This is a genomic window from Huintestinicola butyrica (assembly GCF_025567215.1).
Taxonomy (GTDB): Bacteria; Bacillota; Clostridia; order Oscillospirales; family Ruminococcaceae; genus Huintestinicola; species Huintestinicola butyrica.
Genome location: NZ_JAOQKB010000016.1, coordinates 1 through 55,317, shown reverse-complemented (window position 1 = coordinate 55,317; position 55,317 = coordinate 1). Strand labels below are relative to the sequence as shown.

Sequence of the window (55,317 nt, the reverse complement as noted above, 5' to 3'; positions counted from 1 at the left end):
TCGTCCGAGAAAACGTCTCAATTTCCTTACTCCCTTTGAGGTGCTCAAAAAATTTTTTCTCTGATTTTGTTGCACTTGACTTGACAATCTATCAGGAAAAAAACTTCAGAGCACTATTTCCTCCGTGAAAATGATAATACTGATTTAACGGACATTAAAGGTTTCTTTGCAATTAAACTTACTAATGGTGAGTTACATATATTGCATGGAGAGACTGTTGACAAAAATGGTGCGTTGACAGCAAAGGTTTTGTTTAATCCAGATGAGATACAAGAACTTAGAAATCTTTTTGAAAGATATGCGACTCAAAGTTATAGAATGGAGAAAGTTATTTCGGATGTATCTAAACAAAATTTATTTGTAGATTACCTTAAGCGTAAAAATATTGATCTAACGTAGTTTAATCCCCTTATAGAACAAATTGTTTCTATAAGGGGAATTGTTGTTATTATGACTTTTTTGGCATTCAAGGCGGTATTTTGGCATTCAGGGCAAAAGCGTTGACTTGCCAGTCACATACATATATAATACAATTACACTACTATTTTCGGAGGTTTACATGAATTCCTGTGATGTGTATATTGTAGCTCCCATTGCTAAACTTACTTGTGATGAAGATAAGCCATTAGGAAGTAATATTTTTAAGCTACATGAGGTAATCAATAGAATTACGAATAGATATAATACTAAAGTTGATATATATAGTTTGGCTAAGGTGAAAATTAACTCAGTGCCTGAAAGCTGTAAAAGAATTGACGAAGCCACTTGTACAATTATTATTATTCCTTGTGAGAACATACATGACTTTATGATACTCATTGGACATGCTATTGCAAGAAATAAAAAAATCTACATTCTTTTTCTGGACAATAAGACTTATGGCTCACAAACAGGAGTAATAGCAGACGGATATGAGAATGTATATGTAGATTGTGTTAATCCATTGCTGAATGATTTTGACAGACTTGATCGATTTATATTATCAGTTGTCGGAGAAAGAAGTGAATGCAATGCTTGATAATATCCTGAGTAGACTGGGCATATATGATTTAATGGGCGTACTTTACACAGGAACAATTATATCTGTAACATTATGGTTTATTAATAGTGTATTTGATATTGTAAACCTTCAATTTCAAGCTCTTGATGTAAATGGTACATTCCTTTTTATTGTGATAAGTTACTTTCTTGGATTAGTATTTCAAGAAGTAGGCTCATTTATAAGTAAATCAATTTTCTTCAGAAAAAATAAACTTCTGCATATTGCTATGCGTTCTAAGGAAAATGACCCATATCTTATGTCAGAGGCTGAGATGAAGCTTCTTAAAAAGAAACTAAAAGAGGAGCGAGGTTACGAAAACAATAATGCAGATATTTCGTACATATACAATTACTGTAAAAGTTATTGCTTTGAGCATTGTGATGTTTCTTTGATTGATAAAGACCAATCAATTGCTGCGATGAGCCGAAGTCTTTCAGTATTCTTTTCTGTTTTGAGTGTGCTAATAATTATAGCGGTATTCTTAAGTGACAGCATAAGATATATATGGTTAGTTCCGACTTCAATGTTTTTGTCGGTTCTGATGTTTATTCGTTTTAGAAGATTTACAATAATCAGATATGTTCGTATCTTAAGAGCGTATTTATATCAAAAAGGGCGGGAGTGATTTTATGCCGTATAATGAATTTAGAGAGCAAGCAGAGATGTATTATGATAATGCTGTTACAAAGTACAACAATGGTAATTTCATAGGTGCATATCAGGATTTTAACATGGCTAAATGTATTGCAGAGAAAAATAACATGAATGGACTTGTTGAAATTATTGATGTATATTTACAAAAACTAAGAGAAAGGAGCATTTGATGGATAAACTTCTTGACGCTACAATGAATTTTCTTTATCGTAATGAGGAAAATATGGATGAGGAACAGGCTGAAATTGTACGTTATGGTCTGGAACTGTTTTATCTAAAAGCATTCTTTTTTCTTGCAACTATAGCCATCGGCATACTGATGGGAAGCTTTTGGGAGAGCCTTATTTTCACTGCTTTGTTATCAGGTATCAGAACTATGGCAGGCGGTTTTCATGCAAATACAAGAATGCAATGCTTTATAATGTCCATGCTTACATTTGTATGTGTACTTATGATTCTTAAAATTGTAGCTGTATATAATGTTATTCTGATACCTCTCATCGTATTAGCGGTTATATCCTCAATTGTTATATGGAAATTTGCGCCTATTGATACTGAAAATAAGCCACTTGAAGATGATGAGATTGCTGTTTTTCGTAAAAAGGCACGAGTAATGCTCATTGTTGAAATTTGTATCTCAGTTGCGGCGTATCTTATTGGCTTTGTCAGCGTAGCGTGTTCTGCATTGCTAGCGCTTATAGTAACAGGCATATTAATGTCGACAGAGTTGCTTAATAAAAGACGAAGGTAGGAAATCCTATGGTAAATAAAAATTTCGGTGAGTATGTTCGTAAACTGCGAACCGAAAGAAATTATTCCCTAAAGCAGCTTGCAGAAGAAATTGAAATCACTCCATATTACCTCAGTTATATCGAAAGCGGCAGAAAGACAAATCCTAATCAAAGGATTATTGCTAGAATGTTTGTTGTTCTGAAAATGAGCAAATCAGAGATTGAACATTTTTTAGACCTTCATGCTAAAGCAAATGGAATTGTCAGCTATGATATAGCTGAATATATAATGCAAAATGATAATATTCGTGAGGAAATTCGTTCAGCAAGAGATAAACAAGGAGCTTCTCCTAATTGGGATGATTTCATAAAGAATTTTATAAAATGATATGTAACGGGTAATCCCGTTATATATTTTGCAGTAGGGTTGACTAGCGAGTCAACAAAGGAGGTAAAAATTTGGTAGCTGTAAACACTTGTTTGAATGTTTGTAAAACAAAGAAAATACGATGTCCTGTTTGCAGGGGGCGTATTTGCGATTTAGTTATTGATGAAGACATAAGTTGCAGACATAAATACAAAGTGATTTCAGACGAGGAAAGTAAAAGCAACATAACAATAAAATGCCAAAAATGCGGTTTAATTGTTGGCATAGCGATATGTCAGCAAGATATAAAAAAAATACAATAAAATCAAGATACTTAGTACAGGTATCATCCTCTCTGAGTAAATAGGGATTAAAGGATAGAAACTTGACAGGTAGCTTTTAAAGCTATAGTCAGGTTTCTATCCTTTTTTTGTTTATACAGATATGACCTTTCTGCTTTAAAAGCGGAAAGGTCATTTTTATGCTGATTCTTGAATGGCAGCCATACATAGCACGTTATCCTTAACCGAAAATTTAATTCAATTTAGAACTTTATCAAATTTTCGGAGGTAATCACAATGATTGAAAAGAAACGTGTAATTGATTTTGTAAAAATAGGTGAAAACACCAATATTGTTAAGCTGTCAAGTGCTTATGACACTAACTGCTCTATGCAGGAATTTGAAACCGTAGATGACAGAACCCTACAATGCATGCTTGATTCGGAACGTGAAATGGATTCGTTTCAGCGTAATGAACGCAACCACGTAGTAAGTCTGCCTGAAGATGAGGTTAAAGCTGCAAAAATGGGAGCTGTTACTGTTTCAGTTGAAGAAAAATATTTTTCTGAATATGACTCTGAGCAGATTAATGAGATATTGGATGTGCTAAGTAAGCTTACATATCGTCAGCGGAAGAGAATTTACATGAAATTCTGTTTGAAAATGACCTACACAGCTATTGGTTTGTCGGAAGGAGTTGCACCTGCATCGGTTCAGGAAAGCTGTGAGCGTGCATTAAGAAAATTGAGTGAGTATAGTGATATTTTACAAAATACTACGATAAAAACATGGACTGATTTATTGGTTTGAACTATTTTGAGAAAACTTTTTCAAAAAGCCCTAAAAAAACGCTGTTTTTTTTCCTTATGGGTGAAAGGCAAAAACAATCCTTTCAACTCTGAACGGAAAGGAGGCAGAGGATATGCACGGAGATGATGTAGCAAGTGCGGGCGTGAGCGTGTCAACGCAAATCGTTTCAAAGGCAACTGAAATCCTTTTGGATATGCTCAAGGTTGCAATCGAAAAGGAACGAGAAGCGGCACGGCTAAAGCAGTCCGAAAAAAAGCAGGTATTGTCAGGCGGCGAGGTGACATACCAGAAGCTGAAGGAGGGCGGCGAGGTTGCAATGCTCCCGTCCTTTGACAAGGACGATTACGGAGAATTTCTCAAACGGGCAAAAGAAATGGACATTCCTGTTGCGGCGATACAGGAACACGGCAAAGAAAATACCCTTTCTCTTTTCTTCAATGTAAAGGATAAGGAAGCGGTAAATGCCATAGTTCAGGATATTGTCCGAGAGAAACTGAAACAGCCTGAGCAGACTGAGCGTATGATTACCATTGAAAAGGAACAGGTTGAGGGTTTCCAAATGTATTGTTCAGACCACGACATACCTGTGAATTTCATGGAAACTCAGAACGGAGTCAAATGTATTTTCGGTGCTGCGTATGAAAAGCAGATGGAAGCGGCTGTTGAAAATTTCAAAAAGCTCCACAGTGAGCTTGCCAAAACCGAAATTGATGTTCAGAAAGATTCCAAAGGAAAGCTGAAAATCACATTCAGCGATACCGAGCAGGGCAAAAAGGTCACAATGAATTTCTGTACGAAATCCAAAGTGGAACGTGTCTTGCAGGAACGGCTTGGGTTTAGTCAGGTCAAAGCGGTTGAAGCGGCGAACGCACTTACCGCAAAGCTGTCAGACCAGCAGCTTGGATACTATTTAAGCGGTTCAAGACAGCTTGAGCAGATGGCTTATTACGAAAAGGACATCAAGTTTGAAAACGAGAATGTTCTGACGGATAAGTTCTCATTTGCAAAAATGCAGTTTCAGGAGGAAGATACTCCGAAGCTCACCATTACCGATGAGCGAGGGCATTTTGTTGTTCTGTCTGCAAACACACGGGACAGAGTCGAGATTGAAAAAAGTATCCGTCAACATTTAAAGGTTGAGGATACGGAAACGGTCAAGGCAATTATGACAAAAGCCGAAAGACTTGGCTTTGTCGATGAGCCGAAGCAGGTTCAGTTCAAGGAGTTCCTTATCGAGCGTGAAACACAATCCGCATTTACGGTGCGTGGCGGTTCTACGGTAGTCAGACTTGATTTGTCTGACAGAGAAACAGCGAAAAAACAGCTTATGGACAGCTTTGGAATGACAGCGGCAAAGGCTGAAAGAATTATCGACAAAGCGAGAAAGCAGACAGTTGTAAACAATCTGTTGAAAAAAGCTAAAGCAAAGGCGGCATTGACAGCCGACGCTATCAAGCATAAGAAGCTGGATAGGGGGTCACGCAAATGAGCTGAGTAGCAAAAAAGCCTGATTTCGTTACAATCAGCATTTATGCGGTACTTGCCGTATTCGTAATTTACTTTGCAGCTTCATTGGGTGCTTGTTTTGACTTGTCTACCAATGAAGAAGGCAAGGTTGATTTCGATAACCTTGCGAACAGCTTGGAAACAACCCTTATGGATACCGAACTTGTCTTTGAACAGGTCAAGGCTGGCGGCAATGCCTTAATGTTTCCTTTGTTTACTGCTTTCGGTATCGGACTTTATGCTCTTATGAAAGTAACAGGCAAGAAGAAGTTTCACCGAAAGGGTGAGGAACACGGTTCTTCAAGGTGGGCAAATAAAAAAGAAATTGCTTCGCTTCTGGACAAGCCGCCTAAATCGCAAAAAGGCGAGAAAAAACCTCGTGACCAGCCTAAGCAGAAAAAGGGCGAATTCGTTATGGACAATAACATCATTCTTACAAATGATGTGAAAATGTCCCTTAACACAAGACAGACGAGGAAAAACCTCAATGTTATGGTAATCGGCGGTTCAGGTTCGGGTAAGTCCCGTTTCTACGTAAAGCCGAACCTTATGCAGGCAAACACAAGCTATGTCTGCACAGACCCTAAAGGCGAGCTTCTTCGCTCAACGGGAAAAATGCTGGAGAGCTACGGCTATAAAATAAAGGTGTTTAACCTTATTGATATGGCTCATTCTCACAATTACAACCCGTTCAACTACATTTATGATGTTGACGGAAATTACAGTGCAACCGCTGTAATCAAGATGGTAAACGTCTTGATGAAGAATACCTCAAAGGAGGGCGGCGGTGGAGGCGATCAGTTCTGGGACGACTCCACAAAGGCACTTTTGGCGGCACTTTGTTTCTATCTTGTTGAGTGCGAGGATAAATCAATGCAGAATTTTTCAGAGGTTATGAAGCTTCTGAAAAAGGCGGAGGTTAAAGAGGGCAGCGACGATTATCAATCCGACCTTGACCTTATCTTCGACGCACTTGAATTTCCCGAAAAGTATCAGACAGAGGAAGCCGAACATAATGAGCAGTTCAAGAACCTGAACCTCATTGACCTTGCAAAGTCAGCAAAGCCTGCAAACAGATATATGTGCCTGAAATACTACAAGGATTTCAAAAAGGCGGCAGGCGATACAGCAAAATCTATCCTTATTTCTACTGCGGTAAGATTGCAGGCGTTCAATATTCCCGAAGTTATGGATTTGACCTGCTGCGACAACATTCACCTTGAAATGATAGGTGATGAAAAGACCGTTATGTATATCATCATTCCGTCTTCAGACGATACTTTCAACTTTTTGGCGGCGATGATGTACACACAGCTTTTTGATGTTCTGTATGACAGGGCAAATTTCAAGCACGGCGGCAGACTTCCTTTTCACGTCCGCTGTCTGCTGGATGAGTTCGCAAATGTCGGCACTATCCCTCGATTTGAGGAGCTATTAGCAACAATGCGTTCTATGGAAATTTCAGCAAACGTCATTATACAGAACCTTTCACAGCTTAAAAAGATGTATAAGGATAGCTGGGAAAACGTACTCGGTAACTGCGACAGCCTGTTATTCTTGGGCGGTCAGGAGCCGACAACTCTTGAACACGTTTCCAAAACGCTGGGCAAGGAAACTATTGATACCCGTTCCCATAACCGTACAAGAGGCAAGAATGGCTCTACCTCTGAAAATGATGGTATCTTGGGACGTGAGCTTATGACGGTGGACGAGCTGAAAGTTATGAAAGATAACGAGTGTATTCTGTTCGTCCGTGGTATATATCCGTTTTTCTGCGATAAATTCGTGATTGAGAAACACCCGAATTACAAGCTGTTGGAGGACTCGAACAAGGACAATGCCTACCTAATCAGCAATATAAAGACGGTACAGTACGGCTCTTCCGAGGAGCAGGAAAACGAAGATTTACATTCCGAACCTGTTGAGGATTCGGAGAAACAAATTGGTAATGCCGTTACTGAAGCAGAAATGTCAGACCGAAAAACTTCAAGTGAAGATGTTCCCGACCAAGAATTTGAGCAGTCTGTCACCATTGAAGATATAATCGGAAATCAGGTACATACCTTTATCGGAGCAAAAGAATTTCCAAAAGACCCGAAGCAGGGTTTTGCACCTGCAAATCTTGACAATACCGAAATTGTTGTAACGGCAGAGCCTACATTAAAACCGCCGTTTACTGAGGTGGCTGATGACAGCTATCTTGATGTATTCGATGAAATTTAATTACACGGAGGTAATTGCAATGAGAAGAATTATTACTTTTATCAAGGACAAGTTTACAGATTTCAAGGCAGATATGCGAAGAAAGCAGATTAAGATGAAAACCACAATCAAGGAGGATTTTACTCCCAACAGCCAGCTTACCGCTGAACAGCGTGACGCAAAGCGTATGCGTTCTATCAGTAAGATTACGGCAGGTGTTATGGCTGCTAGTATGATGATGTCTTGCATGGGTGTGACAGCTTTTGCCGCTGATGGAACAGAGGGCGTTGAAACATTTAATACGGTAGTTGAGTTCATTGTTGACTGGGTAGCAAGAATCGGTCTTGTTATCGGCTTCATCGGTGCGGTACAGTTTGCAATGGGCTTCAAGGATGATTCTGCTGACGGTAAGACAAGAGGTCTTATGTGCCTTGCTTCAGGATTCATCGTATTTGCTGTTGCAAAGGCTTACGATATGTTTACGGTATAAGCCTTTCGGGAAAATCCCCTGCTTATGCAGGGGGAGTTCCTTTAATATCAGCGAAAGGAGCTGACTGATTGAATGATTGAATGGGAAACCGTTGAAGGTTGGGTCAGAACTTGGCTCGATATGATTAACTATACATTTGATAATGCAATACAAACGCTTACAGTTTCTCCTTTTGACAGCAGTATTACGATAATTGACACAGCAATGACAGCAGTAGAGGGTGTTGCTCTTGTGCTGGTATCAATGTTCTTTGCGATACAGCTATGCAACGACGCAATGTTATTAAAAATACAAAGCTACGAACAGGTTTTCAAGCTGTTTTTTAAGTTTATTCTTGCAAAGGTAATCGTTCAGAACGCGAGAGGACTTATGGGGATTCTGTTTAATGGCTTTAATTCCGTAGCTGCAAGTCTTGGCGATTCAAACTATGGCTTTCTTTCGTCCTTTGGTACAGACGCATTAATATCACAGCCTTTGGATGCAGGATTTTTAAACCTAAATTATCTGCTGAAATATATTGAAACAATGCCGACATTCCTTATTTTAATGGGAGCTTGTTGGGTAATCAATCTTATCCTTATCGGCAGACTTTTTGAAATTATCGTATATACTGTTATTTCACCAATTCCGCTTGCGACTTTCGCAGGTGAAGGCTGGCACGATAGTGCAAAGGCTTTCATCAAGAGCTATGCGGCTGTTTGCTTGCAAGGACTAGTGGTAATTGTTATGTTTTATGCATTTTCACAGGTGGCAGCATTGTTGGGAGGAACAGATACAATGGGGATTACAATAACAGCGCTGGCTTTGGCATTGGGTGTTGCGAAAAGCGGACAATGGGCAAGGCAAGCTGTAGGTGCTTAAATTTATATAGTGGAGGTTAAAAAATGAATTTACATAGTGAATTGAAAAAGGTAGGAGTATCTCATAATTGTTCGCAGTGCTGCCGCAGTTGTTGTGGTCGCAAGGAAGCGTGTAGGGAATTTTATCCGAGCAATATGAGCGCTTTTATGGCTTATATTGTTGAGAGCCTGCGTGATATTGTTCCGCAGAGCAAGGACAGCAAGCTGAAAAGACATGTCACAAGTGACTGCAAATGTTTCGATGATGGTGTTACAACACTTGACGCATATTATGTTCAGCTTATAAATTCTGTACTTTCTGAAATACGCAAAGGCAAAGCCGATTATGTTTTCAATTTTGAGCAGATAAAGGATATAATGCGTTTTGAACCAAGAATAACCGTCAGATACATAGCTTACGCAGAATGCTACGAAATACGAAAGGCAAAATGACTTTATGAAAATTCACTATGAGGATATTTACTCCATTACGATGATTATTGCAGGAACATTATCCCTTATATATGTTATCTGCAAGATTGTTGAATGGACAAGTTGAAAGGAGTTTTTTGAATGAATAAGAGATGTATTGTTGCTATCGTTGCGGCTGGAGCTGCTGTGCTTACAGGTGGTATCTGCACGGCAGTATGTGTAATACGCAAAAAGAAGAAATCATGACTTTGATATAGGAGGTAAGTCCGATGATGACAAATGCCATTATAATCGCTTTTCTCGCTGGAGGAGCTGGCGGATGTGTGTATTTCGTCCGTTCACTCGTAAAGCTTGATGAAAAGCTCAATTCACTGTATTGGGGGGATGGCAGTTATGATTGAAATCCGCATTCCGAAAGAGATTAAGAATTACCGAGAAAAGCTGTTTTTCGGTTTAACACTTCGCCAGAGTATTTGTGCAGGTGCTGCACTCCTGATATGTGTTCCTCTGTATATCTTCGGTAATAAGTTTCTGCCGCAGGAAGCGGTATCTTGGGTAGTAATCCTTATTGCTGCTCCGCTTATGATGGCAGGCTTTTTCAGATATAACGATATGGTGTTTGAACAGTTCGCTGTAGAACTTTTCTATCATCATTTCACACCTCAGAAACGAGTGTATTCTTATGAGCCGCCGTTTATGGATTTCAGAAACGCATACATTGCTGAGGAACTTGCGGCGGAAATCGAGGAAAAAGAGAGCAGATCTGCTTTCAAAAGATTTTTAAGAAAGGCAGGTATCAGGCGTGGATAACTTTGTTTACGAAGAAGAAATTTTGCTTGACGAGGACGGAGTTCCCGTTGAGATATATGCCGATGAACCCGAAGAAACTACAAGGGTATGGCAGACAGCGGATACAGAAACGCAGGGAACAACAGCAGAGCAGATGATGTATTTTACCGCTGAAAAAGTAGAGAAATTAATATCAATGGAGGTAAATCGTGATGAGTTCACACAGACAGAAGAATTATCCGTACAGAAAGAGACAGAAGTGGCAGTTACAGCAGTGCCGGAGGTTTCCGAAGAACCAGAAGCCGAGGGAACAGAAACAGCAGTATCGTCAGTTCCGTCGGAAACAGGGGTAAGCGAAACGGCTACAGAGGTCACAACTCCTGAATCTGTTACTTCTGCGGTAACATCAGAGATTGCTGTTGTTCCCGAAGCTCCCGCTGAAACTCCTAATCAGAGTAATAGCATAATGGCTTTTCTGCTCCTTGCTGGTGTGTTTGGTGCGGCAGTTGCGGCAGCAGTCTTTTATATGAAAAACAGCAAAAAGAAGCTTGCTGATCCTAATGATATTTCACAGCTTTCAGCAAAGGAACGTGATTCGCTCCGTCTTAACAGGCAGAAAAAGAAAAAGCCCAAGAAAAAGCGTGTAAGCAAGAAGCGAATTGTGCCGAAAACGACACAGAAAACACTTCCGTACAAGAGGGTTTGCGATGAATATATCATCAAAATTGATGATAATAAATTCAGCAAAACTTACCGTTTTGAGGATGTGAATTACGCTATCGCAAAGCAGGAGGAGCAGGAAGCAATTTTCCTTGCGTATTGTTCTGTGCTGAATAGTTTTGATACATCTGCGGATATTCAGATTACGGTACATAACAATCGTGTAAATAAGGCAGATTTCAATAAAATGGTGCTGCTGAAGCATAAGGGTGACAGCTTCGATCACTACATTGACGTTTACAATGAAATGCTGGTTGAAAAGATGGAGCAGGGACAGAACGGTATTATCCGTAACAAGTATCTGACCGTAACGGTTCAGGCGGCAGACTTGGAATCGGCAAGAGCTAAGTTCGCTTCTATTGATTTGGAAGTTATAAACGCTTTTAAGAAAATCGGATCGATTATAACTCCTCTTACCTCACATGAGAGAATGAGTATCCTTAAAGATATTTTCAGAGGTGTAGATGAGGAAATTCCTGTTCTGAGCAACAAGGATTTCAGCAGACAGGCTGAGAGAGCGTATTGCTGTCCCGATTATTTTGAGTTCAAGAAGGACTACTTTATGTGGAACAACAAGTATGCCCGTACAATGTTTATCAAGGATATGCCTGCAAGTCTGAAAGATAACATTCTTACAGATATTGCAAATACAAACCTTGATGTTATGGTGTCGGTGAACGTTGCTCCCGTTGACCCCTACAAGGCTCTGAAAATCGTTAATCACCAGCTTACCTCTATGAGAGCAAATAAGCTGCAGGCAGAGAAAAAGGCAATTCAGTCGGGATATACTTCCGACGTTATCAATGAAGATTTGAAGCACAGCCTTATCGAAGCTGAGGAGCTGCTTGATGACCTTCGTTCAAAAAATCAGAAGATGTTCCTTGATAACATCATTATTATGGTAACAGCGGATGATTTTGACGAGCTTGAGAACAATACTGAAACCATTGAAGCAGTTGTAAGAAAGCATATCTGCTCCGTATCAACACTAAAATTTCAGCAGGAAAAGGGACTGCAATCAGTTCTTCCTCTTGGCAACTGTACGCTTAAAATCCGTAGAACTCTTACAACAGAGAGTACAGCGGTATTCCTCCCATTTGCTTCAAAGGAAATTACGCATAAGAACGGAATGTATTACGGTCTGAATACGCTTTCCAACAATATGATTATCTTCAACAGACTTATGCTGAAGAATCCCAACGGCTTCATTCTCGGTTCGCCCGGCTCTGGCAAGAGCTTTTCGGCAAAGCGAGAAATGCTGAACGTATTTCTTGCAACGGATGATGATATTATCATCATTGACCCTGAGCGAGAATACACAAACCTTGTGGAAGCTCTGAACGGCGAAACGATCAATGTTTCACCTGCGTCCACAAACTTTATCAATCCCCTTGATATGTCAAAGGATTATTCCGATGATGAAAGTCCTCTCATTATGAAGTCCGACTTTATCCTCTCATTCTGCGAGTGTCTTGTAGGTAAACAGGGACTTACGGCAAAGGAAAAGACTATCATCGACCGCTGCCTTAATATCACTTATGCGGAATACTTGCAGGATTTCAACCTCGAAAAAAATCCTACTCTTATGGATTTCTATGAAATTCTCAAATCTCAGCCTGAAAAGGAAGCGCAGGGACTTGCACTTTCCTTTGAGCTGTATATCAAGGGTAATCTGAATGTGTTTGCACACAAGACCAATGTGAACACAACCAACCGTGTTGTTTCCTACGATATTAAAGACCTCGGCAAGCAGCTTAAAACGCTGGGTATGCTGATTGTTCTTGACTATGTATGGAACAGGATTACTGAAAACCGTGCAAAGGGCAAGCGTACTTGGATTTATATGGACGAGATCTACTTGCTCTTTGCCAATGAATACTCTGCGAACTTCCTCTTTGAGCTTTACAAGAGAGCAAGAAAGTGGGGCGGCATTCCAACAGGTATTACACAGAATGTTGAAGATTTGCTGAAATCTGAAACTGCCCGTTCTATGCTGTCGAATACGGACTTTGTTATGATGCTCAATCAGGCTACAAGTGACCGTATTCAGCTTGCAAAGCTTCTGAATATTTCGGATAATCTGCTTGGCTATGTTACCAGCAGTGAAAGCGGACACGGACTTATCTGCTGCGGCGGTTCTATTATTCCTTTCAAGGATAAGTTCCCACACAATGAGCTGTATGACCTTATGACAACGAAACTGGAAGAAGTGCAGAAAAAGTAAAGGGGCGATGAAATGTCGGAAATCAAGACAAACATTCAGAGTTCCGAACCTGTAATACATTCACAGAATAAAGTGGTTCATAATTATGCGGAGCAGTTAAAATCGGCAGTTGTATCTGCCGACCACAAGAAAGCTATACTCCGTGAAATGCAGTTGGAGCTGACAGCACAGCATTACCGCAGACCTGAACATCGTTCTGTTGCTTGTGAGGTTACTCATAATTCCTCTGTGAAGCTGGAAATGAGTTCACAGCCAAGTCTGATACAGACAGGCGGGCAGGTTTCTGCCCCGTCTGTTCAGACAGCGGTTGACAACAGCTTTATAAAAACTCGGCGTAGTACAGATTTCATAAAAACCTCTACACTCACCTATTCCGATGATGTGAAAGAAATCTTTAAGGCTTCTGAAAATCTTGATGAAAAGATTGCTAAAGCCAATAAGCTGTGGCAGAAGAAGGTGAAATCCCGTGCTCTCGGATTAAAACAGCGAGGTTTGAAAAACAAGAAATATACCTTTGCAAAGCTTGACAGCGAAGGCTCTGAAGCTATTGAAATGGTACAGATAGTTCAAAGCGCAGGCAGTGCCGTTTCAAAGGCTGGAGGTATGATACGGACAGCCGTAAAAAGCACCTCAAACGGTATTGGCAGTATAAAGACGATGGTTAAAAACGGCGGTGTGAAGCTGGGTTCAAGAAAGGATATTTCACGAATAGCAACATCTGTCAAAGGGAGCGTAGCTAATATCGCAAAGGATACCGGACAGCAGCTTTTGAAAACCAAGATTGATAAGTCAAAGATTACCGATACGGGAAGCGAGGCTATCAAGCAAGGTCTTACCGATTTGCGTTATGTCGATAATGCAAGAAAGGCTGTTGTTAATACCGCTCGAACAACCGCAAAGGCAGGCTATGCGGTTAAAAACCTCCCTAAGAATGCCCGTGCAAAAGCACAGGAAGCCAAGAACAATGTGAAACGAGTTAAAGAAGCTGCAAAAAAGACAGCGGCTACAGTAAAAAAGGTTCTGACATCAAAAGTGTTCTGGATACTTATGCTGGTAGCGTTGCTTGTTTTACTCGTGGTCTTGCTGATAAATGGGATTATTACAGTAATATGTTCTGCTGTCAGTAGCTTGTTTGCTTGGATGTGTCCCGATGGTGATACCTCGGATGAAACGATTAAGAATAACATAGGGACATATATTTCACAGATACAGCAATGCGAAACTGATATTCAGGCAGAAATTGATGCTGTTGTAAATAGTTTAGCTCCCGAATACCGTTATGATGGTACGCAGATACAGGGCTTAAATCAATTCGCAAATAGCAAGTTGCAGTTATATGACTACAATGCTGTTCTAGCAGTTCTTGCAACGCAGAAATATCAAAAAGTATTGGAGGGCGGTACGGATGATTTTTATTTTACCGTTGAAGAAATAAGGGAAGCTGTAGAAATGTTCTATAGCTTTACATATTACTATGGGTACGATTATTGTCCTAATTGGGATTGCTCTCTTGATGAAAACTGCTTGCTTAGTCTTTCAGCCAATAGTTTTGAAATATCTGGAATAAGTTATAATTCTTATTACAATTATTATGAAGTTACAATGCATGGACCGACTTATGAACATGCTTCAAGTATGTATACTTATCTTGAAATATATATGTTGGAGGGTGGAACCATTTCGGGTTCAGGGTATGCAGATGTATCGGGTGGGATGTGGTCTATAACCTACACAATAAGTACGGACGCTTATGTACAGATTGATTGGGATGAGTTCTATCTGACAGTATCAACGGTGTATTGTAATAATTCTAACCACTGTTATATGTACGGCGGCGTATACAACTATGATATCGAAACGGTAATGCAGAAAGCAGGATTTGATGATGAGGAACGAGAAATTTTTGAAATTTACCTTGCACAGATTGAAGCTATAAATGGAGTGTGATGCAATATGTTTGACTATTTCAAAAAGATGAAACAGACGCAGCATGAAGCAGAGGAAAATGAGCCACAGGAGAGCAAGCCTAAGAAAGATATTGTTTTTATAATTATCCTCATTATGTTCGGAGCAATAATTGCAGTAGGCTTAATTACGGGTATCAATGACCTTGCCGGTGATACGGCGCAGGATACAAACCTTGTTTTTCGGTTCAGCGTTACTGACGGAATTATTCTTGGTGGTATTACAGTGGCGTACATAGTTACCCATATAAGAAAGGGGCGAAAATGATTGGCGGATAAGGAAAAGAAATTCACACAGGAACTGGAACGCTGCCGTGCGAATGTAAAAAAGACAAAAGAACTTATTGAGTATCATAAAAATATGCTCAAGATCTATGAGAACAAAGAAGCAGAACTTATGTCAAAATTGGATGAAGTAAAAATGAATTCTCTATGCGTGATGATTAACAAAAACGGTTACGATATAGATTTGCTTCGTGAAGCAGTGCGGCTTGGCGATTTCAGTGCTATTCTACAGCAGAAAAAAGAAATTATTTCAGAGTCAGAGGGTATAAAAAGGGAGAAATCCATCCTCAATGATGAAACATAAACTTCTATTTTAAATGTTGAGAGGAAAATCAAGCATGAAGATGATTAGATTTGAAAATGTATGCGACAGTATCAGAGAAGCAATGTTTCGTTTCTATATGGAACAGACTTGTTTTGACAGAGATGTATGTGTAGAGAAAATTGAAAAGCTTGTAGACAGGACATTTGACGCTATGAGTGAAATTCCTAATACTAATCTTACGGTCGGTAATATTCCACGTTTTGCTGTTATGGCTGATGAGTATACAGAGGAGATTCTTCCAATGTATATAAAAAACAGCGATATGCTTTATACCGAAGCTGTACAGCTTGCTTCATTTGTAACGGATGGGTATTCTTCGGATAAGTCTGTGGGAGCATACACGGCTCGTGGGTATGACATTGTATATGATTTTACAAGTGGTAAGGTAAAGCTATTGTATTTTGTTATGACAGATTGCAATGATATGCTTACGCTATATCGTACTGAAACTGACTATATTGAGAAGTTCTCTTGTTACAAGTTTACAGAGATTTTGTATTCGCAGATGACAGAAATGCTGAAAAATAGCATTTTTGTTCCAACACTTAATGTTTTTATGGAGGTATGCTGATATGTTCAGACTTATCATTTCAGAAAAGCCCTCGGTTTCCGCTTCCATTGCCTATTGCATAGGTGCAACGGAAAAGATTTCCGAAGGAGATACATTCTACTGGCAGGGCAATGGCTACATTGTAACCAACGCTCTCGGACACCTATTCGGTATCGGAATGCCGGAAGATTATGGTTGGGGAAAGTGGGAGCTTGAAACACTTCCTCTCATTCCGCAGGAGTTCAAGCTGTTTCCGCTTAAGGGTTACAGCGGTCAGATTAAGCTGCTTAAAAAGCTCATCTGCCGTGACGATGTGACGGAGATTATTAACGCTTGCGACGCAGGACGTGAGGGCGAATGTATCTTCCGTTACATATACAACTACTTTGGCTGTAAGAAGCCGACAAAACGCTTTTGGATTTCCTCACTTACCGACGAAAGTATCAAGCAGGGTATGAAGAACCTGCTTGACGGTAAGGAAAAGGACAATCTTTTTGCGGCAGGCTTCACAAGAGCAAAGGCTGACTGGATACTCGGTATGAGCCTTTCACGTCTTTACAGTATTGTAAATGATGACAGCCACAAGGTTGGCAGAGTTAAGACACCTGTCCTTAACATTGTCGTAAACCGTGATGAAGCGATTGCGGCATTTACAAAAAGACCGTTTTACAAGGTAGTCCTTGAAAACGGCGCTGAATGTGAAAATGTTTTTGATACCGCAGAACAGGCAGAAGCGGTGAGAGCAAAATGCAGCGGTAAGATTGCTGTTGTATCTTCCTCAAAGACAGAGCAGAAAAAGGAAAACCGTCCTTTGCTTCACAGCCTGACCTCCTTGCAGCAGGAGGCAAACGATGTGTATGGTATGACCGCTGCCGATACGTTAAAGTCGGCACAGAGCCTTTATGAAAAGAAGCTCCTTACATATCCTCGTACAGACAGCAGTTATCTTTCGGATGATATGATACCGCTTGTTGAGAGTATCGTAAAGTGCCTTGCGGGATATGACGGTGAGCGTGTTCAGCGTTTACAGGAGCAGGGACTTATAATTGATAAGCGTATCATCGACAACAGCAAGATTTCGGATCACCACGCTATTATTCCAACAAACCTCATCGGCAGGCTTGACGATGAGAAGCTGGACGATAACGAACAGCGTATTGTAAAGCTGGTAATCAACCGTTTCCTTTGTGCCGTTGACAAGCCGTATATCTACTCCGAAACAAAGTACGAATTTCTTGTTGAGGATGAGATTTTCAAGCTGACGGTTAAAACTCCGATTGAATGGGGTTGGAAGCAGTACAAGCTGTCCGAGCCTGCGGAGCTTGATGAGGATACAGACAAAGTGTTGTCGGTACTCTATTCCGAAAACGCAACCTTTACCGCAGATAACATTGAGGTAAAGCAGGGCGAAACAAAGCCGCCGAAGCATTTTACAGAAAGTACACTTCTTGCGGTTATGGAAAACATTGACCGTCTGATTGACGATAAGGAGCTGAAAGGCTTTGTCAAGGAACGTGGACTCGGCACACCAGCAACAAGAGCTTCCATTATCGAAGAACTTATTGCCGCAGGATATATCGAGCGTAAGAAGAAACAGCTTGTTTCAACAGATTACGGCAGAGCGTTTGCTTCTTCTGTTCCCGATAATGTAAAATCGGCAGAGCTGACCGCACATTGGGAACAGGTGCTTTCCGATATTGAAAACGGAAACGGCAATGCGGATATGCTGCTTGATGAAATCAAGAACAGCGTTTCGGAAATTATTGCTTTTGAAAAGAGCAGAGGCAATCGTGTCAAGGTTACACGAAAGGTAAGCGTGGGCACCTGTCCTCGCTGTGGAAGTCCTGTTATAGAAAATAGCAAGGCTTTTAGTTGCTCCGCAGGGCGTGACAAGTGTGGATTCTTCATTTATAAGCAGGACAAGCGTATCGGCAGAAGCTACAGGGCTGACGAGATTGCGGAACTGCTTTCAAAGGGCAAAGTTACGCTGAAGAATTGCACATCATCAAAGGGAAATAAGTACAGTGCGGTATTTTCTCTTGAAGATACGGGCAAGTATGTGAACCTCAAGATGGAGGAGTTTGTGGACGGTAAGAAAAAGCGTGGTGCATAAATTAAAATGCGGAAGCCCACTGCCAGTTTAGCTTTTGGGTTTCCGCAGTAAAATCATTTTGAGTTAGAGTAGTTATAATGAAGTATCATAAAAGTTACGATATTTCTTTATAATTGATTGGGCAAATAAGTATCCTGTCATATCACCCTCATCACCCAACTTCATATCTTCTTCAAGATTGCGAGCAACAATACGATAAACTCCATAATAGAATGAATTATAAAACATATTTTGAAAGTCAGACATACATTCACTAAAGTCCGTGGTTACACCTCTAACATCAATATAGACATCTTGACCTCTATATGTTGCTTTGCAAAATACATGTCGCATATAATCATCATAATCTCTTATTTCATACACTTCATATCCAAATTCTTTATGTAAAGCCAAAGCAAACAAGTGGCATGAACCATGTAGAAATATCCAAGCATCTGTATAGAGATAGTCCATTGCATTTTCATCTTTACATTGGATTTTTGAATATCCATCATTTGTAATCCTATTTAGGCTTTTTGAAACATTATCTTCCAAATAGTGTCCTTTATGAAAATGGAACCAACCGTTTGGCTGCATTGTGTCATTGTTCATAATAACGCTCCATTCGTAAATCTTAATTTATTATACTTTATTTTAAATATAATAGGGATATGGTGTTTTAAAATCATTTTCTAAAGAAACGAAATTTTTATGTTAAAATTTGAACTTATCTGTGTCAACTGGTTGGACAAGTTTCTTTGATATAAGCTGTTGCATGAACATTCTCTACGTTTTTCCATATAGAGTTATAAGCAAAGTTTTCCTGATGCAGTTCTATATGTTAACAGAATATAAATGCAACACAGGCAACATCTTCTGAAATGGTAGGGGATTTGTGGGTGGCGAAAAATGGATATTACTGGCTTGAATATCTTTTCTTTATTTTTTCCCTTAAGCCTGTTTCGTCAAGTTGTTTTTGAACAGTAATGCTTTTTTGCACAATGTTTTGAATAATATAGTTTGTTTCTTCTTTAACAATATCTGTTATGCTTTTATCGTATGGAGTGGTGTCAAGGCTAATCTGAATATAACGTTTAGGTTGATAAACAGTTAAAAAAATCCAGCCGAGATATGAGGTTATAACACAATAATGCTGTTTTGTGGTAGTCGAAAATGAATAACCTGTAACACAATGTGAGAGCAATTCTATTTGGGGAGCAGTGTAACCTAATTCACAAAGTGAAAAGATGTAATTTTTAATTTCTGAAATATCTTCAGGCAATTGAAGCTTTTGAATATTTTCAATAAATGCAATCGCTTCGCCAAAAGATTGTGGTTCACCATTGGCGTAATTTGTAATAAGTTGTTGATCTATTAGTTCCTGTTGTTGAGGGGAGTGAGTTGAATTTAAATATCGTCTTATTTTATATTCTAATCTTTCAAATGCCGTTCTTTCAGATCGTTCTTTAAAAGAATCATACACGTATAGATCATCATATAGAATTCTCCACGATACGGTAAGTAAATAAAAGTTGATATTTTGCGTAATTGTGGAAGGAATTAATTTGTCGGCTGTATACTTATCTAAAAAGGTATTGCAAAAATCTCTTTCATATTTACTAAAAAATTCTTCGCAGTCATGACAAAGCATTGGCTTTTTTTCGCCATCTTGATATATTTTTTGTATATCGTCCATTTCTCGAAAACGAGAGTTTTTAAATGTTTTGATTCTTTTATATACAGCTTTAGGAATAAGGTGACTTTGCATTAACTGGATGTTTTCTTTTCCGCATAATGCACATGTACCCATTTGATTATTAGTTGTCAATTATTACATCCCCTTTAGTTTAAAAAATATTTGCTTTGGAAGAACCCCCAGCGAAATTTAGACCTATAAATCCTATGTTGATGGTAATTCCGGTGAATTTAATGGAGTTTACAAGTGCTTTAATGCCGTTAATAATCATATGGCATCCCCCCTTTAAAAGTTCACGTGGGTTTATGTGGTTCTTCCAAGGACCGTTGGGGTAGTCTTTCCAAAGCAAACATTTTACTATATTATAGCACGACTTCTCTAAAAATTCAATATTTTCCAACGGAAGGAGCGATATTTATTGTCAAGACTACAAACCGTTCGTGAAAACTGGACGGAAATAACAACAAAACTGCTTCGGGACAAACAAGAGCTTGCACATTTTCTGCGGTTTTCCGCAAAGATGTATAAGCAGAGTTTTTCCGACGCAGTTCTCATATATCAGCAGAATCCCAGTGCCACAAAGGTGGCAACTCTTGAAACTTGGAACAAGCTGGGCAGGCTTGTAAACAAGGGCGAACACAGTATTGCTGTGTTCGGTGAGGACAGCAAGTGCAAGCACCTTTTCGATGTTTCACAAACAAACGGCAAGCGTGTTCCTGAGCTTTGGAAGCTGACGGAGGATTTATCCGCCGACCTTACCGCCGTTATAAATGAAAAGTACGGAAAGGATTGCAAGAACATTCAGGAAACTATTGCGGCTGTTGCTGTGGACAATATCAAAAGCCGTCTGCCCGATATGCAGTATGCGGTAGGGCAGATGAAGCTGTCAGAAAAGGATATAACAGCATATCAGCAGTCGATTGTTTCAGCGGTACGATTTGTAATCGCAAACCGCTGTGAGCTTGACAGCGATATGAAAATATCGGGCGGTATTAACCTTAATGCCGCAGATATGTTTAAAGACAGCCGTGACCTTATCCGTTTCTGCAATATTGTAAATCAGTCGGCAAAGGACGCTCTATTGGAAATGGAGCGAGAAATTGTAAATATTCTTAAACAAAGGAGAGAACGAAGCAATGACATACAGATTAAGCCCGACAGGACAGTATCTTCCCGAAATCCAGTACACGCAGAACCCCAGAGAACAGGCACTTCTGAAAAAGCCGATAGGCAGATGGGGCAGAATGTGGCAGGAGTGGGTGAAAACGGAGTATCCCACAGAGGTTCAGATATTCATAATGGAGGGTCGTTGGAGCATAATTCCGAGGGAAATCGACAGAGAAGCGGAGAAACGCTTTCAGGAGATGGACGAACAGTACCGACAGCAGAATCCCCGTCCGACAGCGTTCAGCGAGATACAGGTTTGGGAGAAAACAAGAGTGCTGACGATAGAACACAGGATAATGGAGGAAATCGTGTTCAGGCTCAGAATGTAGTAGTCCAAAGTCTCATTGACAGATTTCTTCATGCTGACTTCAACCGCCGCCTTGACAGCTACGAAACGGCTGGTATGGTCTTTATGGACTACGCAGACACGGCGTTTGACCCTGTGCAGTTCTTTGACAGATTCCATTCCGACAGATTTTCCGATACGCATGCGGAGGAAATCAGAAACATTATCAAAGCGGCAATGCAGAGTCGTGAGTATGTTCCCGAACCTGTGTCAGAGGAAGAACCCGTTATCGTAAATAACGAGGTTGTGGAAACAACAGAGCTGCCGCCGCTTCTTGACCAAAATATCATAAACGGCATTATGAAGCACGACAGATTTTTCAAGGTCAAGCGTGATGAAATTGCAGAGTTCTTCAAGGAAAACGAGGATTACGATAAACGCTGTGAGTTTATTAAATCAGTTTTCCGTATGGAAGAATATACAGAGCTTGATGTAAATGATGTTCGTGCAGGCTACAAGGCAGAAGCTGACGGTCTTACCGTTTGGGAGGGCAGTTATCTTTCCCGTACAAAGGAGTCAAAGTTAAGTTGGGATTTGGTGCAGAGCTTTACCGCCGACCTTATCGACAAGGGCAAATATCTTGATGAAAAGCCGAAGCTTGCAGTTGAAGATGTAAAGCCGAGCAATGACCTGCATATCCGCAGTTTTTCCGAACAGGACGGACAGATATTTGCAGAGGTTGTGCAAGGTGAAAAAAGCTCCGTTGCTCCCGTAAAGCGTACCGATGAGAATATTCCATATATCGAAATCGGCGGTAAACCTCATAAGCTGACGGATATTCAGAACTACGATTTGGAGCAGTTTGAGATATTCCGTTCTCCTGTTACTCACGATGTCAATGGCTATTACGCCGATGATTTGGCGGAGGGTGATACCGTTAAACTTGACGGAGAGCTGTGGACGGTAAAATCAGCGACTACATATTCCATTTCTCTTGTAAATGACAGCGGTGAGAAGAATATATATAATTCTCCCGAAAGCAAGTGGCAGGAAACTATTACAAAGGCAGGCTTTGAGTTTGTTCCCGAAAAGGCACTTGAAATTTCCGAGCCTGTTTTTGCTGAACCTGAACCCTTTTACACACAGGGCGAACAGCTCACATTTTTCGGAGAGCCTGTTCCCATAGAGCAGACAGAAAAGAAAACAAGAACAAAGCCTGTGAATATTGCAGTATCCCATACTGCTCCCACAACGGATATGATAAATCACGTCCTGCGTGGAGGAAGTGCCGAGCCGAGAAGCCTTGAAAGAATTGTAGCACAGTTCCAGAAAGGCAAGAGCGTAGCTGAAAATGCCGAATTTCTCCGTAAGGAATTTGGCGAGGATGGCAGAGGATACAAGTATGCATTTCCCGATTTCAGCAGTGCCGCACTTGTGTCAAGCTGGACGGACAACACGGGAATTACGGTGGCTATAAGCAATACTGCATTTCCCGAAGGCAAAAACGCACATCTTGAATGGAGCGAAGCCGCCGAGCGTATCAGTGAAATGCTTGAAAACGGCGAATATTGTTCACAGGACATTATTGACCGTGCGATTGACAACGATATGAAGGATATTGCAGGCAAGCTGTGGTATCTTCATCAGGATTGCGAGGTAGAATATTTCATTCCCGATGAAATGTTCAAGGGCGGTTTTCCCGACAGCACAGAAAGAATTAAGGCAAGTCTTACCGATTCCGCAACCTTGCAGAAATATATTGACGGACTTGATGATTTAATCCGTCAGTACGAACAGGATAGAAATGTTCTGCGTTTCCATTTCCATAAGCCGAAAGAGCTGCTTTCTCGTCTGAAAGATTTACAGCTTCCGAAGCGTGATTTTATCACAAAATCAGATTTCAGCTATGAGCCTAAATTCTTTGTGACAGAGGACGAAAAGGACAAGCTTTTGACAGGCGGAAGCGGTGTGCAGTACGGTAAGTTCCGTATTGAAAAATTTTTCAAGGGAGAGCGTACCGAAAAAGAGAAGATTGCTTTTCTGAAAAACGAATACGGCACAGGCGGACAGGGACGGTCAGGCTTCAACGAATGGCACGACGCAAAGGGTATAAGCTACAAGAAAGGTTCGATGTCAACTCCCGATTGTGAAACGTTTCTGAAATGGAACGAGGTTTCACAGCGTATCGACAGACTTATTGCAGAGGGACGATATGTCACACAAAAGGACATTGACGAGCGTATCAAGGACGCAAAGCGGACTTTAAAGTACAAGACTCCCGATGATGATTACAACAGGGCGATGATTGAACAGGCTAAAAAGGTTCTTGAGGAATACGGGGTTTCTCCCGACGAAGAACCGAGGCAATCACCACTTCAAAAAATCATTGCAAAAGCGGAAGCAGAGGGTATTCCCGTAGAGATTACAGACGAGCCTGCAAAGGAACGTGCTGTATTTATGGATAATCGTGATGAAACATATATCGAGGTTCAGCAGACCGAGGGCGGTGTAGAATACACAATTTATGCTCCTGACCTTACTCCTATTGACGGCGGTGAATGGGAAATGGAAGAAGCAATGGAGCTGGACGAAGCTGCCGCCGCACTATTGCAGACTTCAACCTATGCTCTTACCGAAATTTCCGATTACGATAGATTTATCGAAATTGCAGACAGAAATACGGAGATTGATGTTCCTGCCGAGCTTGCAAAGCTGAAAAATGAGGCTTTTTCTGCACCTTTGCAAAAAGCTGAAAATCCGAAGCAGGAAGAGCAGACAGAAACTCCGACAGTAAATGCTCCCGAAAAGATAACAGTTACAAAGAACGAGCCGAAAAGTGGCGTCCCTTACACCTACCATTTTAACGCCAATGATGTTGTGACAGGCGGTGCAAAATCAAAGTTCAAGGCGAATGTTGAAGCAATACAGGTATTGCAGAAAATAGAAGCCGAGAATCGCTATGCAACTCCCGAAGAACAGTCGGTTATGGCAAAGTATGCAGGATGGGGCGGTATTCCGCAGGCATTTACAACAGACAGAGCCGCCGAAAGTTTAGGCGGTAATTTAGGCGAAGCTGCACCAAGCGGCTGGAAAAACGAACAGAAACAGCTCCGTGAACTTCTCACACCCGAAGAATACAAGGCGGCAAGAGCTTCAACGCTCACAAGCTTTTACACACCTCCGGTCGTTACCGACGGTGTATATCAGGCACTTTCGCAGTTCGGCTTTGAGGGCGGCAATGTCCTTGAACCGAGTATGGGTGTAGGCAATTTCTTCTCAAAAATGCCTGAAAATATGCGTGATAATTCCCGCCTTTACGGTGTGGAGCTGGACAGCATTTCGGGCAGAATCGCACAGCAGCTCTATCCAAAGGAGCGTATCCAGATTAAAGGCTTTGAGCAGACTTCCTTCAATAACAACAGCTTTGATGTTGTTGTAGGTAATATCCCTTTCGGAGATTACCGTGTCAGCGATAAAGCCTATGATAAGCATAATTTCAAGATACACGATTACTTTGCCGCAAAGTCTGTTGATAAGGTGAAGCCGGGTGGTGTAGTTGCACTTGTAACAAGCAAGTTCACTATGGACAAGCTGAACGAAAAGGCAAGACGATACCTTGCTGAACGCTGTGACCTGTTGGGAGCTGTCAGACTTCCGAATACTGCTTTTAAGCAGAACGCAGGAACAGAAGTTACTACGGATATTCTGTTTCTTAAAAAGCGTGAAACAATGACTGTCGAGGTTCCCGATTGGGTTCATATGAGCGAAACGGCTGACGGTATTCCTTGTAATAAGTATTTCGTGGATAACCCCGATATGGTGCTTGGCACTATGGCTTGGGACGATCGAATGAAGGGCAAGTACGGCGATGACAGCAGAGTGACAACCTGTGTTGCCGATGAGAGTATTCCTCTTTCGGAACAGCTCAAAGCGGCTATTGCTAAAATCGAAGGCAGCATTGAAACTGTCAGAGCCGAAGAAAAACAGCGTGATGAAGCTGACATTATTCCTGCCGACCCGTCGGTACGAAATTTCACACATACCGTTGTTGACGGAAAACTGTATTTCCGTGAAAACGAAATTATGACGCGGGTAGCCGAAACGGGCAAGACCCTTGACAGAATGATGGGTATGCACAAAATACGTCAGGCTGCTATGGCAGTAATCGACGCACAGGCGGCAGGTTGTTCCGATGAGGAACTGAAAGCACTCCAGACTGAGCTTAATGCCGTGTATGACAAATTCAGAAAGGCTTATGGAAATATAACGGACAGCGTGAATGAACGCTGTTTCAGACAGGACGATGATTTCAATACCCTTGCGGCACTTGAAATCGTGGACACAGAGAAAAAGACGGTAGAGAAAGCGGAGATTTTCTCAAAGCGTACTATTCAGCCCGAAGTCACTGTAACAAAGGTTGATACTTCGCAGGAGGCATTGCAGGTATCCCTTGACCGCACGGGCAGAGTGGATATTGCATATATGTCACAGCTTGTAGGCTGTGAGCCTGAAAAGCTGATTGCTGATTTAGGCAATGACATTTTCAGAAATCCCGCCGCAATAAAGGATGATGAACCGCTGTCGGGATATGAGGAGGCTTCCGAATATCTTTCGGGCAATGTCAGAGAAAAGCTGAAAATTGCAAGAGAATATGCAAAGCATATCGACAGCGGTTTTGAAAAGAACGTTGCTGCTCTTGAAAAGGTTATCCCGAAGAACCTTGAAGCAAGCGAAATTTCCGTCCGTATCGGTGCGAACTGGATTGATGTTGAGGATTACAACAGATTTCTGAAAGAATATGCAAAGGCTGATACAAGTATGTTCGGACACCCCGTAACCCGTACAAAAATGGGCGAATACAAGATTGAGGGTAAGTATCAAGACCACTCCATTGCCGCAAATCAGACCTACGGCACAAGCCGTATGAGCAGTTATCATATCTTTGAAAATCTGCTCAATCAGCGTGATGTGGTTATCCGTGACAGAAAAGAGGTTGACGGAAAGGTATATTACGAGGTCAATGCAAAGGAAACCCAGCTTGCAAAAGAAAAGGCAAGACAGATGAAGGAAGCCTTTAAAAGCTGGGTATGGGAAGATATTGACCGCCGTGAGAAATATGTTGAGAGATACAACGAGCTTTTCAATGCAATTCGTGGCAGGGAGTATGACGGTTCACACCAGACCTTTCCCGGTATGAACCCTGCTATAAAGCTGCGACCACATCAGGAGAACGCTGTACTGCGTGGAAAGTTGGGCGGCAATACGCTTCTTGCTCACTGTGTAGGTGCAGGCAAGTCGTTCGAGATGATTGCAACAACAATGGAAAAGAAAAGGCTGGGACTTATCAACAAAGGCTGTGTTGTAGTTCCGAAGCACCTTACCTTGCAGATGGCAAGCGAATGGATGAGATTGTATCCAAATGCAAAGCTGCTTGTTGCCCGTCCCGAAGATTTCACAAAGGACAACCGACAGAAATTTATCGCCCGCTGCGTAACAGGTGATTATGACGCAGTAATTATGTCTTTCACGCAGTTTGAAAGAATACCGATGTCAGACCAGTACCGCAAGCAGTTTATGGAACGTGAGCTGAACGAAATTATGGACGCTCTTGAGGAAGTCGATGACACCGACAGAGTTTCCGTAAAGGCTCTTGAACGTCAGAAAAGGCAGATTGAAGAACGTTTGGAAAAGCTGTTGTCCTCCAAAAAGGATAACTCCCTTTGCTTTGAAAAGCTGGGATTTGATTACCTTGTCTGTGATGAGGCTCATAACTACAAGAACTGCTTTGTTACAACAAAAATGTCGAACGTGGCAGGTGTACAGACAACAGCGGCGCAAAAATCAGAGGATATGCTTATGAAAACGCAGTATCTCAATGACAAGTACGGCTGCAATAATATCCTTTTTAGTACCGGAACTCCTGTGAGCAATTCCATGGTAGAGTTTTACGTTATGCAGAGATACCTCCGCCCCGACCTGCTTAAAAAGGCAGGCTTGCAGACCTTTGACGATTGGGCGAGTACATTCGGTGAGGTAGTATCACAGCTTGAAATCAAGCCTGCGGGCAACGGCTTTCAGATGAAGAACCGTTTCAGCAAGTTTGTTAATATCCCTGAACTTATGCAGATGTATAAGGAATTTGCGGATATTCAGACCCCCGATATGATTAAACTCCCTGTGCCGAAGCTGAAAACAGGAGAGCCGATTGTTGTTACAGCAAAACCCGATGACAGACAAAAGGCATATATGAAAGAGCTTGCGGCACGTTCCGAAGCTATTCACAACGGAAACATTGACCCGTCGGTTGACAATATGCTGAAAATAACGCACGAAGCAAGGCTTTTGGGACTTGATTCACGCTGTATTTTCAAAGAAGCAGAGCCTACTCCCGACAGTAAGGTTATGAAGCTGCTTGATAACCTTGAACAGAATTACCGTGACACTATGGAACAGAAAGGCGTGCAGATTGTATTCTGTGACATTGCAATCAACGAGGATTCGGAGCATTTCTCGGTATATGAAGCAATCAAGGCTGACCTTGTGAAGCGTGGCATTCCTAGAGAGGAAATCTGCTTTGCGGGTGACGCACAGACAGATAAGGCAAGAGCCGAAATGTTTGAACAGCTCCGAAAGGGTGAAAAGCGTTTTATCATCGCTTCGACCTCAAAGCTGGGAACAGGTGCGAACATTCAGGACAAAATTTGTGCTATTCACCATTTGGATATTCCGTGGAAGCCTGCCGACCTTACACAGCAGGACGGACGAGGAATACGACAGGGCAACAACTTTGACGAGGTAGGTATTTATCACTATCTGACAGAGGAAACCTTTGACGCATATATGATGGGCATTATCACTAACAAGGCAAAGTTCATCAATCAGATTATGACATCAAAAGACCCTGTGCGTGTTTCCGAGGACGTTGACGAAATGGTGCTTACATATTCACAAATGCAGGCAATCGCTTCGGGAAACCCTATGATTAAGGAGAAAATTCAGCTTGACAATGATGTCGCAAATCTGAAAAATCTTGAAACAGAGCATAAGAAAATGGTGTTTTCAATGCAGGAGCTTGCGGAACGTAAGCTGCCGCAGACCATTGACAATTATGCGGATTTGCTCCAGAAGGCAAGCGGAGATTTAAAGGCGTTTCAGGAACAGCACCCTGACAATGCCGAATTTAAAATGGAAATCGGTGGTAAGATTTTTGATGAAAGAGCCGATGTAGGCGAGCAGATTGAAAAAGCAATCATAAAATGCTCAACTACAGGAGAGAGCGTAAAGCTGGGTAAGTATTTCGGCTTTGATGTTTCCATTGAGAAAAATCCTGCTAACGGTAATTTCTTCAACAGCGGTACTCCTTGTGTTGCGGTATTGCAGGGTAATTTGAAATACACTTCCGAGGTTTCACTCGGAAACAATGTGGGTAATGTCCGTCGTATCGAAAACCTTGCAGGCATTCAGATAAATCAGAAAATTCAGCAGCTTTCCGCTAATCTTGATAAGGCGAAAAGCGACCTTGAAGAAGCAAAGGCGAATGTCGCAAAGCCTTTCGGACGTGCGGATGAGCTTGCAGAAAAGCTAAAGCGGCTTGAATATGTAAATGCACAGCTCAGTACAGACAAAAATGATGATGAGCCAATTCCCGTATCGGATATTCCGACAGAGAATGAGCCTGTGCAAGCCGCAAGTGTGGTGGTTGCTATGCCTGTTTCCGCATATACGGCGGACAAGATAAATCCTAAACCGCAGACTCCGCCTGTTCCTCAGAATAACGCTCCGAAGCCTGTGTATAACAAAATGAAACGATAATAAAACAAGCAGGACGATCAATGTCCTGCTTGGATAGGATTATTCAAAATAAGTGTATGACTCGGAGGCGATTTTCTTTCCGTTATCATATAGTATCACCGTGTTACGGTAAGGTTCATCATCATTCCCAAAGGAACGATATTTATCACGAGTTCTTATTGTAATCACGATTTTTTGAGAACCATCGGTTTTCTCTGCATGAAAACATTCATATTCGTCAGTAGGATCATCGCTCTTTTCGCATTCCATGATCGTAAAATCCTTTTGATGTGCAATATTTGATATAGGTGTGTGGGATTCTTCAAATCCCTGAATTTCATTTAGAATATCGTTATAAAGTGACATATGATTTCTACTCCTTTCGAGTGTCTATTTTATCTTATTATACATCATGCAGAGTCAAAAATCAAGAGGAGGTTTTAAATGTTTTTGAGAAACAGAGATGAGAGCATAGATCAGCTTTCGGAGATGATACGTCCAGAGCTGCTTCGCAAGGCTATTACACAGGGGTACAGTGATGTATCCCTGTCAGTAATGGCTGATTTTAAGCCTGCGTATGCTGAGATGATTATAAAAAGCAGTTACAAGCCTGAAACGATAAACAAGCTGACAAATGCTTATATGGAAGATAAGCTCAGTATGGACGATATGTTCCGTGTAATAGATTATACCGAACATACAACGAGAAACGAGCCGTATGTTGACGCATTTCTTGAAAGCGTCGGCAATAGTGTTTATCACGAAACGGCAGCAAAGGCTTTTGCGACTGTAAATTTTGAAAAGTGTTCATATAATACGGCAATAGACTATATCAAATCGGAAGCGTTTTATCCTACTGATTTTTCAAGTTTGTCTGTTACTGATAATGTGGCTGGAGAGCTTCATAGTATGGGCGTTCCCTTGCGAGCCTGCGAGGGTTTCAATTACTGTTATGATGTTACAAACCTCAATGAAGCACTCGGTAATGGTGCAGCAATATTTGTTGCTGATAAAGAGCTGGCAGTTAAGGTAAGCGAAATGATGAAGCTGCCCGATTGGGAGCAGTTCCGTGATGAGGTCAGATATATTATGGGACAGAATATAGGGGAGCTTACGGGCGAAAAGCTGTCAGAGCTTCGTTTCGATTACATTACCGAAAATTACAGCGTAGCTTTATATGATAAGGTAAAGGCTGAGTACGACAGCTTTATTACTGACATAAAGAAAGAATCTGCCGATGTAATTGTGGAGTCTGCATACGAAATTGTGACAAAGGACGAAATCACGAATTATTGTCAGGAGTACACACCGAGGCTTACCGAACAGCAGTATGAAGCCTTGCTGTCAAGCAAAAATACGCTTCATGAGGTTTATGAGCAATGGTGCAATAACGGTGAACTTCACGGTCTGGAGGATATAGGCATTGCACTTGAAGAAACTGCCGACAGAATAAAGGTTTCTCTTGACCGTGAAAGAGAAATGAAGCAAGCGGCGGTTGACAAGGTAATGGAAGCTGCTCCCGAACAGAAAAAGGAACAGGCGGTAATGCCTAAAAGAAAATCAAGATAGGAGGTATGTTCTATGGTATACACAAGAAAAGGATACACTCCCGAAGAAAGAGCCGCCTATAACGCACAGAAACAGGCGGAGATGGACGAAATGATAAAGCGTATCGACGAGGGCGTTAAAGCGGTATTTCAGTCCGACAAGTACAAGGAATATCTCAAATTCGCTTCAAAGTTCACCGACTATTCCGCACGAAATACGCTTCTTATAAATTTACAGCGTCCCGACGCTACTCTTGTAGCGGCATACGGCAAGTGGAAACAGCTTGGCAGACAGGTTGAACGAGGTCAGATGGGTATTGAAATTCTTGCACCTGTGGCATACAAGACAAACCAGGTGCTTGAAACGGAACGTCCCGCCGTTGACGAGTTCGGCAATCAGTTATATAACCCTGACGGAACAGAGAAAATGGAAACGGTTGAAAAGCCGATGACAGGACTTGCGTTTAAGAAAGTCTATGTTTTCGATGTTTCGCAGACAATCGGCAAGGAGCTTCCCGACCCTGTTACTGAACTGACGGGAGATATAGACAGTGCAAGAAAAGAAGCTGTCTTTGCGGCTCTCAAAAAGGTTACGGGTATTGATATTGAGTTTAAGGACATCAAGGGCGGTGCAAAGGGATATTACAGCGCCACTAACAATGAAATTGTAATCAAAAGCGGTATGAGCGACGCACAGACCTTGAAAACTGCCTTTCACGAAGCTGCACACAATCTTTTGCACGACCCTGCAAAGGATATTGTAACAAACAAATCTCCCCGAAACGAAAAAGAGGTTCAGGCTGAATCCGTTGCCTTTATGGTAGCGGAAAGGTTCGGCATTGATACCTCGGAATATTCTTTCCCGTACATAGCTTCTTGGAGTGACGGAAAACAGCTTGAACAGCTTAAAAGTGCATTGCAGGAAATACAGGAAGCGGCGAAGAAGATTTCTTCCGAAATCGAATCGGAGCTGCTGAAATTGCAGAAGCGTAATCTCACAATGGACGAAAAGCTGGCTGATACAGAGCTTAACAATATTCAGAAAGCGGAGTTTCTTATTGAAGATTGTGCCGACAGAGGTGTGAATTTTTCAAAAGAGGATACCGACAAAATTCTTGATTTTGCAGGTAATCACGAAAATATATCCGATACGGTACAGCTTGTAACGGATATGGAAGAAATTCAAAGACAGCGTGACAGCTACGGCTATGATTTTACATATATGACGCCGATTGACACAAAGGAAGCTGCCCTTGAATCCTATGACAGAGGTGAAGCGGTATATCTTCTTTATCCCGATAATACGGAGGGAATGGCAGAGTCACGCTCCGAAATTGAAAATTTTGAGGGATATTTCGGTATCGAAAAAGAGCCGAGTCCCGATGTTGTTCGTGAGCAGAACAGCGAGCTGATACCTGTTTCAAAGGAAATCGCCCTTGAAATGTGGGATAAGGATTTGGACGTATATGTTGACGGTGTTCGTGCTGAAAGCCGAGAAGATATTGAAAACGCTCCCGAAACGGCAAAACTGTATCTTTCAGAATTTCAGTACACAGCACAGCTTGAATTTGAAAAGTCCCAGCGTGGCAATGTTGACAGAACAGCCGAACCCGCAAGCAAAAATCCGAATGTTATCGGTAATACACCATACAAGGAGCTTGGTGAAAAGGGTCAGCTTGAATATTTCAAAGACCTTAAAACCCGTCACGCTCTGAACGTTGCAAAACAGCTTGACGAGGACGGTGTAAAATTCAGCGGACTTAAAAAGGGAAATGTTACTACAATAACCATAAACAAGGCTGATAAGGAAAAGTACGAAGCAGCTGTTGCAAAGGTCAAAGCAAGCTATTCCAAGAGTAAGGAGCAGGCTGCTGAACCGAAAGAGCAGAAGGTTAATGATAAAAAGCCAAAGGCTGAGCCTGTCAGCAAAAATCCCAACGTCATCGGTAATACCCCGTATGATGAGTTAGGAGAAAAGGGTCAGCTTGAATATATTACAAAACTCAAAACCCGTCACGCTCTGAACATTGCAAAACAGCTTGATGAGGACGGTGTAAAATTCAGCGGTCTTAAAAAAGGCACTGTTACCACAATTACCATTAACAAGGCTGATAAGGAAAAGTACGAAGCGGCTGTTGCAAGGGTCAAGGAAAGCTATTCAAAGAGCAAGGAACAGACCGCCGAGCCGCTTGCGGATAAAACTCCTGTTCCAAAGCCTGCACCCAAAAAGCCTGTGAACATAGCGGCTGATATTGACAAGGCAATTTCAGATAGCAATTATGAGTTGTACCGATATAACTTGAAACAGGCTGCTGCAACGGTTATTGAGGAACACGGTGCGGAAAAGGTAAGCAGAACCCTTGCGGAATATATTTCTCGTCACGATTACGACGGACGGATTTCTGAAAAGAACAAGGAATGGGCAAAGAGCTTTGATATTCCCGAAAACAGGTATCCTCCTGTATTCCATACGCACCCTGCTGTGCTGGATGGCTTCATCACAGAAGCACAGGTACAGATAAAGGCACTTGAAAATTCCGTCAGTCAGCCTGAATTACCCGACGTTTGCAAGGATAAGTTCCTGTTGCCTGTTGAACGTGTAGAGCTTCGTGACGATCATCGTGGTATTCCTGAAACGAAATACTACGATTCGTCAGTAAATGAATACTTTGTTGACGGTATAGGCTGGCTTGACAATGCCGCCTATGACCGTGAGCAGAAATTTTCAGAATTAAGTCCAAAGGACTTTTATGCAAAGGTTACTCAGATAAATTGTTCCTATGTTGATACAGAGGGAAGAACGGGGCAGATTGACGTTTCAAAAAAGGACTATGACATTTTGACCGAAAAGACCTATTCAAAGGAAAACAGCGAAGCATACAAGGCGGCGAAGGACAAGCTGGAGCAGAGAAAACGGGAAGCAGGGATAAAACCGAAGCCTGTTGAGTATTATGCTGTCCGTCAGACCGCTGACCGTAAATTTGCGGTAGCGACAATAAGTGCAGACGGACTTGTAACAGTTGCAAAGGCAGGTATTGCTACTATTGAGGAAGCTAAAAAGGCTCTGCTTGATATTTATAAAAGCAAGCAGAGTACTGTTAAGTGTGAATTTGTTCACCCGCAGACCCTTGACGAGAAATCAGCGGAGATTTACAGAAGTCAGACAAAGGAGCTTCCTGCTGTGACATATCGCATTACCCCTAACCCCGATAAGAAATCGCCCGATACTCACATCTTACAGGAGTATGTGAAAAACGGCGATGATACCTATGCGATAGGAAAGGTTATGGCAAAGGGAGATTATGAGAAATGCAACAGCAGGCTTGCAAATCTCATCAATCCTCCGAAGATTGAAGCACCCGTCAAGACTTTTGAAATCTATCAGATAAGACGAGTTGACGAAACCCGTGACGTAAGGTTTGAACCTTATGAAAGGCTCTTAAAGGCAGGCTTGAAGCCCGATTTCAAGACTTATGACAAGATGTATGAAGCTGACGTTTCAATGTTAAGCGGCAAAAGTACGGGCGAAAAGCTGGAGTCAGCGTTCTATGTTTTCAATCAGGAGCGTCCCGAAGATTTTAAGGGACACTCGTTAAGCGTTTCCGACGTGGTAGTGCTTGACGATACAGCATATTACGTTGACAGCGTAGGATTTAAGCCGCTGAAAGACTTTATACCGCTTGAAATTCAGCAGAGCCGTTTTCTTGATACGCTACCTCAGACCTTGAAGGGTATACCTGATAATGCGGTGGAGCTTGAAGCTGTTTCAGACAAGGCTCTGAAGCTGAATATACCGCCCGAAATTATCCGAGAAGCCTGTGATATGGTAAACGGCGGCGAAAGCCTTGATAATATGGCAAATGCTTATGAAGAAAAATTCACAGAGAAAAACGCTCCTGCGGAAGAAGCTCCCGAAATAGAGAAGCCGAAGCCGCAGAAGAAGCCGAAATTATGATTGGAGGATTGATAATATGATTATGATGAACAGCGTACTTACAGCCGAGGAACGTTATGTGTTGCAGTCCCTCGGCTGCAAGGATAAGACTCAGGCACTCTCCGTGCTTGGCGAAATGAAGATGATACTCCCTATTCGTTCGGAACTGTTCACGCAGGTTGTGTGCCTTTCTGATAAGCTGGAGAAAGAGAAGATTGATTATGCTTACGAGATGTCGGCGGTTGGGTTTAGGAAATGATGATATTAATTGACAAAAAAGACTGCGGTATCGTTATGATACCGCAGTTATCTATTGATAAAAGCATTATTCAGCACTCATTTGCTCATAAAAATTTATGAGTATATCTGCTTTGTCTTTCGGTAATCGTCTGTAGAAATCTAAAATTCTTTTTTTACCATCCGATAGATATGTTATATCGTTATTTTCAGTGTTGAAGAATTCAGAGAGAGTAATATTAAGACCGTCTGTTATAGCTTGAAGAGTTTTGATTGTAGGTTGTTTCTTGCCGTTTTCAAGATTGCGAATATGATTTTCCGAAACACCACTTATTTTCGACAACTTGTATACGCTTGTCTGTTTTAAATTTCTCCAGTAATATAAGCGTTCACCTATGTTCATTTTGACACCTCGATTCAAATTGACTGGTCGGTCAAACTCTAATTATAGTATACCCTAAAATTTTCCTTTTGATAACTTGTCTAAAGGGTTGATTTTTAAATCCTAAAGGTGTATAATGTGAAGGGTAGAAAAGAGGGATTTTGAGTTTACATTTAACGAATTTTGTGGTATAATCTGCTTTGTAGACCTTGTTAGAGACAGAACAGGAGGAGTAGAGGTATGCTGCATATTGCTGTGTGTGATGATGACATTAAGATGTTGGGCGAAGTTAAGCAGATATTGACTGATTATTGTAAGGCGAAAAAGTTAGCGTTTAAAATATCAGCATACTGTGATGGGACTGATTTATTAGCTTCAGAAGAAAGTTTTAGCGTCATATTCTTGGATATTGAAATGCAGCAATCTAATGGGATTGAGGTTGCGCAGAAGATAAGACGGATGGATATGAATGTTCCGATAGTCTATATAACAAGTTATATAGACTACTGGCGCAGAGCGTATAAGGTGCATGCGTTTGATTTTATTACTAAGCCGTTCAAGCCCGAGGATCTATATAAGGTAATGAAAGATTATTTAGCAGCACTGGATGATGCAAGTGAGGAGACTATTACGCTTCCCACTGACGATGGAGTAGTTTGTTTTAAAATGAATGATATATATTATTTTATGTTTGAAGCGAAGAAAAAGGTCTATGTACATACGGCTGATGGGCGAGTATTAGTTAGAGAGAATCTTACCGACATCTATAATATACTGAATAAAGAAAGGTTTTATCAGACACGGCGTGATTGCGTGTTGAATCTTAAGTATGTGCAGAAAATTCAGAATGAGTTTGTCATTATAATGAAGAACGGAGATATGTTGCCGTTGGCGCAGAAGAAAAAAGATGAGTTCGTAAGAAAATTATCAAATGTTTTTGTGGAAACACTGAAAGGAAAAAATATATGAATGAAAATGTTATGGCAATAATAAGTCAAAGTGTAAGCACTACGGTGATGAATTTATTGCTATTTTTGTTTTATCGAAGGATATATGAGCCAAAATTTCAAAACAAGACAGTATATATATTTACTTTTATAGCTACTACTGCTTTATTTATAACAATAAATCAGATTTCTAATTTTTTAAGTGCACCGCTGATAAATACTATTTATTCGTTTGTGTACTTTAACTTAGCGAGTGTGGTTCTGTTTAAGTGCAAATTAAAAAAAACATTTATGTATAATTCGCTATATTTTTTGTTCTTGGTGTTCATTGATGTGCTTAGTGTTGCGTTTTGGTCTGTAATTAAAGGTGAAAATTTTCAATCGATTTTATCCAATGCGCAATATCTAATAATAAGTTGTATTACCAATATTTTAATAATGGTGTTGATGTGGCTAATATTTATATCGGTTCTTTCTAAAAGTGAATTAACGATCATAAAACGCAATCAGATAGTATTATTGGGTGCGTTTACAGCTTTTGCAGCTTTTGTTGAATATAATTTTGCTGTTCGGATAAATAATAGTAAAGATGGAATAATTGCAATTTGTATTCTTTTAGGCTTTTTATTTTTAAGTATATTCCTCGTTTATTTTACAGGAGAAATTATAAAAGCCTACAATGCAAAATATGAATCTGAGTTGATGCAAGTTCAAAGTAAAATACAGTTTGAACATTATGCGGAAATAAATCAGAAATATGAAGAATCTAGAAGGGTTATTCATGATATTAAGAAACACTTGAGTGTACTTGAATCTTTAAACGCTATTGAAAGCAACAAAAAAGCAGGAGAATACAGAGAAATCATTGAAAATGAGGTAGACTCTTTGTTTAGTGGATTTCAGTGTTCTAATCAAATTCTCAGTATAATTATGAGTCAAAAAATTATGGTGGCTGAAAGTGAAGACATAAAAGTAAATACTGAGGTAGAAGATATTATGTTTGATTTTATTAGTGATATAGATATTACTGCTATATTTGCAAATTTATGGGATAATGCAATTGAAGCTTGTCGTAAAGTTGAGCTATCAGAGCGATTTATAAATATAATAATAGGAAGAGTAAATGACTTTGTAGTTATAAACTTTGAAAACGTCTTTGATGGGGTTATAAACGAACATGATGGAAAGTTGCTGTCAACCAAAGAACAACACGAAGGTGTAGGCATGTCAATAATAAAATCTTCTGTAGAGAAATATAAAGGAACACTTGTTATAGATCATGATGAAAATATATTTAAGGCTAAAGCATTAATCCCTTTGGCGTAGAGAAAAAGAGTTGAAATTGTCGTTTCAACTCTTTTTTTGGCATTCAAGGCGGTATTTTGGCATTCAGGGCAAATCTGTTGAAATTATACATATAATGATTTATACTGGAAGCACCAATAAAATTGAAAGGTGGTCTATGATCATGACAAAATCAAATCTCAAAAAGAAAATGGCAAGTATGGCAGCAAAGGTAGGTGTTAAGCAAACACAAAATGATTTCAATCAGGCTTGTGTAATGTTTATTTATCAGCCTAAGCAGCCAAGAGCGTTAAAAAAGAGAAAAACATCTTCTTGATTATATTACCATTGAACAGTACTGAATGGTATAATGATACGAGATTTTTGGAATTATGAAATTTTAATTTTTTCATATTTGAAAGGATTTTGATGATGAGAAGTTGTAATGTGATATTAGATCTTACAGAAGATTGCATGTTATGTTGTAGTTATTGTTACATTAATGGTGGTGAAAATCATCTGACAATGAATACTCAAACAGCATTAAACGCTGTAATTAAATTTTCAAAATCCTATGCTGACGGCAAAGTTCACCTCCTGTTTCACGGAGGTGAACCATTGCTTATGTTTGATAGAATTCAGGAGATTGTAGATTTTATCGAGTCGAACGAAATATGTAACATTGAACTTTATATACAAACTAATGGCATCGGAGTGGATCAATATATTTCAAAATATCTAAAAAAGAAGAATATACGAACCTGCGTAAGCATAGATGGTTTCTCTCCTAAAGCTAATGCAACAAGAAAATCAAAATCTGAAGATTCTGTTATAACCACCAAACGGATATTAAAAGGATTAGATCATTTATTAGAAGATGGACACGAAATCTCAACAATATGTGTTTTGAATAAAACGAACATTGAGTTCGTTAGTGAATATTTTGATGAATGTGCTACTAGAGGTATAAAGCTCATTTCAATGAATCCAATTATAAACCTCGGACGTTCTACTCTTCACGAAGAATTACTGTTAAGTAATCATGAAATTGCACAAGCGTACATATCAGCTATTTATAAGATCAATTCTTTAATTGAAAACGGAATCGATATTATGGAAAGAAATTGTTTTTATTATTTTCGTCGATATATAACAGAGAAACCAGAATATATGTGCATGAATACACCGTGTGGTGCTGGGAATTGTGTATTCGTTGTGAAATGCAATGGCGACATTTTCCCGTGTTCAGATTTCAGTTTTATACCTGACCTAAGATTAGGTAACGTCAATGAGGAAAGTCTTTTCAGCATAAGGAGAGGACAGTCAAAAGAATTACTTTATCAGCTTTACAGTGACAGGCTTGACAAAAACAGTAAATGTGTACAATGTCACTGGTATAAAAAATGTTCCTCTGGATGTGTTGCTCGCAAATTTTTGAATACGCAGCAAATTGGTGGTATTTTAGATCCTCTTTGCTCTATGTATCAGGAGCTGAATTCTTTTTTTCAGAATGAAGGCGATAAGTTGACACATTTCTTAAATCGAATTAAACCCAATTAATATTATTAGGAGGTAACGATGTGAATCGACTTCAGAAATACTTTTCTATATTGAAACTAACAATAAAAACTATTCCTGCTTGGTCGATATATACTATTTTTAATAGTGTTTTAGGAGTAATATGCAATATATTGGGTTCTGTTATATTGGTTGATGTTGTTTTGACAGGAATAAGCTCAAATAAAAGCTTTATTAACATTATTTTCCCTGTGTTTATAATACAAGTGATTATAATGCTTGGAGGATTTTGCACGTCAATTTATTACGGAAAAATTGACCCGATTGCTCGCCAGAAATTACATAAAAAAATAACATCAAAATTAATAGATAATGTAATGAAAACTGAGATGAAAAATCTAGATAATAGCGCTTTTTTAGATGGTTTTGAATTTTCAGTTAATCAGATTGAACGGGTTACGACTGGTAGTATATTTTTAGTTTCAAACCTTATTTCTAATATAGTTGGACTAGTTACTTCGATGATTTTTATTGGTTTTTTTAACTTGGAAATGGTTTTGCTAGTGGTTATTGTTGCTATTATATCACTTTTGCTGAACAAAGCATTGGTGAAAATTCAATTTAAATTCGACAATGAAGTCATATTACCAAGCAGAAAAAAGAGTTATGTCGAACGCACATATCACATGAAAAAGTTTGCTTTGGAAATACGGTTATATCCAATCAGTAAATTCCTTCAAAGTATTTATAATGATGCGGTTAACGATATTATGGATATCATACATAAATATGGTTTGAAAATTGGGGTTCTTTCATTTTTTAGATCTTATAATCAAGAGATTATTCTGTATTGGGGTTCTATGATTATTATTTTATCGAAACTTATCAGCGGAGCTATATTTGTTGAACCAATCAGTATAGTTCCTATAACTGTTGCGACTTGCGGTTTGGCTAATTATATTCTTGCTTTGACAGGTATTTTTAATACATTAAAAGAGAATGAGCTGTATTCAGAAAAGCTTTTTGAATTCATGCACAAACCAAACAACTATCAGACAAAGAAGCTTATTGCTAGCGACTGGATGCATGATATATCGTTTCATAATGTATCTTTTCGCTATGATGAGAACGAGAAGTTCTCATTAAGTAATGTAGATTTAAAATTTTCAGCTGGAGAAAAAGTGGCTTTAGTAGGCGCTAATGGTTCTGGTAAAAGCACTATCGTAAAATTGCTCTTAGGTTTATATACAGATTACACTGGTGAAATAGAAGTCGATAATGAGTCGATTTCGGATTTCGATATGTACAGCTTTAGAGAACTGTTTTCTGTGGTTCAACAGGATTTTCAGCAATATTCATGTACCATTGCTGAGAATATTTTAATGAATAGTGCGACAAAGAACGATGTAGTTAAAATAAAGGACGCATTGGAATTAGTTGATTTACATTTAAATTTATCAGATGACGAATTACTCACTAAACCACTCACATCGGAGTTTTATTCAGATGGTTTAATTCTCTCAAAAGGCCAATATCAAAAGCTTGCACTTGCACGTGTTTTTGCAAGTAACAAAAAAATTGTAGTTCTTGACGAACCAACTAGTGCATTAGATCCAATATCTGAATATAAAGTATTTAGCCGCCTACTTGAACATTTACATGAAAAAACCGTTATCATTATTTCACATCGTTTGACAGCCACCAAAAACGCGGATAAAATTTATATGATAGAAAATGGTAAGATTATCGAAAGTGGTAAACATCAGCAACTCATGGATTTAGGTGGTAAATATGCGGAGATGTATTCGTTGCAGGCCGAAAAATATCTGTAGGAGGCACACGCATGAAAAAAAATTCAATTAAAGATAGTATGTATTATATAAAATACATTGTTAAGTTTGATTGTATCAGGCTTCCAGGTGTTGTGATAACTACTTTGATAAACTCTTTTGACGACTGGTTTATGAAGGTTTTTGTTGTAAAAATGATTATTGATGCATTGCTTAATTCATTTGATTTAAATTATATATTATGGATGATTATCATTGCAATTGGATTTAAATCCTTAAAGACAATATATGATTCCTGTTGGTCATATTATACCAAACGCTCAGACCAGAAGATTGTATCGGGTTTTCAACATGTTGCTTTTTTAAAAGCTGCTGATGTTGATTTGCAGTGTTATGATGATTCTGATTTTTATAATGAGTATGTTTATTCTGTTCAGGATTCTTCATCACGCCCTATTTTGTTTATCAACAGTATTGCACAGCTGTTACAAACTGTTTTTACGGTTAGTTTTTCAGGCTTGTATGTCATTGTTAATGATCCTGTTTTATTATTTTTTGTTGTTATTCCAATTTTAGGCGATTCTTTCCTTAGAACAAAGATGAGCAAGGCAAGAGGCGAAAGAACCTCACTCATCATTCCTGAAAACAGAAAGATTGATTATGTGAAACGTATCAGTTATCTTAAAGAAAATGCGATGGATATTCGGACGACAAAAATCCATTTGGTTTTGATGAAATTACTTCACGATGGTGTTGATAATATTATTAATATCTACAAAAAATACAGTAAGAAATTTATCGGTATGTATTTTTTTAGTGATTGTCTTACTCATTTAAACAATACTATAGTAGTTTTTTATATTATTTATAAAATAGTTATTCTAAAGGCGCTTACAGCAGGAGATTTTGTTGCAATTAAAGAAGCTATTTCTCTTGTAAGCAGTAACCTCGGAAAAGTTATGGAGAGGGTGCAAGTTTTTCAGGAGCATAGCATTTACATAAGTCGATACAGGGCTTTTTGTGAATACGAGAACAAGGTGGTTTTCGGTTCTTATGCTCTGCCAGAGCCAAAAGAGTCTAGTCTAGAGCTGGGAATAAATCACGTATCTTTTTCTTATAATCCGGAAAGCGAAATACTAAATCAAATTGATTTTTCAATTAAGAAAGGTGAATTAATTGGAATTGTTGGTTCGAATGGTATGGGAAAAAGTACGTTGGTTAAATTATTGTTACACATGTATGATCCTACAAATGGTGTTGTGGAATTCAGGGGAATAGATATTAAAGAGTTACGTAAAGATGATTATTTATCAAAATTTGATACTGTATTTCAAGAGCATAATAGTTATGCTTTTACGCTTGCAGATAATATTGCTTTTATATCAGATTTATCGGATTATCAAATTAATAAAATGAAAGAAATATTTCACTCTCTTGGCATTGATGAATTTTCGGAATATGTTGATAAAGCAATTTCGCTCACAAAAGAATTTTCAGAAGATGGGTTGGTGCTATCGGGAGGACAGATCCAAAAAATTGCAATAGCCCGTGCACTATATCGAAACAGTGATGTGCTTATTTTAGACGAGCCTACCAGTGCACTTGATGCATTAGCAGAACACAAATTTATGAAGAGTCTAAGACAACATGCAAAAGACAAGACTGTTGTGTTAATCTCGCATCGCTTATCATTGGTGCGCAATGCTGATTGTATTTACTTTATTGAGAATGGGAAAATTTCTGAACGTGGAACACATGAAGAATTAATGAATCAACAAGGCAAATACTACGAAATGTTTACAATCCAATCTAATGCATATCGTGATTAGTTTGTCAAAATGCCAAATAATGGCTGTTGAGGCGCTGTTTCATCGCCTTATTAGCATAAAACAACACATATGAAAGGAGGTTTTGAACTATGCAGGATAAAGATATGTCCAAGAAAACCAGTAATGAAAGTGCTGAAACAATTGATAAATTGGTTCGTGAAATTGCGGAAACCAAAGACTGGTCTGTTTTGGTGCCTGATTATGATGAGGATGCTCTGATGGTGCATTGGACGAGCAAGAGTTGAGTGGACAGTTGGGGCATTAAACAAAGTGGTTGTATGCCCCAACTTCTTTTTTGAAAGAGGTTATTTTATGGTGGATGTTTTATTAGTTTCATTACCATCTTATTGGGGGCGTGAATACGTATATGTTGAAAATTATTGGATGATTGCTATTGCTCAATTCTTGTCTTCATATGGGTATACTGTATCAACAATAGATGCCTCGTTAAAGCAATATAAATTAATCGATGTGCAAAAAAGCGTTTTTCAGATAAAGCCTAAAATATTGGTATATTTAGTATCAAAAAAAAATTTGAACATCGTTATTCACGCTAGAAGCAAGATTACTGCAAATTACAATATTCTGATATGGGATGACTCGTTTAATGCGAGTGAGATGTGTAATTATATTCTTGAGGATGATAAAACAATTAATACTAAATTGGATCGTCTATTTGATTCGATATGTACAATTTTGCCTACTCCATACTGTTCTCAACTATATTCTAAGAATGTTTTCTTAGTAGGAAGGGATTGTCTTAAACAAGTACTTTTAGAAGGCGGCGAGTGTGAAGTCTTAATGCAAATGCCAAAGAGTAAATATTTTCCTTCCGATTATTATTTTTATGCAGAACATTTGTTGTTTGAGAAGAATGGTGAATACATACGGCAGGAGATCATCACTCTTTGTAGTGAATTTTGCCTGAGAAAAATAAATATAATAGCTCAAGATCAAGAATTATATATTAATGAAATTGACAAAATTCAAAATCTCTTGCAAATAAATGGCTTGTCTCATGTTAGGCTTGGAATATATATACAATCAACATTCATTACCAACAGAATGTATAATTTTTTGGTAGAAAAAAAGGATGTGCTTTATAAGATTACATTCTTAGGTAATAATCTTACCTCAACTCAAATAACAAGATTTCAGAAATTAAAAGAGTTTGATATTAAGATTAAAGTGATATTGGAGCTCTTTCATGAGCAAGCAACAACCCAATCCATTCAGTTTTTAATTGAAGCTATGAGAAGCGGTGATGTTCAAGTAGCTCCAACGGCACTTATAGCAGGTAAAACTTTGGATTTGCATTTGGTGCAAATCCAAAGTATACTGCGTACGTTATTTTTTAAAATATTTTTGCCATATTACAAAAAAATTATTGCATATGAAAATAATAAAAAGTATGAAATGAGAATTGGAAATTCACAGCAGTATTCAATTATACCTAAAATTGAAAAAGAGGTCAATATGTTATCACAATCTCTTAATGAACTTATTTTTAGTATATTGGAAGAGCTGTTATCCTATATGACATTAAACGAATATGAAACAGGAGATATTATCATTGCGATTTTAAAAAAATACGAAGATAGAATAACCGAAGTCGGAGGCTATATAGATGCTAATTTATTTAATTCATGCAGGATTCAGTAATAAAAAAATACCATATATAGGCGAAATGATCAGTTTGAATTATATGAGTTCTCTTTTAAAAGAGAACGGCTATAAAACCAAGGTAGTAGACTGCTATTTGGAAGGTTTTTGTCAAGAAGATATTATGATTCAAATCTTGCAAAACAATCCATCCATGCTTGCTATATCTTTTTATGAATCAAATCAAATCGAAGTCGTTGAGTTTGTTAGAGCATTGAGACTTAATGGGTATTTGAATGCAATTGTTTTTATTGGTATTTATGCAACATTAAATACCAAGTATTTACTTGATGAAATGGGTGACGCCAAGAATATTTGGTGCATACGCGGAGAGCCAGAAGAAGTGATTTTAGAATTCGCTGAAAAAATAAAGAAGGGAAGTTTAAATCTGAATGTAGATAAGATTGTTTATAAGGTGGAGTCTCTCTATATCAATTTAAATCATGTGAATATAGTGAGAGATATTAATACTCTTCCATATCCAGATTGTACTGTCATGGATCGAATGTACAAGAAAGAAAATGTTTCTGCATATATATTGTCATCTCGCGGTTGTTACGGAAATTGTTCCTTCTGTGTATTGAATATTTATAATTCTTGTGTAACTGGTTGCAACAATCAACCAAAATGGAGAGAACGTAACGTTGCCTCCGTTGCAGATGAAATGGAAATCTTGGCACAACGTTATCCTAATACTTTAATTAAATTTGCAGATTCAAACTTTATGGGCTGCAACCCGAATAGAGGGATAGAATTAAGTAAAGAATTGAAACGAAGAAACTTAAAAAGCAAATTTGCAATCGAATGCAGGGCAAATGATGTTGAAAAAGAAAATTTTAGGGCATTGAAGGAAGTGGGATTAGTATCAGTTTTTCTTGGAATAGAATCAGGATCGAACAATGTGTTGAAACGATATAATAAAGAGATTTCTATTCAGAAAAACCAAGAGGCTATTGATATTATTAGGGAACTTAAAATTGGCTTGAAGATTGGCTTTATTCTATTTGATGAATACTCAACTCTTAATGAATTAGAAGAAAATACAGAGTTTTTACATAAAAATAGGTCTTGCGTTTTTCATCCATATCGTCCTCTTATTATTGAGAAATACAGAGTGAATGGTAGAGATCCATTTCCTACGATGATTAAAGATGAAAAAGCTAGACTAGCATATGAAATCATCAAAGAAACTTGTCAAAAAATGCTCCCTTATCGAGCCACATTAAATAAGCATCGAAAAAATACTATAAAAAAAGACGCAGATTATAGAAATAGTGTTTATGCTATATTTGGAAAGTTTATTTTATTTGATAAGCATGGCATGGATTTGCTGTTGTCAATGTGTCGAGATTCTTCCAGTTCGACTATGCATATAAAAGCAGAGTTTATGACCTTTGTGAAGCAGTTCCTTGATGATATTGAGATCGATTTGAGAAAACTTGAGGTATATTAGGAGTTGAGATTATGATAGAACTTTTTATGACTATTTTTGATAAAAATATCTGTATTCATGCGGAAGATCAATCTGTGATTGGCGATGTTGCTAAAACTTTTGATTATTTTGTGTGTGAAAAAGAGGATTCATTCATCGATATTGACATTTATGTTGAGGAGAGTTCAGATAACGACTATCGTATTATTTATGATGGAAAACTTAGTGCTTGTGCCAAAGTGAATATTTACCCCAAAATGTGTGACATTATACGCCGTTCTTTGATTTTCAAAACAAACCTGTTTTGTTTTCATGCTGCTGCCGTAGAAAAAGATGGAAAATCGTACGTTTTTATTTCTACTGGCAACTCTGGAAAAAGTACACTATGTACAGCTTTGCTATTTAGTGGATACAAATTATTAACTGATGATACTTGCTGGATAGATCCGCTTACTGGTATTGTATATCCATATCCACTTGCTATTGGTACGCGATATAAGACCCTTGATTTATTGCCAACACTTCGCAGTATGGCAATAAAAACAACTTTTCCAGGAAAATTGATTTTACCTGTACAGACTGATTGGGTTTCATGTCCTTCAAAATCCTTTTCTTATTTTCTGTGGGAGCTTGATTTTAGTAGAAATGATTTCCAAATTGATAAAGCCGATAAAAAGGAACTTGTTTTTAACTTGCTTAGTCATTCTTTTAGTTATAAATATTGTTCGAATAAAAGCGCGACTTTTGATTGTCTTTTGAACGCTTTAGAAAATTGTAATTGTTACAGATTAAGTGGCAACAACTTGAGTGTTCTCCCTAGTCTGTTAGAAACAATAAAATGAGTACAATGTTATAGAATAAAGGTAGAGAATGCATAGAATAACAGATATTACTTGAAGATGTTTTAATCGCATTGTATTGCAAAGAATAACAGGATGCATATTGTGTAATATCTAAAGTTAAAGATTTTTATTAAAAAGTTAACTTCAATGCTGGTTACTATATAGTTTAGGAGCATGTGATTGGTTTTTACTCATATTGCAACATATATTTTCTGTATAATCGTATAATATTTAAATTTATTGCCGCTTTTTAGCTAATTCAGTTTTTACCTTGTGGTTGGTACTAATTGCGGCAGAATGGAGAACAATATGTCTCTAAATGTCTATCAGTTTGTCGATGAGATAGTTAATGAAAAATATAATATATGGATAAGAGGTGATAGTGATACTGGAAAAACGACTTTTCTTAAATATCTGTTTGATTGCGATGTATCCCATAATTACAAATGGATGCTTGGTGGATGCCATCCGGATAGGAGCGGGATATTCTATCATCAACTAATAAAGGATATTCTTAAGACTCCCTATGATTCCAACGCAACAATTGTTATTTATGTTGACGAGATCCTGAACCAACATGTAAAAAAAATCATGGAATTGAAGGATGAATTGAGATTATCAATACGCTTTGTTATTGCTTCTCATCACTTGCCACCTTCTGATTTTAAAGAATCATTTACGGTTTTTCAAATGGATGAGATATTACCTATTAAATTGTTAAGAGAATACATAAGAAAGAACTGTAATTTTACTATATCAATTGAAGAGAAACTCAGTATTTCAGATTGTTTCGTTATCATTGAACATATGAAAGAAATCAACTCTTTGAGTGATTTGATGAAGTTATATGATGAGAATTGTGTTGCAAGTCAAAAAAGAAAAAATGACAAAAAAACAGTTAAACATAGTATATGTATATTGCAGACTTCCGAATATGAACGAATCAATATTTATAAAATTAAGGAGAATGGATATGGGAACTAGATTATCGATTAATGATAAGATTATTATTTTATCAAACAATCTTGATGGCCGCTGGTTTGCTATATTAAATACATATAAATTGCCACATTGTCGGAATGTAGCGGTGAATATTAATTGCATTAGTGAATATGTTGGAATTAAACTTGGCCAAGCGCTAGTGCCAATTATAGAGGTGTTGTCAAAAAACGAAAAAAAAGAAACATATAATGAACTTCCGTTTCATCATCTTATTTTTAATACAACGTACAAATGTAATTTATCATGCAAATACTGCTATTTTTCAGCCAATTCGATAGGGGAATCTATAGATGCTAAAACAATAGAGCATTCTATCCGTAAGTGTCTGAATTATATCAATGATAACGCTGAGCTTACTGTGCTCTTCCAGGGGGGAGAGGCACTATTAGAATATGACACCATACGAGATGCACTTGAGCGACTTGGCGAGCAACCAAGGATTAAGTATCAAATTCAAACTAATGGTACGTTAATTACTAACGATATTATGAATTTTTTTGAAAAACATAATTTTCATGTATCTTTCAGCTTGGACAGTTATGTGCATGAACATAATAGTTTGCGAAGTAACAGAACACAATACTTTACAGACAAGATGTTTGATGTTTGTCAGATGTTTCAAGAAAGAAATATGGACTATGGAGTAATATCTGTTGTCTGTAAGAATAATATTGATGACCTCGTTAAAATGTTTCACGAGTTTGTCAAAAGGGGGATTCATACTTTTGCTTACAATTTACTATGGCCGATAGGGCGAGCAGAAACAGAGAATATGGATCAATCAGTTGTATCTACCGAGAAATTAGTGGAAACACTATCAGCTGTTTATAGTGAAATTTATCAATATAATATTGATTGTGGATATAAACCTTTTGAAAAATTCCGCGAACGTAATCTATATATGTTATGGCAACGATTGTTTTATCGTAAGCTTTCAAACTATATGTGTATGAATACACCATGTGGTGCTGGTGTTAATACGCTGACAGTTGACGTTAACGGTGAAGTCTATCCATGTGCTTTGATGTTGCCGTCGCTTGAAAGTGGGTTTAAGATAGGAAATATATATACTGACAGCATATCTTCTTTAATTCAAAAAGACAGCATCATAAAAAATCGTGATTTAGATTTGATTGCTCCATGTGTGTCTTGTGTCTATCGAGCAACCTGCTCTGGAGGTGGCTGTGGAATCGCATTTTATCATTTAGAAAAAAATATCAACGCAGTAAGTCTTTACTGTGATTACTATCATGAAATCCTGTCATTTATGATTGAACATGCAATGATTAAATCCAATATAAGAACGCTAAAAAATTTTTAGGAGTTAAAATATATGAACATTTTTATTGAGGTAAACAATTATTGTGAATTAAAATGTCGTTTTTGTATAGCTGACTTAGGGTATAAATATCCAAGCACAAACATTTCAACAGAGTTAATTGATGAAATTATTAATACATATCAAAATGATAAACATAAGGCTGTATTTATTACAGGAGGGGAACCACTTCTGCATCCAAAGATTGCTGATATTATACGAAATTTTGCTATAAACGGGTACTATACATATATCACAACAAACGGACAAAAATTCAGTGATGAAGAATTTGCTGTTAATTTCATGTATAGTGGTATTCACCGTATATCCATTCCAGTTTATGGCTGCAGTAATTCTGTGTATGATACTATGACAGGTGTGGAAAATTCTTTCAATGTGTTGAAAAAGGGACTGGATAATATTTTTTATATAAAGAAATATTATATGCCTCATATTAAAATCGAATTGAGATTGCTTATGGCTAAATATAATATTAAGCACAATATAGAAACCATTGAGTGGATTCATCAAAACTATCCCGAAGTTGACTATATCTCAATTCTTGGCTTGCAGCTTTCCAGTCGAACAAATAACTACGAACATATGATTGAAATTTCCATGACCGAAGCTGCTCCGTATTTGCGTTCTTGTCTGGTTAAGCTACGCGAATACGGCATTAAGTGTATAATTACAGGCATTCCTCTTTGTGTTTTAGGAGAAGAATTTTCTGATTTTTATTGTAAAAATTCAAAACCGACAGCATATAAAATTGAAATGTTTCCTCATCTCTCTGTTCAGCCTCATATAAAAAAGTTAGCTGATTGTGTATATAGAGAAGAATCTTCAAAACAAAAGTCGGTAGATATATGTAAGAAATGTCGTTACCTGTCAACATGTGAAGGCATTCAGGAACGTTATATTAAAAAATACGGATTTGAAGATCTGAAAGCCATCCTATAAAACGAATCTGGAGGATAAGAGGGATGAATGATTATCAGGAGATATGGAAATGTTTGATTGAGAATGTATTATCAAAGAATTATGATAAAGCTTCTGAAATATGGGAACCAAAAACACGAAAGGTTTTTTTGAAAAATATAAAGAAATTTCGGAAAAATTTTTGTTGTTGGAAAAAGGTAGAGTATGTAGAGACGACAAGTGATGATCATATAATTATTCGATGTTTGCATCCAAAGGGATTAATTGCCCGGTCTATTCTTGCATTTAATCAATATCGGTTTCAAGGGCATACAAAATACGGAAAATTGATGTTTTTGTTTTATCAATTCCTTTCTAAGGTCAGAGGACAGGGTTATAGCTATTTCCATTCATTTTGTGGAGTGTTGTTAAAGCATTTTGAAGTAAAAGCAAGAGAGTTTTGCAGCGAAGAGATCTTCAAAAAATTCACTGTGCATCAAGATGAAAATCAATGCTATATTGGATGGTCGTATGCAAAATCAATTATCCCTGAAAAAATTTGTTATCGATATGAATTTGACACATTTGTCTTTCTATCTGCCATAGACTATTCCTTACATATTTCAATGCTTGTAAAATTAGATCGTTATGTAAAAAGAATTTTGGAAGAAGGAGCTTTGACTATACCCAAAATCAATATTTATTTTCATGCCAAGTTGAATTCCTCAGCAACAGGGATTCCAAAATCTGTTTTTGTCGTGCCTGGAACGAATGATATATGTATTTATCATATTCGAATCAAATATGATACGTTACGTCATGAAATGCTTCATGCAGTTATTCACGCTGCAACATCAAGTTGGCCACCGTTATTTTTTAGAGAGGGTTATGCTGAATCATATGAACATAATTCAAACCAAATATCAATGATTAAATGTAAATATCCGCTTGTCTTTTTGCTTCATGATTCACTTTTTTTTGACTGTTCTGAATATCCTCCAATTCTTGCGGGTTTTTTAGTGCGTTATCTCATTTCTCAATTTGGTGTCAAAAAATTTTTTACGGTGTATCAAAATGCTGAAAATTCAAGCGTAAGATATACACTGAAAAAAGAATATGGATTAAGCATAAAAGAATTAAAGAAGCAAGCTATTAAAGCTTATCAATATGAAATGGATTTTGAAGAACAGTGAGGATGATATGATAACTTTGAAACAGAATGATGATTTGTTTAATTTAAAAAGGTGCTGCGCGAAATATTTAGCATTGGCACCGATATTTGAATGTCTGAACGTGAACAATATTCCTTATGCAAACATTAAAGGAGAAACTTTATCTTTGTATGCGTTTGACCAATATGGTCAACGTTCATATGGTGATATTGATATTTTAGTGTCAAGGAAAAACCTGCATGTGCTTGAGGCAGTACTGGCGCAAAATGGGTATATATCACCGTCAGTAACAAGGGAGGAAAAGGTTATGATGATTTCTGCTTCACATCAGACAGCGGCTTGGTATAAAATAACAAATCAAAAATTCAAGAGCGTTATTGATGTTAATTTCGATATTTTCTGGGGAGAACATATGGGGCGGCATATTGATATAGACCAATTTCTATCCGATACTATTGAAATGAAGATATATGGCGTGAAGGTTAGAGTTCTTTCTCCTTTGAAAGCTATGATACAACTCATTCTACATCATTACAAAGAAATGAATTCAATCTATCATATTGCTGAGCATGACTGCATTAAGGAAAGTATGTTTCGAGATGTTTATTATCTTTGGAAAAACAATAGTGATGCGATTTCATTAGAAAAACTATATGAATTGAGCTTGGAATACGAAATTATTCCATATGTTTTTTATATCTTGTATTTTACAAATAAGATATTTGATGACCAGAAGCTTTCACGGTATGTCGAAGCTTTTCATACACAAGATGGATTTGATTTGTTAGATTATTACGGTTTGGCAGTTCGTGAACGCAAATTATGGAAAGTAGATTTTCAAACTAGATTGAAAACAAATAAAATGTATGATTTGATCAAGGCTGATTTGACAGAAGATGATTTGATAAAATTGGAGCGAAATAGAAAGATTTTTGGGTGAAAACATGACAATTCATCATATAGGAATAATCACAAAGGATATTCAGAAAAGTATACTACAGTATGAAAAGTTAGGTTATACATGTTTGGGCGAAACAACATTGGATTATATTCAAAATAACATTGTTACCTTTCTCTCAAGTCCGGATAATAAACAAAAAATCGAATTAATTAGCCCAGCAAATAGGAATTCTACAATAGTTAATTTTCCTGCTGGATATCACCATATTTGTTATGACATATGCGATGATCCTAACTATTTGAGTCAATTCAAGAAATTAAAAATAGGGAAAGTATTTACACAACCAACAATAGCACCAGCTATAGAAAATCGTAAGATTGTGTTCGCTTTGCTTCAAGACGGAACCTTTGTGGAATTTATTATAAGTAGGTGAGTCGAATGAATGAAATGACTATAAGGATACTAGATGTTGTAAATAAATGCATTAACTCTAAAGAAGATGAGGATATGATAGAAATTGATAACACTCAACTTGATGATGATTTGGTTGAATTAGGTGTGGATTCGATAACGTTTATTCGTATTGTAGTGGAGTTGGAAGAATTGTTCGAAATTGAAATACCAGACGAAAAGTTATTAATTACCGAAATGGGAACTATCCATAAAATTGTTGAAGTTGTTGCGGTGTTAAGAGATACGGCAGAAGTGTAGGGTGTAATTATGCAGGAAGAGAAAAAAACCAATCAATTCATGAATATTAGTATCATTTCAAATATTATTTTAGAACCATTTTTGCGGTTATCTATAAAGCAATACTTTATTGAATGTGAAACCAAAATATACCTTATTCCATACGGAGAACATATGGAGCAAGAATATTTGACTCAGCTTTCAGTATCTGATCAAATAATTGTCTGGTTAAATCTTGAAAGTTTATTGCAGACATTTGGTTCTTCCACAAATTTTATCAAATTAGAAATAAAAGACATAAATAAGGTTTTGGAAATTTGTGAGTTTTTGTTTTCTGATATTACGCAAAATTCAAACGCTCAAATACTGTGGTTTTTATTTGAGGATTATGATACGAAAATATCTATCACAACGGGACATATATATGATTCTTTGGTTGATGAAATAAATTTAAAATTATCGAATCAACTTTCCAACAGAGTTGACTATATTGATTTGAAGAGAATGATTGCAAATGTTGGGATTAGCAACGCCTATAACCCTAAAGGTAAATGTCGCTGGAATGCCCCTTATTCCAAGGTGTTAGTTGATACTGTTGCTCAGGAACTTTATAAACAATATCAAATTTCAAAAGGATTTTCAAAGAAGTGTCTTGTATTAGATTGTGATAATGTTCTTTGGGGAGGAATTCTATCGGAAGATGGCATTGAAAATCTTCAATTGGGTAGCAACGGTTTTGGGCGAGTATATCAGGATTTTCAGCGCTTTGTTCTATCGTTATATCATCACGGAGTAATTCTTGCTATATGTAGTAAAAATTCTTTATCGGATGTAAGGAGGATGTTTCGTGAACACAGTGAAATGATTCTCAAGGAGAAACATATCTCATGCTTTCAAGTGAATTGGAATAATAAACCAAATAATATAAAGAATATTTCTGAAATACTCAACATCGGTTTATATGACATTGCATTTATTGATGATTCCGTTATTGAAATTGAAGCTGTAAAGTCAATGTTACCAGAAGTCACAACTATCCTCTATGAACAGTACAATGTTTATACAAAGTTTTCTTGCTTCAATTTGAAAAGTAATATTGACATTTCTAATAACGAGAAACGTAATGAAACTTATCGAACTAATCAATACCGAAAAAAACTAAAATCTCAATATGAAAATTATGGCGAGTATATAAAAGCACTTGAAATAAAATTGGATATTCATTTAGCGAAACCTACAGAATACGCACGTATTTCAGAGTTGACACAACGAACTAACAAATGTACTAATGGGGTTAGATATACTGTGCCTGAAATAAAAAATAAAGTTATTTCAAACGAGCTAATGCTGTATTCTGTTTCGTTAAAGGATCGTTTTTCGGATTTGGGAATTGTAGGTGCTTTGGGTATTAAGGGAGATGTCTTGATTCTTTTTAGTTTGTCTTGCAGAGCATTGGGAAGAGATGTAGATAAAAAAATGGCAGAATTTACTTTTGATAAGTATCAAATAAAAGAAATATTATTTAAATCAACAGGGAAGAATGAAGAAGTTAAAACGCTTTTATTAGAATTTCTGTCAGGCAACGGTATGAATTACTCTAAAAGTACTTGATTCTTTTTAAGAGTGGGTTGTTCAAGAATAATAAAGGAGAGGTATCATGAAAAAAAGGTTAAATATATGCCCGTTTGATTATTTTTGGATAAATTGCGTGGTTAATGATAAACTATCAATCATTAGCTCAGTAGAGCAAAGTTATGAAACATGTGGATTTTTGAATGATTATAGATACTCAATAACAGGAACAAGTTGTTGGTGGCGTGAATTAATGATTTTACCTGGTGATTCTTTGTATAATAATTTAGATGTTTTTCAAGTAAACGATCTATATATCAATCCAGATAAAATAATAGAGGAGTTAATTTCCAAGCTTAATATGGATTGTTGCATATCAGTACTTGTAGATTTATATAATTGGTTACCACATAGTGTTAATTGGCAAAAAAATCATTACCATCATCATAGATTATTGGTTGGGTATGACAGTGATAGACAAGTTTTTTTTACTTTAGGTGACACGGTTAATGGCTATGAAGAAAGTGAAGTTTCATTCGAAAACTTGTTGAATTCTATAATATTGAATGAAGATAAGTTTTTTGTGAAGCATTATACATTTGATAAGACAGTGACACCGTATAGTTATTCATTTCAAGAGGTTTATAGATTTGCAAAAGAACTAAAAGAGAATTTAAATTGTCTGTTATATAGTCGAACATGGATTGTGCCCGATGATATTGATCCGTTAAGGGTATACACACAGGTGACTAAATTTGCGGATAGACAAAAGGCAAACTCGATGTTATTAGAGAAAATTAAAACAGACGGTTTGATTACAAATGAACAATGCAGTATATTTCAAGAAATATGCAAGAGTATATTCAATAAGTGGAGTATACTTAAAGGTAAATTAATTAAAGCTGATATAAAGAGAGAAAGGCTTGATATAGATTATCTAAATTTATCAACGAACGTGGCTTTGAATGAAGAATACAGCTTTTGGTGTGATTTTTATAATGATAGATTGTCAAGTCAAGTGCAACAAAATCAGAGAAAAAATTTTTTGAGCACCTCAAAGGGAGTAAGGAAATTGAGACGTTTTCTCGGACGATTGT

General features: G+C 38.0%; 46 protein-coding genes. 42 read left to right on the top strand and 4 right to left on the bottom strand.

Going from position 1 to position 55,317, the window contains the following annotated elements; genetic code table 11:
* Positions 1 to 559: 559 nt before the first annotated feature.
* From OCV68_RS13370 to OCV68_RS13280, 19 genes are all read left to right on the top strand, one after another.
* Entirely contained in the window at positions 560 to 1,018 is a 459-nt protein-coding gene (locus OCV68_RS13370) for a hypothetical protein (protein WP_147621048.1), read from the top strand.
* Positions 1,011 to 1,667, top strand: a complete 657-nt coding sequence (locus OCV68_RS13365) for a hypothetical protein (protein WP_147621049.1) — start codon at positions 1,011 to 1,013, stop codon at positions 1,665 to 1,667. The genes OCV68_RS13370 and OCV68_RS13365 overlap by 8 nt, the downstream gene beginning before the upstream one ends.
* 4 nt (positions 1,668 to 1,671) lie before the next feature.
* A complete protein-coding gene (locus tag OCV68_RS13360) occupies positions 1,672 to 1,866 on the top strand; it encodes a hypothetical protein (RefSeq protein WP_147621050.1) in 195 nt (64 codons plus the stop codon).
* A complete protein-coding gene (locus OCV68_RS13355) occupies positions 1,866 to 2,447 on the top strand; it encodes an accessory gene regulator B family protein (RefSeq protein WP_147621051.1) in 582 nt (193 codons plus the stop codon). The genes OCV68_RS13360 and OCV68_RS13355 overlap by 1 nt, the downstream gene beginning before the upstream one ends.
* 8 nt (positions 2,448 to 2,455) lie before the next feature.
* A complete protein-coding gene (locus OCV68_RS13350; protein ID WP_147621052.1) occupies positions 2,456 to 2,815 on the top strand; it encodes a helix-turn-helix domain-containing protein in 360 nt (119 codons plus the stop codon).
* Positions 2,816 to 2,886: 71 nt separating this feature from the next.
* Positions 2,887 to 3,117, top strand: coding sequence for a hypothetical protein (locus OCV68_RS13345; protein ID WP_243240731.1), 231 nt, complete (start codon positions 2,887 to 2,889; stop codon positions 3,115 to 3,117).
* Between the two features lie 255 nt (positions 3,118 to 3,372).
* The gene (locus OCV68_RS13340; protein WP_147621053.1) at positions 3,373 to 3,885 is read left to right on the top strand and encodes a sigma-70 RNA polymerase sigma factor region 4 domain-containing protein; all 513 of its coding nucleotides are present in this window, start codon (positions 3,373 to 3,375) and stop codon (positions 3,883 to 3,885) included.
* A gap of 112 nt (positions 3,886 to 3,997) precedes the next feature.
* Entirely contained in the window at positions 3,998 to 5,374 is a 1,377-nt protein-coding gene (locus tag OCV68_RS13335; RefSeq protein ID WP_262573371.1) for a DUF3801 domain-containing protein, read from the top strand.
* Between the two features lie 101 nt (positions 5,375 to 5,475).
* Entirely contained in the window at positions 5,476 to 7,614 is a 2,139-nt protein-coding gene (locus OCV68_RS13330; RefSeq protein ID WP_262573368.1) for a VirD4-like conjugal transfer protein, CD1115 family, read from the top strand.
* 19 nt (positions 7,615 to 7,633) lie between these two features.
* Entirely contained in the window at positions 7,634 to 8,083 is a 450-nt protein-coding gene (locus OCV68_RS13325) for a hypothetical protein (RefSeq protein WP_262573366.1), read from the top strand.
* A 72-nt stretch (positions 8,084 to 8,155) separates the two neighbouring features.
* Complete coding sequence (locus OCV68_RS13320; protein WP_177523389.1) at positions 8,156 to 8,944, top strand: hypothetical protein; 789 nt, start codon at positions 8,156 to 8,158, stop codon at positions 8,942 to 8,944.
* A gap of 146 nt (positions 8,945 to 9,090) precedes the next feature.
* Positions 9,091 to 9,375: a hypothetical protein gene (locus tag OCV68_RS13315; protein ID WP_177523390.1), complete on the top strand. Its 285-nt coding sequence runs from the start codon at positions 9,091 to 9,093 to the stop codon at positions 9,373 to 9,375.
* Positions 9,376 to 9,747: 372 nt separating this feature from the next.
* Positions 9,748 to 10,164 carry a PrgI family protein gene (locus OCV68_RS13310; protein ID WP_262573365.1) on the top strand — a complete coding sequence of 139 codons (417 nt, stop codon included), beginning with the start codon at positions 9,748 to 9,750 and terminating at the stop codon, positions 10,162 to 10,164.
* The gene (locus tag OCV68_RS13305; RefSeq protein ID WP_256322090.1) at positions 10,157 to 13,087 is read left to right on the top strand and encodes a VirB4-like conjugal transfer ATPase, CD1110 family; all 2,931 of its coding nucleotides are present in this window, start codon (positions 10,157 to 10,159) and stop codon (positions 13,085 to 13,087) included. The genes OCV68_RS13310 and OCV68_RS13305 overlap by 8 nt, the downstream gene beginning before the upstream one ends.
* 12 nt (positions 13,088 to 13,099) lie before the next feature.
* Positions 13,100 to 15,034 carry a hypothetical protein gene (locus OCV68_RS13300; RefSeq protein WP_262573361.1) on the top strand — a complete coding sequence of 645 codons (1,935 nt, stop codon included), beginning with the start codon at positions 13,100 to 13,102 and terminating at the stop codon, positions 15,032 to 15,034.
* A 6-nt stretch (positions 15,035 to 15,040) separates the two neighbouring features.
* Positions 15,041 to 15,319 carry a hypothetical protein gene (locus OCV68_RS13295; RefSeq protein WP_177523393.1) on the top strand — a complete coding sequence of 93 codons (279 nt, stop codon included), beginning with the start codon at positions 15,041 to 15,043 and terminating at the stop codon, positions 15,317 to 15,319.
* Positions 15,320 to 15,640: a hypothetical protein gene (locus OCV68_RS13290; RefSeq protein ID WP_177523394.1), complete on the top strand. Its 321-nt coding sequence runs from the start codon at positions 15,320 to 15,322 to the stop codon at positions 15,638 to 15,640.
* Positions 15,641 to 15,674: 34 nt separating this feature from the next.
* Positions 15,675 to 16,232: a hypothetical protein gene (locus OCV68_RS13285; RefSeq protein ID WP_177523395.1), complete on the top strand. Its 558-nt coding sequence runs from the start codon at positions 15,675 to 15,677 to the stop codon at positions 16,230 to 16,232.
* A gap of 1 nt (position 16,233) precedes the next feature.
* Complete coding sequence (locus tag OCV68_RS13280) at positions 16,234 to 18,324, top strand: DNA topoisomerase (RefSeq protein WP_177523396.1); 2,091 nt, start codon at positions 16,234 to 16,236, stop codon at positions 18,322 to 18,324.
* A 72-nt stretch (positions 18,325 to 18,396) separates the two neighbouring features.
* On the opposite strand, the gene OCV68_RS13275 is transcribed toward OCV68_RS13280, so the two are convergent.
* Together OCV68_RS13275 and OCV68_RS13270 are read right to left on the bottom strand one after the other, a co-directional pair.
* A complete protein-coding gene (locus tag OCV68_RS13275; RefSeq protein ID WP_177523397.1) occupies positions 18,397 to 18,915 on the bottom strand; it encodes a hypothetical protein in 519 nt (172 codons plus the stop codon).
* A gap of 304 nt (positions 18,916 to 19,219) precedes the next feature.
* On the bottom strand, positions 19,220 to 20,131 hold the full coding sequence (locus tag OCV68_RS13270; protein WP_177523398.1) for a hypothetical protein: 912 nt from the start codon (positions 20,129 to 20,131) through the stop codon (positions 19,220 to 19,222).
* 286 nt (positions 20,132 to 20,417) lie between these two features.
* On the opposite strand from OCV68_RS13270, the gene OCV68_RS13265 reads away from it, so the two are divergent.
* Positions 20,418 to 29,264 (top strand): Eco57I restriction-modification methylase domain-containing protein, encoded by an 8,847-nt coding sequence (locus OCV68_RS13265; RefSeq protein ID WP_262573355.1) that lies wholly within the window; start codon positions 20,418 to 20,420, stop codon positions 29,262 to 29,264.
* 39 nt (positions 29,265 to 29,303) lie between these two features.
* Here the strand turns inward: OCV68_RS13265 and OCV68_RS13260 are convergent, their stop codons facing one another.
* Positions 29,304 to 29,609, bottom strand: coding sequence for a hypothetical protein (locus OCV68_RS13260; RefSeq protein ID WP_177523400.1), 306 nt, complete (start codon positions 29,607 to 29,609; stop codon positions 29,304 to 29,306).
* Between the two features lie 84 nt (positions 29,610 to 29,693).
* Between OCV68_RS13260 and OCV68_RS13255 the strand changes: the two genes are divergently transcribed.
* Genes OCV68_RS13255 through OCV68_RS13245 form a run of 3 tightly spaced genes read left to right on the top strand, consistent with a single transcriptional unit; the run spans position 29,694 to position 34,983 of the window.
* Positions 29,694 to 30,812: a DUF3848 domain-containing protein gene (locus tag OCV68_RS13255; RefSeq protein ID WP_262573350.1), complete on the top strand. Its 1,119-nt coding sequence runs from the start codon at positions 29,694 to 29,696 to the stop codon at positions 30,810 to 30,812.
* Positions 30,813 to 30,824: 12 nt separating this feature from the next.
* Positions 30,825 to 34,745 (top strand): YodL domain-containing protein, encoded by a 3,921-nt coding sequence (locus OCV68_RS13250; RefSeq protein WP_262573347.1) that lies wholly within the window; start codon positions 30,825 to 30,827, stop codon positions 34,743 to 34,745.
* A 16-nt stretch (positions 34,746 to 34,761) separates the two neighbouring features.
* A complete protein-coding gene (locus OCV68_RS13245) occupies positions 34,762 to 34,983 on the top strand; it encodes a hypothetical protein (RefSeq protein ID WP_195388712.1) in 222 nt (73 codons plus the stop codon).
* A gap of 66 nt (positions 34,984 to 35,049) precedes the next feature.
* Here the strand turns inward: OCV68_RS13245 and OCV68_RS13240 are convergent, their stop codons facing one another.
* The gene (locus OCV68_RS13240) at positions 35,050 to 35,364 is read right to left on the bottom strand and encodes a helix-turn-helix domain-containing protein (protein WP_262573345.1); all 315 of its coding nucleotides are present in this window, start codon (positions 35,362 to 35,364) and stop codon (positions 35,050 to 35,052) included.
* 219 nt (positions 35,365 to 35,583) lie between these two features.
* Between OCV68_RS13240 and OCV68_RS13235 the strand changes: the two genes are divergently transcribed.
* The 19 genes from OCV68_RS13235 to OCV68_RS13145 all read left to right on the top strand — a co-directional run.
* Positions 35,584 to 36,312, top strand: a complete 729-nt coding sequence (locus tag OCV68_RS13235; protein ID WP_262573343.1) for a LytR/AlgR family response regulator transcription factor — start codon at positions 35,584 to 35,586, stop codon at positions 36,310 to 36,312.
* Complete coding sequence (locus OCV68_RS13230; protein WP_262573341.1) at positions 36,309 to 37,616, top strand: sensor histidine kinase; 1,308 nt, start codon at positions 36,309 to 36,311, stop codon at positions 37,614 to 37,616. Before OCV68_RS13235 ends, OCV68_RS13230 begins: the two co-directional genes overlap by 4 nt.
* 142 nt (positions 37,617 to 37,758) lie before the next feature.
* Entirely contained in the window at positions 37,759 to 37,911 is a 153-nt protein-coding gene (locus OCV68_RS13225; RefSeq protein WP_195388708.1) for a cyclic lactone autoinducer peptide, read from the top strand.
* A 95-nt stretch (positions 37,912 to 38,006) separates the two neighbouring features.
* Positions 38,007 to 39,134, top strand: a complete 1,128-nt coding sequence (locus tag OCV68_RS13220) for a radical SAM/SPASM domain-containing protein (RefSeq protein ID WP_262573339.1) — start codon at positions 38,007 to 38,009, stop codon at positions 39,132 to 39,134.
* Between the two features lie 20 nt (positions 39,135 to 39,154).
* Complete coding sequence (locus OCV68_RS13215) at positions 39,155 to 40,924, top strand: ABC transporter ATP-binding protein (protein ID WP_195388706.1); 1,770 nt, start codon at positions 39,155 to 39,157, stop codon at positions 40,922 to 40,924.
* 11 nt (positions 40,925 to 40,935) lie between these two features.
* Complete coding sequence (locus OCV68_RS13210) at positions 40,936 to 42,711, top strand: ABC transporter ATP-binding protein (RefSeq protein ID WP_195388705.1); 1,776 nt, start codon at positions 40,936 to 40,938, stop codon at positions 42,709 to 42,711.
* An 89-nt stretch (positions 42,712 to 42,800) separates the two neighbouring features.
* A complete protein-coding gene (locus OCV68_RS13205) occupies positions 42,801 to 42,956 on the top strand; it encodes a hypothetical protein (RefSeq protein WP_195388704.1) in 156 nt (51 codons plus the stop codon).
* A gap of 67 nt (positions 42,957 to 43,023) precedes the next feature.
* Complete coding sequence (locus OCV68_RS13200; RefSeq protein ID WP_195388703.1) at positions 43,024 to 44,373, top strand: hypothetical protein; 1,350 nt, start codon at positions 43,024 to 43,026, stop codon at positions 44,371 to 44,373.
* Positions 44,339 to 45,826, top strand: a complete 1,488-nt coding sequence (locus OCV68_RS13195) for a B12-binding domain-containing radical SAM protein (protein ID WP_195388702.1) — start codon at positions 44,339 to 44,341, stop codon at positions 45,824 to 45,826. Before OCV68_RS13200 ends, OCV68_RS13195 begins: the two co-directional genes overlap by 35 nt.
* An 11-nt stretch (positions 45,827 to 45,837) precedes the next feature.
* Positions 45,838 to 46,647, top strand: coding sequence for a hypothetical protein (locus OCV68_RS13190; RefSeq protein ID WP_195388701.1), 810 nt, complete (start codon positions 45,838 to 45,840; stop codon positions 46,645 to 46,647).
* 309 nt (positions 46,648 to 46,956) lie between these two features.
* The gene (locus OCV68_RS13185) at positions 46,957 to 47,631 is read left to right on the top strand and encodes a hypothetical protein (protein WP_195388700.1); all 675 of its coding nucleotides are present in this window, start codon (positions 46,957 to 46,959) and stop codon (positions 47,629 to 47,631) included.
* A complete protein-coding gene (locus tag OCV68_RS13180; RefSeq protein ID WP_262573335.1) occupies positions 47,582 to 48,970 on the top strand; it encodes a radical SAM/SPASM domain-containing protein in 1,389 nt (462 codons plus the stop codon). Before OCV68_RS13185 ends, OCV68_RS13180 begins: the two co-directional genes overlap by 50 nt.
* Positions 48,971 to 48,982: 12 nt before the next feature.
* Positions 48,983 to 49,927 (top strand): radical SAM protein, encoded by a 945-nt coding sequence (locus tag OCV68_RS13175; protein WP_195388698.1) that lies wholly within the window; start codon positions 48,983 to 48,985, stop codon positions 49,925 to 49,927.
* Positions 49,928 to 49,950: 23 nt separating this feature from the next.
* Entirely contained in the window at positions 49,951 to 51,078 is a 1,128-nt protein-coding gene (locus tag OCV68_RS13170) for a hypothetical protein (RefSeq protein WP_195388697.1), read from the top strand.
* A gap of 7 nt (positions 51,079 to 51,085) precedes the next feature.
* Positions 51,086 to 51,997 carry a nucleotidyltransferase family protein gene (locus OCV68_RS13165; RefSeq protein ID WP_262573332.1) on the top strand — a complete coding sequence of 304 codons (912 nt, stop codon included), beginning with the start codon at positions 51,086 to 51,088 and terminating at the stop codon, positions 51,995 to 51,997.
* A complete protein-coding gene (locus OCV68_RS13160; RefSeq protein WP_195388695.1) occupies positions 51,990 to 52,391 on the top strand; it encodes a VOC family protein in 402 nt (133 codons plus the stop codon). The genes OCV68_RS13165 and OCV68_RS13160 overlap by 8 nt, the downstream gene beginning before the upstream one ends.
* A gap of 5 nt (positions 52,392 to 52,396) precedes the next feature.
* A complete protein-coding gene (locus OCV68_RS13155) occupies positions 52,397 to 52,669 on the top strand; it encodes a phosphopantetheine-binding protein (RefSeq protein WP_207739443.1) in 273 nt (90 codons plus the stop codon).
* A gap of 9 nt (positions 52,670 to 52,678) precedes the next feature.
* On the top strand, positions 52,679 to 54,259 hold the full coding sequence (locus OCV68_RS13150) for an HAD-IIIC family phosphatase (protein ID WP_195388694.1): 1,581 nt from the start codon (positions 52,679 to 52,681) through the stop codon (positions 54,257 to 54,259).
* Between the two features lie 46 nt (positions 54,260 to 54,305).
* Positions 54,306 to 55,317: hypothetical protein (locus OCV68_RS13145; protein WP_262573323.1), on the top strand; the 1,012-nt coding region annotated here is incomplete at its 3' end.

Coding starts and splice junctions, on each gene's coding strand:
- OCV68_RS13355 (WP_147621051.1), top strand. CDS start 1,866: ATGGATAAACTTCTTGACGCTACAATGAATTTTCTTTATCGTAATGAG.
- OCV68_RS13180 (WP_262573335.1), top strand. CDS start 47,582: ATGAACGAATCAATATTTATAAAATTAAGGAGAATGGATATGGGAACT.
- OCV68_RS13280 (WP_177523396.1), top strand. CDS start 16,234: ATGTTCAGACTTATCATTTCAGAAAAGCCCTCGGTTTCCGCTTCCATT.
- OCV68_RS13225 (WP_195388708.1), top strand. CDS start 37,759: ATGACAAAATCAAATCTCAAAAAGAAAATGGCAAGTATGGCAGCAAAG.
- OCV68_RS13200 (WP_195388703.1), top strand. CDS start 43,024: ATGGTGGATGTTTTATTAGTTTCATTACCATCTTATTGGGGGCGTGAA.
- OCV68_RS13320 (WP_177523389.1), top strand. CDS start 8,156: ATGATTGAATGGGAAACCGTTGAAGGTTGGGTCAGAACTTGGCTCGAT.
- OCV68_RS13205 (WP_195388704.1), top strand. CDS start 42,801: ATGCAGGATAAAGATATGTCCAAGAAAACCAGTAATGAAAGTGCTGAA.
- OCV68_RS13170 (WP_195388697.1), top strand. CDS start 49,951: ATGAATGATTATCAGGAGATATGGAAATGTTTGATTGAGAATGTATTA.
- OCV68_RS13350 (WP_147621052.1), top strand. CDS start 2,456: ATGGTAAATAAAAATTTCGGTGAGTATGTTCGTAAACTGCGAACCGAA.
- OCV68_RS13245 (WP_195388712.1), top strand. CDS start 34,762: ATGATTATGATGAACAGCGTACTTACAGCCGAGGAACGTTATGTGTTG.
- OCV68_RS13365 (WP_147621049.1), top strand. CDS start 1,011: ATGCTTGATAATATCCTGAGTAGACTGGGCATATATGATTTAATGGGC.
- OCV68_RS13250 (WP_262573347.1), top strand. CDS start 30,825: ATGGTATACACAAGAAAAGGATACACTCCCGAAGAAAGAGCCGCCTAT.
- OCV68_RS13260 (WP_177523400.1), bottom strand. CDS start 29,609: ATGTCACTTTATAACGATATTCTAAATGAAATTCAGGGATTTGAAGAA.
- OCV68_RS13195 (WP_195388702.1), top strand. CDS start 44,339: ATGCTAATTTATTTAATTCATGCAGGATTCAGTAATAAAAAAATACCA.
- OCV68_RS13230 (WP_262573341.1), top strand. CDS start 36,309: ATGAATGAAAATGTTATGGCAATAATAAGTCAAAGTGTAAGCACTACG.
- OCV68_RS13315 (WP_177523390.1), top strand. CDS start 9,091: ATGGCTTATATTGTTGAGAGCCTGCGTGATATTGTTCCGCAGAGCAAG.
- OCV68_RS13150 (WP_195388694.1), top strand. CDS start 52,679: ATGCAGGAAGAGAAAAAAACCAATCAATTCATGAATATTAGTATCATT.
- OCV68_RS13240 (WP_262573345.1), bottom strand. CDS start 35,364: ATGAACATAGGTGAACGCTTATATTACTGGAGAAATTTAAAACAGACA.
- OCV68_RS13335 (WP_262573371.1), top strand. CDS start 3,998: ATGCACGGAGATGATGTAGCAAGTGCGGGCGTGAGCGTGTCAACGCAA.
- OCV68_RS13285 (WP_177523395.1), top strand. CDS start 15,675: ATGAAGATGATTAGATTTGAAAATGTATGCGACAGTATCAGAGAAGCA.
- OCV68_RS13310 (WP_262573365.1), top strand. CDS start 9,748: ATGATTGAAATCCGCATTCCGAAAGAGATTAAGAATTACCGAGAAAAG.
- OCV68_RS13210 (WP_195388705.1), top strand. CDS start 40,936: ATGAAAAAAAATTCAATTAAAGATAGTATGTATTATATAAAATACATT.
- OCV68_RS13325 (WP_262573366.1), top strand. CDS start 7,634: ATGAGAAGAATTATTACTTTTATCAAGGACAAGTTTACAGATTTCAAG.
- OCV68_RS13295 (WP_177523393.1), top strand. CDS start 15,041: ATGTTTGACTATTTCAAAAAGATGAAACAGACGCAGCATGAAGCAGAG.
- OCV68_RS13220 (WP_262573339.1), top strand. CDS start 38,007: ATGAGAAGTTGTAATGTGATATTAGATCTTACAGAAGATTGCATGTTA.
- OCV68_RS13165 (WP_262573332.1), top strand. CDS start 51,086: ATGATAACTTTGAAACAGAATGATGATTTGTTTAATTTAAAAAGGTGC.
- OCV68_RS13235 (WP_262573343.1), top strand. CDS start 35,584: ATGCTGCATATTGCTGTGTGTGATGATGACATTAAGATGTTGGGCGAA.
- OCV68_RS13370 (WP_147621048.1), top strand. CDS start 560: ATGAATTCCTGTGATGTGTATATTGTAGCTCCCATTGCTAAACTTACT.
- OCV68_RS13300 (WP_262573361.1), top strand. CDS start 13,100: ATGTCGGAAATCAAGACAAACATTCAGAGTTCCGAACCTGTAATACAT.
- OCV68_RS13185 (WP_195388700.1), top strand. CDS start 46,957: ATGTCTCTAAATGTCTATCAGTTTGTCGATGAGATAGTTAATGAAAAA.
- OCV68_RS13190 (WP_195388701.1), top strand. CDS start 45,838: ATGATAGAACTTTTTATGACTATTTTTGATAAAAATATCTGTATTCAT.
- OCV68_RS13275 (WP_177523397.1), bottom strand. CDS start 18,915: ATGAACAATGACACAATGCAGCCAAACGGTTGGTTCCATTTTCATAAA.
- OCV68_RS13155 (WP_207739443.1), top strand. CDS start 52,397: ATGAATGAAATGACTATAAGGATACTAGATGTTGTAAATAAATGCATT.
- OCV68_RS13360 (WP_147621050.1), top strand. CDS start 1,672: ATGCCGTATAATGAATTTAGAGAGCAAGCAGAGATGTATTATGATAAT.
- OCV68_RS13340 (WP_147621053.1), top strand. CDS start 3,373: ATGATTGAAAAGAAACGTGTAATTGATTTTGTAAAAATAGGTGAAAAC.
- OCV68_RS13175 (WP_195388698.1), top strand. CDS start 48,983: ATGAACATTTTTATTGAGGTAAACAATTATTGTGAATTAAAATGTCGT.